General features: G+C 58.2%; 50 protein-coding genes (2 of these 50 cut by a window edge). 15 read left to right on the plus strand and 35 right to left on the minus strand.

Features of this window, described 5'->3' with window-relative positions; all coding sequences use genetic code 11:
- The 22 genes from HX786_RS02360 to mtnA all read right to left on the minus strand — a co-directional run.
- A protein-coding gene (locus HX786_RS02360) for a heparinase II/III-family protein (protein ID WP_371136004.1) crosses the window boundary here: on the minus strand, positions 1-1,306 show its 5' portion. 239 nt of this gene lie to the left of the window's left edge; 1,306 of the gene's 1,545 nt are visible here — the first part of the coding sequence; the start codon lies at positions 1,304-1,306; its stop codon lies beyond the left edge, outside the window.
- Between the two features lie 281 nt (positions 1,307-1,587).
- Complete coding sequence (locus HX786_RS02365) at positions 1,588-3,732, minus strand: bi-domain-containing oxidoreductase (protein WP_032899671.1); 2,145 nt, start codon at positions 3,730-3,732, stop codon at positions 1,588-1,590.
- A gap of 99 nt (positions 3,733-3,831) precedes the next feature.
- Positions 3,832-5,760, minus strand: a complete 1,929-nt coding sequence (gene asnB / locus HX786_RS02370; RefSeq protein WP_177008091.1) for an asparagine synthase (glutamine-hydrolyzing) — start codon at positions 5,758-5,760, stop codon at positions 3,832-3,834.
- A 10-nt stretch (positions 5,761-5,770) separates the two neighbouring features.
- Positions 5,771-7,102 (minus strand): O-antigen polymerase, encoded by a 1,332-nt coding sequence (locus tag HX786_RS02375; protein WP_177028743.1) that lies wholly within the window; start codon positions 7,100-7,102, stop codon positions 5,771-5,773.
- Positions 7,099-8,346, minus strand: coding sequence for a hypothetical protein (locus HX786_RS02380; RefSeq protein ID WP_177019488.1), 1,248 nt, complete (start codon positions 8,344-8,346; stop codon positions 7,099-7,101). The genes HX786_RS02375 and HX786_RS02380 overlap by 4 nt, the downstream gene beginning before the upstream one ends.
- A 47-nt stretch (positions 8,347-8,393) precedes the next feature.
- A complete protein-coding gene (locus HX786_RS31800; protein WP_250884715.1) occupies positions 8,394-9,374 on the minus strand; it encodes a glycosyltransferase in 981 nt (326 codons plus the stop codon).
- A gap of 81 nt (positions 9,375-9,455) precedes the next feature.
- Positions 9,456-10,370, minus strand: a complete 915-nt coding sequence (locus HX786_RS02390; protein ID WP_178911677.1) for a GDP-mannose 4,6-dehydratase — start codon at positions 10,368-10,370, stop codon at positions 9,456-9,458.
- A complete protein-coding gene (gene gmd, locus HX786_RS02395) occupies positions 10,354-11,391 on the minus strand; it encodes a GDP-mannose 4,6-dehydratase (RefSeq protein WP_008437698.1) in 1,038 nt (345 codons plus the stop codon). Before gmd ends, HX786_RS02390 begins: the two co-directional genes overlap by 17 nt.
- A gap of 26 nt (positions 11,392-11,417) precedes the next feature.
- Positions 11,418-12,866, minus strand: a complete 1,449-nt coding sequence (locus HX786_RS02400; RefSeq protein WP_008437697.1) for a mannose-1-phosphate guanylyltransferase/mannose-6-phosphate isomerase — start codon at positions 12,864-12,866, stop codon at positions 11,418-11,420.
- Positions 12,863-14,128 carry a UDP-N-acetyl-D-mannosamine dehydrogenase gene (gene wecC, locus HX786_RS02405; RefSeq protein ID WP_102368425.1) on the minus strand — a complete coding sequence of 422 codons (1,266 nt, stop codon included), beginning with the start codon at positions 14,126-14,128 and terminating at the stop codon, positions 12,863-12,865. The genes HX786_RS02400 and wecC overlap by 4 nt, the downstream gene beginning before the upstream one ends.
- Positions 14,129-14,137: 9 nt before the next feature.
- Positions 14,138-15,268, minus strand: coding sequence for a non-hydrolyzing UDP-N-acetylglucosamine 2-epimerase (wecB, locus tag HX786_RS02410; protein ID WP_008437695.1), 1,131 nt, complete (start codon positions 15,266-15,268; stop codon positions 14,138-14,140).
- Between the two features lie 787 nt (positions 15,269-16,055).
- The gene (locus HX786_RS02415) at positions 16,056-17,426 is read right to left on the minus strand and encodes a Wzz/FepE/Etk N-terminal domain-containing protein (protein WP_177019490.1); all 1,371 of its coding nucleotides are present in this window, start codon (positions 17,424-17,426) and stop codon (positions 16,056-16,058) included.
- A gap of 387 nt (positions 17,427-17,813) precedes the next feature.
- On the minus strand, positions 17,814-18,059 hold the full coding sequence (locus HX786_RS02420; RefSeq protein ID WP_008437692.1) for a lipopolysaccharide assembly protein LapA domain-containing protein: 246 nt from the start codon (positions 18,057-18,059) through the stop codon (positions 17,814-17,816).
- Positions 18,060-18,083: 24 nt separating this feature from the next.
- A complete protein-coding gene (ihfB, locus tag HX786_RS02425; protein ID WP_008437689.1) occupies positions 18,084-18,380 on the minus strand; it encodes an integration host factor subunit beta in 297 nt (98 codons plus the stop codon).
- Positions 18,381-18,719: 339 nt separating this feature from the next.
- Entirely contained in the window at positions 18,720-20,414 is a 1,695-nt protein-coding gene (rpsA, locus tag HX786_RS02430) for a 30S ribosomal protein S1 (protein WP_003218806.1), read from the minus strand.
- Between the two features lie 119 nt (positions 20,415-20,533).
- Positions 20,534-21,223, minus strand: coding sequence for a (d)CMP kinase (gene cmk, locus HX786_RS02435; RefSeq protein WP_003172653.1), 690 nt, complete (start codon positions 21,221-21,223; stop codon positions 20,534-20,536).
- Positions 21,220-23,430, minus strand: coding sequence for a bifunctional prephenate dehydrogenase/3-phosphoshikimate 1-carboxyvinyltransferase (locus HX786_RS02440; protein WP_256344320.1), 2,211 nt, complete (start codon positions 23,428-23,430; stop codon positions 21,220-21,222). The genes cmk and HX786_RS02440 overlap by 4 nt, the downstream gene beginning before the upstream one ends.
- Before the next feature lie 28 nt (positions 23,431-23,458).
- Entirely contained in the window at positions 23,459-24,571 is a 1,113-nt protein-coding gene (gene hisC, locus HX786_RS02445) for a histidinol-phosphate transaminase (RefSeq protein WP_177022868.1), read from the minus strand.
- 9 nt (positions 24,572-24,580) lie between these two features.
- Positions 24,581-25,675, minus strand: a complete 1,095-nt coding sequence (gene pheA / locus HX786_RS02450) for a prephenate dehydratase (RefSeq protein ID WP_003218812.1) — start codon at positions 25,673-25,675, stop codon at positions 24,581-24,583.
- On the minus strand, positions 25,675-26,760 hold the full coding sequence (gene serC, locus HX786_RS02455) for a 3-phosphoserine/phosphohydroxythreonine transaminase (protein ID WP_003218814.1): 1,086 nt from the start codon (positions 26,758-26,760) through the stop codon (positions 25,675-25,677). The genes pheA and serC overlap by 1 nt, the downstream gene beginning before the upstream one ends.
- 218 nt (positions 26,761-26,978) lie before the next feature.
- Complete coding sequence (gene gyrA, locus HX786_RS02460; RefSeq protein ID WP_003218817.1) at positions 26,979-29,642, minus strand: DNA gyrase subunit A; 2,664 nt, start codon at positions 29,640-29,642, stop codon at positions 26,979-26,981.
- A 302-nt stretch (positions 29,643-29,944) separates the two neighbouring features.
- Entirely contained in the window at positions 29,945-31,021 is a 1,077-nt protein-coding gene (mtnA, locus tag HX786_RS02465; RefSeq protein WP_003218821.1) for an S-methyl-5-thioribose-1-phosphate isomerase, read from the minus strand.
- Between the two features lie 108 nt (positions 31,022-31,129).
- Here mtnA and HX786_RS02470 point away from each other — a divergent pair, with 108 nt between their 5' ends.
- From HX786_RS02470 to HX786_RS02485, 4 genes are all read left to right on the plus strand, one after another.
- Complete coding sequence (locus HX786_RS02470; RefSeq protein WP_003218823.1) at positions 31,130-32,461, plus strand: TRZ/ATZ family hydrolase; 1,332 nt, start codon at positions 31,130-31,132, stop codon at positions 32,459-32,461.
- 63 nt (positions 32,462-32,524) lie between these two features.
- Positions 32,525-33,223 (plus strand): bifunctional 2-polyprenyl-6-hydroxyphenol methylase/3-demethylubiquinol 3-O-methyltransferase UbiG, encoded by a 699-nt coding sequence (ubiG, locus tag HX786_RS02475; RefSeq protein WP_003218825.1) that lies wholly within the window; start codon positions 32,525-32,527, stop codon positions 33,221-33,223.
- A 4-nt stretch (positions 33,224-33,227) separates the two neighbouring features.
- A complete protein-coding gene (gene mupP / locus HX786_RS02480; RefSeq protein WP_003218827.1) occupies positions 33,228-33,899 on the plus strand; it encodes an N-acetylmuramic acid 6-phosphate phosphatase MupP in 672 nt (223 codons plus the stop codon).
- A gap of 189 nt (positions 33,900-34,088) precedes the next feature.
- Positions 34,089-34,829: a YciK family oxidoreductase gene (locus HX786_RS02485; RefSeq protein ID WP_003218829.1), complete on the plus strand. Its 741-nt coding sequence runs from the start codon at positions 34,089-34,091 to the stop codon at positions 34,827-34,829.
- Between the two features lie 140 nt (positions 34,830-34,969).
- Here HX786_RS02485 and HX786_RS02490 read toward each other — a convergent pair whose 3' ends face one another.
- The 6 genes from HX786_RS02490 to HX786_RS02515 are packed head-to-tail and all read right to left on the minus strand — an operon-like array spanning position 34,970 to position 41,149.
- Positions 34,970-36,484 (minus strand): ABC transporter substrate-binding protein, encoded by a 1,515-nt coding sequence (locus HX786_RS02490; RefSeq protein WP_178911678.1) that lies wholly within the window; start codon positions 36,482-36,484, stop codon positions 34,970-34,972.
- A 51-nt stretch (positions 36,485-36,535) separates the two neighbouring features.
- Entirely contained in the window at positions 36,536-37,507 is a 972-nt protein-coding gene (locus HX786_RS02495) for an ABC transporter ATP-binding protein (protein ID WP_003218833.1), read from the minus strand.
- A complete protein-coding gene (locus HX786_RS02500) occupies positions 37,504-38,460 on the minus strand; it encodes an ABC transporter ATP-binding protein (protein ID WP_102368420.1) in 957 nt (318 codons plus the stop codon). The genes HX786_RS02495 and HX786_RS02500 overlap by 4 nt, the downstream gene beginning before the upstream one ends.
- On the minus strand, positions 38,457-39,314 hold the full coding sequence (locus HX786_RS02505; RefSeq protein ID WP_003218837.1) for an ABC transporter permease: 858 nt from the start codon (positions 39,312-39,314) through the stop codon (positions 38,457-38,459). Before HX786_RS02505 ends, HX786_RS02500 begins: the two co-directional genes overlap by 4 nt.
- Entirely contained in the window at positions 39,311-40,258 is a 948-nt protein-coding gene (locus HX786_RS02510; protein ID WP_003218838.1) for an ABC transporter permease, read from the minus strand. The genes HX786_RS02505 and HX786_RS02510 overlap by 4 nt, the downstream gene beginning before the upstream one ends.
- Before the next feature lie 3 nt (positions 40,259-40,261).
- Entirely contained in the window at positions 40,262-41,149 is an 888-nt protein-coding gene (locus tag HX786_RS02515; protein WP_178911679.1) for a proline iminopeptidase-family hydrolase, read from the minus strand.
- A 182-nt stretch (positions 41,150-41,331) separates the two neighbouring features.
- Here HX786_RS02515 and HX786_RS02520 point away from each other — a divergent pair, with 182 nt between their 5' ends.
- Together HX786_RS02520 and HX786_RS02525 are read left to right on the plus strand one after the other, a co-directional pair.
- Positions 41,332-42,096 carry a LuxR family transcriptional regulator gene (locus HX786_RS02520; RefSeq protein WP_008437673.1) on the plus strand — a complete coding sequence of 255 codons (765 nt, stop codon included), beginning with the start codon at positions 41,332-41,334 and terminating at the stop codon, positions 42,094-42,096.
- 94 nt (positions 42,097-42,190) lie between these two features.
- Entirely contained in the window at positions 42,191-43,123 is a 933-nt protein-coding gene (locus HX786_RS02525; RefSeq protein WP_003218843.1) for a proline iminopeptidase-family hydrolase, read from the plus strand.
- 54 nt (positions 43,124-43,177) lie between these two features.
- Here HX786_RS02525 and HX786_RS02530 read toward each other — a convergent pair whose 3' ends face one another.
- Positions 43,178-44,689, minus strand: a complete 1,512-nt coding sequence (locus HX786_RS02530) for a nucleobase:cation symporter-2 family protein (protein ID WP_177008099.1) — start codon at positions 44,687-44,689, stop codon at positions 43,178-43,180.
- 172 nt (positions 44,690-44,861) lie between these two features.
- Here HX786_RS02530 and HX786_RS02535 point away from each other — a divergent pair, with 172 nt between their 5' ends.
- Positions 44,862-45,812 (plus strand): LysR family transcriptional regulator, encoded by a 951-nt coding sequence (locus HX786_RS02535; protein WP_178911680.1) that lies wholly within the window; start codon positions 44,862-44,864, stop codon positions 45,810-45,812.
- A 144-nt stretch (positions 45,813-45,956) separates the two neighbouring features.
- Positions 45,957-46,790, plus strand: coding sequence for a nucleoside-binding protein (locus HX786_RS02540; RefSeq protein WP_177028733.1), 834 nt, complete (start codon positions 45,957-45,959; stop codon positions 46,788-46,790).
- Here HX786_RS02540 and punC read toward each other — a convergent pair.
- Positions 46,787-47,980, minus strand: a complete 1,194-nt coding sequence (punC, locus tag HX786_RS02545) for a purine nucleoside transporter PunC (protein WP_102368415.1) — start codon at positions 47,978-47,980, stop codon at positions 46,787-46,789. The genes HX786_RS02540 and punC overlap by 4 nt on opposite strands.
- A gap of 122 nt (positions 47,981-48,102) precedes the next feature.
- Between punC and punR the strand changes: the two genes are divergently transcribed.
- Positions 48,103-49,035 (plus strand): DNA-binding transcriptional activator PunR, encoded by a 933-nt coding sequence (punR, locus tag HX786_RS02550; protein WP_003218855.1) that lies wholly within the window; start codon positions 48,103-48,105, stop codon positions 49,033-49,035.
- A gap of 65 nt (positions 49,036-49,100) precedes the next feature.
- On the opposite strand, the gene HX786_RS02555 is transcribed toward punR, so the two are convergent.
- Complete coding sequence (locus HX786_RS02555) at positions 49,101-50,270, minus strand: aspartate aminotransferase family protein (protein WP_177054117.1); 1,170 nt, start codon at positions 50,268-50,270, stop codon at positions 49,101-49,103.
- Between the two features lie 103 nt (positions 50,271-50,373).
- Between HX786_RS02555 and HX786_RS02560 the strand changes: the two genes are divergently transcribed.
- A complete protein-coding gene (locus HX786_RS02560) occupies positions 50,374-51,279 on the plus strand; it encodes a LysR family transcriptional regulator (RefSeq protein WP_102368413.1) in 906 nt (301 codons plus the stop codon).
- On the opposite strand, the gene HX786_RS02565 is transcribed toward HX786_RS02560, so the two are convergent.
- Together HX786_RS02565 and fabV are read right to left on the minus strand one after the other, a co-directional pair.
- Positions 51,276-51,899: an HAD family phosphatase gene (locus HX786_RS02565; protein WP_178911681.1), complete on the minus strand. Its 624-nt coding sequence runs from the start codon at positions 51,897-51,899 to the stop codon at positions 51,276-51,278. The two genes, HX786_RS02560 and HX786_RS02565, sit on opposite strands and share 4 nt — an antisense overlap.
- A 100-nt stretch (positions 51,900-51,999) precedes the next feature.
- On the minus strand, positions 52,000-53,193 hold the full coding sequence (gene fabV, locus HX786_RS02570; RefSeq protein WP_003218863.1) for an enoyl-ACP reductase FabV: 1,194 nt from the start codon (positions 53,191-53,193) through the stop codon (positions 52,000-52,002).
- A 385-nt stretch (positions 53,194-53,578) separates the two neighbouring features.
- Here fabV and HX786_RS02575 point away from each other — a divergent pair, with 385 nt between their 5' ends.
- Both HX786_RS02575 and ppnN read left to right on the plus strand, forming a co-directional pair.
- A complete protein-coding gene (locus HX786_RS02575) occupies positions 53,579-54,403 on the plus strand; it encodes an aspartyl/asparaginyl beta-hydroxylase domain-containing protein (protein ID WP_177046062.1) in 825 nt (274 codons plus the stop codon).
- Positions 54,404-54,550: 147 nt separating this feature from the next.
- On the plus strand, positions 54,551-55,924 hold the full coding sequence (ppnN, locus tag HX786_RS02580) for a nucleotide 5'-monophosphate nucleosidase PpnN (RefSeq protein WP_003218868.1): 1,374 nt from the start codon (positions 54,551-54,553) through the stop codon (positions 55,922-55,924).
- Between the two features lies 1 nt (position 55,925).
- Here the strand turns inward: ppnN and HX786_RS02585 are convergent, their stop codons facing one another.
- Complete coding sequence (locus HX786_RS02585; protein WP_003218870.1) at positions 55,926-56,318, minus strand: RidA family protein; 393 nt, start codon at positions 56,316-56,318, stop codon at positions 55,926-55,928.
- Positions 56,319-56,416: 98 nt separating this feature from the next.
- Between HX786_RS02585 and HX786_RS02590 the strand changes: the two genes are divergently transcribed.
- From HX786_RS02590 to HX786_RS02600, 3 genes are all read left to right on the plus strand, one after another.
- Positions 56,417-56,731, plus strand: a complete 315-nt coding sequence (locus HX786_RS02590; RefSeq protein WP_003218872.1) for an AbrB/MazE/SpoVT family DNA-binding domain-containing protein — start codon at positions 56,417-56,419, stop codon at positions 56,729-56,731.
- A complete protein-coding gene (locus HX786_RS02595; RefSeq protein WP_177040083.1) occupies positions 56,728-57,123 on the plus strand; it encodes a PIN domain-containing protein in 396 nt (131 codons plus the stop codon). The genes HX786_RS02590 and HX786_RS02595 overlap by 4 nt, the downstream gene beginning before the upstream one ends.
- A 74-nt stretch (positions 57,124-57,197) precedes the next feature.
- A complete protein-coding gene (locus HX786_RS02600; protein ID WP_032899669.1) occupies positions 57,198-57,572 on the plus strand; it encodes a hypothetical protein in 375 nt (124 codons plus the stop codon).
- Positions 57,573-57,587: 15 nt separating this feature from the next.
- Here HX786_RS02600 and HX786_RS02605 read toward each other — a convergent pair whose 3' ends face one another.
- Positions 57,588-57,671 carry the end of a YXWGXW repeat-containing protein gene (locus tag HX786_RS02605; RefSeq protein ID WP_023659079.1) on the minus strand. Its footprint extends 246 nt past the window's final position, so the window shows 84 of its 330 coding nt (coding positions 247-330); the start codon falls outside the window, past its right edge; it ends in the stop codon at positions 57,588-57,590.

The raw sequence follows: 57,671 nt of genomic DNA on the forward strand, positions 1-57,671 counted from the left end.
TAAATTCATCCCTGACCAGCATGCCGGTGTCGCTCAGGCTCACATGCCGCTTATGACGGACGCCGTTACCGTCGATATACGTGGCGCCGCAGGCGCTTGTTCCAGCCTGCTCAACCAGGCTTTCGACCTGGCGCGTACGCAACCACTCCCCGAACAGAAACCGGCTGAGCCTCGGCATCTGGTCTCGCCCATCAAATTGAAGGGTGTTGTGGCTGGCGGTACCCGGAAAATAACTCAGCCACTGGGCAGAGGTGTTGTAGCTGAAGGTACCTGCATCCCGGAGCAGGTTAATGCCTGCACGCCATAGATCCACATGCAGGGCATCGGCCTGGCTGGGGCGAAACCGGAAGCGCGGGTAGCGCAATACAGCGAAGGTTTGTTCACGCCGCAACAATGCATAACCACCCTGATCAAACAGCTGGCTACCTGGACGCTCCGCTACCGCCGATGGGCCGGGCAGCAGCAGCCATTGCAGTGGCAAATCCCATTCACCTGCCGCCTCATAGGCTCTCTTTCCGGCAAACAACGCCATGGACAACTGGACCGAAGGCCTGAAGTCGCGATAGTCCGTATCCGTCAGTGGCAGCAGCCGGGCACCATCATTTGCGCCAATGTTCGGAGCATCTCCAGTGTGCTCGTCGACCAACGAAAATAACCAATGCGCGGCTGTGCGAGCCCTGAGTTGGAACGTGGCGGAGAACGCCGGGAGCCCCAGCTTGTTTCTCCAGATTTCAACCATGGAAAATGTGTCGAGCATCACCCGATGATAATTGACGGAGTACTGGCTGAAACTGCCATCTTGCTCGATCAGCCGAGCGGCCCGGTTTTCGAGCCATTTGCGCCCCAATCGCTGCCAGCGTTCGCCCTCGGGGCAACCGCTTGAGGTCAACCAACTGCCGCCGACAAAAAGTGCAGCCGCCTCGGAAGTCCCGTGGTTATTGTCCTGAGCCATCGCATAGCTCAGCGTCGGCTCGATACGCTTGAGGTGCAGTCGGACCAGATCCACAAGCCCCGGCAACGGGTTGGCAAACTGTTCGACAATGACCGAACTCATCGCCAGGTGCAGGACACGAATGGACGCCTCCTGACCGCACTTCCAGTTCGGACCGCAATAGGGAGGATTGTTGACACACCAATCCGTCAACCAACCGTTTAACTGCGCCGTCCCTGAAGACCCGCCAACACAGGACTTCTGGGCAAAGACCAACGTCCAGTCAAATCGCGAAGCTTCCCAGATATTCTTGATATCACCGACAGCGGCATCAAAATCAGGAATCCGCCACCATTCCCGGCCGGGATCAGGCACTCGAACTCCATTCAGCGGATTCAAATGCCAGTCAGGGGGTGCGTCCGATACCGGGCACTCCCAGAACCCGAAATACCGGACCTGGGAATCCCATTGGGACGCACATGGCAACGAGCCGGCCTGCCTCGCACTTTCCGCAAAAAACGGGCCTTGAGGAATTTCAGCCCGAAGGCGTCGGACCGGGTTCAAGCCAGTCTTGACCCCGAGCCGATACGTCAATGCACGCGCCAGATTGCCAAAACCGAGAGCTATCGCAGTTTTGGCTTTAACAAGAAGAAGGCTCATTGCTCGCGCAGAATCCGGGCAACTTCAATGCTCACGCGCGCCACTTCGAAAATCTCATCGGAAGTGATCGGCGTGACCGCCCCGTTTTGCACCGCTGCCAGGAAAGCTGCAGCGCACTCGCTTTGCCCCTTGTTCTGTTTCCAGAGATTCAGCTTGCTGAAGCCCGGCCAGCCGAAACCCTTCAACTTGCGGAAGTTATCCAGTTGCAGGACGCGTCCGGCAGCGAAAACTTCAACTCGCTCTTTTGGAAAGCTTGAAGCGCCATTGGCCAGATAGAGGATGGTGCCGAAAGAGCCATCCTCAAACCCCAGGGTGATCGCCGCTTTATCTTCCGTAATGGCAACAGCAGGCGTATCGCCCATTCTGCGGGCCTGGATCGAAACAATTTTGCTGCCCGCGAGAAAACGCATCAGGTCGATGAAATGACACGCTTCGCCAATAATGCGCCCACCGCCGACTGACGGGTCCTGGGTCCAGTGATTTGCGGGAATCGCTCCGGCATTCATCGTCATGATGAAAGACTTGGGCTCTTTTACAGCCGAGAGCAACGCCTTCATCTTTTGCACCTGCGGCGAAAAGCGTCGATTGAACCCCACCATCAAATGTGGCTTGAGCCCTTGTTCGACAGCCTTTCGATAGGCCTCTTCAACCGTTGCCAGATCCTGGGCTTCAATGGCCAATGGCTTTTCGACGAACACATGTTTACCCGCCTCCAGCGCTTGCGCGACAAAACGGGCATGGCTGTCGTGCCGGGTGACAATTGCAACAGTGTTGATCGTGCTCTCGCCAAGCATCGCACTGATATCAGTCGAGGCTTGTGCAAATCCGGCCTTGCTGCCGTGTATTACACCGTTGATGCCACCGGCAGTCACAATCGTATGGAACTGAGCCCCTGCGGCCTTGAATGCCGGTATCAGCATTCTTGATGCATAGTTTCCTGCACCGATGAAGCCCACCACGGGTTTGACCGGGTCGAAACTGGCTACCGCACCAGGTGCCAGCACCACTTCCTTGATGTTTCGCTCGGTCTCTTCCGAGGTGTACTGAAGAATGATGCCCAGCGCCGAATTATCCGTCGTAAGCGTCTGATAGGCATCCGCGGCGTCTTCGAATGCAACCCGATGGGAGATCAACGAGTTGACCTCCAATTGGCCGCTGGCGAGCATGTCCAGGACGGCTTCGAAGTTGCGCTGCTCAGTCCAGCGAACGAAACCTATCGGGAAGTCGTTGCCTTGATCTTCGTAACTCGGATCGTAGCGCCCGGGCCCGTAAGAACATGAAACCTGGAATGTCAGTTCCTTCTCATAGAAGTCGGCTCGACTCAACTCAAGCCCGGTTACCCCTACCAGAACAATGCGCCCACGCTTACGGCACATGTGTGCCGCCTGGGTGACCGGGTCGGACGACTTGGTCGACGCCGTAATGATGACGCCATCCACCCCTCTTCCGCGGCTGAATGTCATTCCCGCCGAAACAACATCTTCGCCCTTGCCGGGGTTGCAGGTTTCGGCGCCATAACTGCGAGCCAATGCCAGCTTTTGCTCATCGAAGTCAACGGCAAGTACCCGGCAGCCTTGAGCCCGCAGGAGCTGGACCGTCATCAGTCCGATCAGGCCTACGCCGGTGACTACAAAGGTTTCACCCAATGTCGGCTGAGCCAGACGAATGCCCTGCAAGCCGATGCTGGCAAGCACCGTAAACGAAGCGGCTTCGTCGCTGACCGAGTCCGGAATCAAGGCACACAGATTCTTGGGAACAACAACGATATCGGCATGAGGACCATTGGAAACCACACGGTCGCCCGGCTTGAACCCGGACACATCATTGCCCACGGCACCCACAACACCCACGTTGCAGTATCCAAGCGGCAACGGCTGCGCAAGCTTCGAGCGAACGGCTTCCACCGTTGTCGCCAAGCCATCGGTCTGGACCTTTTGCAGAACCATGCGGACCTTGTCAGGTTGCTGGCGAGCTTTTTCCAACCAGTTGGCACGGCCAAACCCTACCAGCATGCGTTCCGTGCCAGCAGAAATCAGCGTATTGGTTGTATGGATCTTTAGCGTGCCACTACGAACGGCGGGAGCGGGTGCATTAACCAATGACGTCTCACCGCTAGCCATGTTCTGAACAACCTGCTTCATGCATTCACACCAATAAAGTTAAAAATTCACTCATCACTGAGAAACTTGTATAGAGCTATGTATCCTACCATCGGATAAGGCCGTGGCGTCGCCGCCCACTCAACCGTCGAGGGCGAAATCGCCGTCCAGATACTGTTTGCACCAGAGTTCCATGCAAACGATGCCGAACAACGTATAAGCAGCGTCTATCCGGCCTGAACGATCTGCTTCGATCAGATGCGCCACCGCCTTGGGATCGAATATCCCCCTTTTCAGCAGGGATGCAGGAGAAAGCACCTCATCGACCAAAGGCTTCAGGCGTCCTTGCAACCAGTTGCGAAGCGGTACGCCGAAGCCCGTCTTGGGCCGGTAGATGACGTCGTGAGGCAGATAGGGTTCCATGGCCTTCTTGAAAATCCATTTCCCTTCCCGGCCTTTTTGCTTGATATCCGATGGCAGTGAGCCAGCCAGGCGGACCAGGTCAAGATCCAGCAGCGGCACACGCACTTCAACGCCCGTCGCCATACCCATCTTGTCGGTGTAGTTGAGATTGTGATCGGTGAGAAAATGCTTGCACTCCAGGGTGAGCATTTTATCAAGGGGCGTGGCATCCGAAGGCAGCCGCGAAAGTGTTTCTCGCATCGGCGCAAACAGATCATCGGCCGCCAGCTGGCGTCGCAAGTCTGGCGCCAACAGGCCATACGCCTGTTCAGGTTCAAGCCAGAGGAAATAACTGATCAAGCGATCATCAGCAGGCAAGTCCGCATAGCGAAAAGCCTTCCCGAGACGACGAGACAGCGGAGAGGATGCAGGAAGCAGGTTTGAACTGCTGGCCAAAACCGAACGCAGCGGTCGAGGCATTCCGCCCCACCAACGCTCTTGCGCCAACGCGAAATGACGACGATAGCCCGTGAAAATGTCATCTCCCCCAGCACCCGACAGCAGAACCTTGATGCCGTTCTGGCTTGCCAGTTCCGAGATGAACAACGCATTCAGCGCCGCCGGATCCGGCGTAGGTTCATCGAGCAGATAAACCATTTCAGGCAGACGATCCATCATCTCATCGCCGACGCCTACGACATGCAGGTCGACATCCAGATGCTTGGCAACGCGCTGTGCGTACGGAAGGTCATCGGCGAACCCCTCGTTCGCAGTGGAGCCGTTGTCTACACGGATACTGAAGCACTGCAACCGCCCCTTATCGCGCATTTCCTGCGCTGCGAACGCGACGATGGCACTGGAGTCCAAGCCGCCTGACAAGAATGAACCCAAGGGTACGTCGGACACCAACTGACGCTGGACGGCAGTCCTGACGGCATCGGCGACATCAACAGCGACATCAGCAACCGTTTTTGTCAGGGGTTTCTCGGAAATCGGCAGTTCGTAGTAAAACCAACTCTTCTCGATATGCCCATTACGGACGCATAACGCTTGGCCAGGTAAAACCTTTTTGATATCCCGCACGATCGTCCGATCACCCGGCGACCAGAGAAAACCAAGATGCGCGAGTACGGCTTGCGGGTCGATTTCAGTTTTACTGAAGCCGCCTCGGATCAAGCCCTTCATTTCACTTGAAAATGCAAAACAACCATCACTGGAATGGATATAGAGGGGTTTGACGCCCATCTGATCTCGAGCCACCCAAAGCGTTTCAGTGTCGCGTTCCCAGAATACGACCGCGAAAATCCCGTTCAAGCGGTTTAAACACTCAATCCCATAACGACAGAACAGTGCGAGCAATACTTCGGAGTCGGACTGGCTGGAAAAATGATCACCCGCCGCTTCGAGATGAGCCCTTAACTCCCGAAAGTTATAGATTTCACCGTTAAACACCATGACCACTCGCCCATCGGCAGAGACCATGGGTTGGTGACCGGCGGAAGTGGTATCGAGAATGGAAAGGCGCACCTGGCCCAACCATACACCAACGTCGGTATCGGCCCAGACGCCTTGATCATCAGGCCCACGACGTCGAATAAACGAAAGCGCTGAAGAGAAGTCAATAGATTCCCGCGTTCCGTTGTGAATGTAGCCCAAAATTCCGCACATATCAGTTTCTCTAGATTGGGTTATTGACTGGCTCTTCGCGCTTTGAGCTCAAGAATAAAAAAGGAAGCCATATAGACGCTATGAGAAGAGCGACCGACGCCAATTCCCCTCGAAAAAGGTGAAGCAGGGAGGCGATCGCCAATGCATAAAGACCTAACGCTCGGTCGCTTTGAGGGTTATAGACAACTGCGCCATAAAGCCGCCCACCTATAACGCCAAGAAGAAAACCGCCGAATAGTACGCCCAGCGTGCCAAAGTTCATATAAAGCTCACCAAAAATACCTGGCGGCAATGTCGTACCTTCCATGAGCCATTTATCTGGCCAAAAGGCACCTGTAAACACCCCGGCTGCGGTAAGTGGCTTATTCGGGAAAAGACCCGAAGGTATTAAAATCAATACAACCATCAGCAGCGTCGTGCCATTCTGCCATTCCAGCCTCTCGGGCATAGCATCTATGAGCACAGTCATGGTCTGCAACTGCATTAGATTACCCGTAAACTGAGTCGCCAAAAAATGAATGAACGACAGGAAAACACCTTGATCTTCGTTAATGAAAAAGAATCTACCTGTCGCGAGAAACTCCTGCTTAAACAGGTGATAGGTCATCAGCGAAACAAACATCACCACCCCAAGCACCGCTCCTTTTACAAGACTGACACGCTTAACGCGGTAATGCCGAACTATAATCAGCGACAATACGATAATAAAAATTGTCGATTTCTGACCCTGGAGAGCGCAAATAAACAAACCGCCCAAAAAATATAACCAGAAGCAAAACCGCTCGGAAAGTGACTTCTTCCCGGCCCGGGTCAACCGTATATACCAGGCCAGCGAGACAGAGAGCAGCAAGTTCTCCAAGAGGAACAAGCCGTTCAAACCTGCAAACGCCCTTATCCTGTCACTGGCACCTTGAAGCAACCCCGAGACCCCGCCTAGGATTACAAGAATAGTTGTAAACGCCAACAGCGCCACTAACGAAAAACCTAAGGCCCGTTGCGAAAAAATCCTTGGACTTACTATGTAGCGTATCCCGACGGGAAAATTAAAATGCGTTTTCCGTCCTAACCAACACCCCATCAAAACAAAAATCAAAGCCCCGGCATACAGCAAAATGGCATAGTCAATAGAACTCTGCTTATCGAAAAAGGCAAACTCCCAAAACTGACTAAACCCATCAAACCCCATGATAAAGGGATATAATGGGACAATAACGCCTGCAAACCAGATCACCAAAAAGAAAAAGCCAACGCCAAAACAATCAAACGCTTTTTTTTCAAGCGGGACTCGCAAGTGCTCAGGCCCTAAATATTTTTCTTCCAAGGTATCAACCTCTTGGGTCATAAATCAGCGAGGCGGACTCTCACCGCAATCAGAAGCAGCACGGCGGACAAAACAGCACCAACCACATACCCCAAAACGCCAGCCCAAGCATCCAAAACAGGGATACCGACGTATAGAATTAAAAGAACAAGCAAGCCCTCTACAATATTGGTTTTAAGGCTTAAACTAAAAACACGCAATGCGACCAGTATTGTACCGCAAGCAAGAGCCATAGCCTTCAAGGGCAAAGTCAACGCCAACACAATGATATACATGGCCGTCTGCTTATAAACACCGCCCACACACACCAACCATATACAAGAGCAAAGGATCAACAGCAAAGCAACCGTGGATGAGATCTTTAACATGCTTTTTGAGAATGCATGATACCTTTCGCGCAACTCGCTTTTATCATGGATGACCTCGACCAACTCAGGAAGGGCCCTTTGTGCAATGATTGCCAATGGCAGCAAGCCAAGAATAAGGCTCAATATAGCAATACCAAAAAAACCGATCTCGTCGGTTTTCACATGATAAGCAGTCAACATCAGGACAGGCAGACTATCCACTAACAGACGAACAAACAGGCTGGCATTGACAATGACACCGGACTTGGCCGTTGTCATTAATTCGCGCCCGTTCACCTGGCGAAAATCAAGCGCCAGAAAAATATGCGCTCGCAGTTTCCACCAAACGGCAGCGAGACAAAAGAACTCACCAAGATAACGAGCGGCCATCCAGCCCTGGATACCATACAACTTCGTCAATACAACATGCAGAATAACGCCCGCCCCGGTAACCAGCATCAGAACGAAGTAGATCTCGCGTATCGCCTTCGCCCCCTGAGCAAAGCCAGTCGTTACACGAAGCAAATTAGTCAACAGCACCAAGCCACAGGTTGTAAAAACATAAGAACTAATCGCAGAGGTCAGCACAAACTCATGGGCGACGTATATACCAGCAATCACGACACCTGAAGCGATTCCGACCAACAAAAACACTTGCCGAAGCACTTCACTTTGACGAGAAGTACCATGACTCGCCGCCGTATCGCGAATCGCGATGCTTTGCATGCCCAAACTTCCTGCCAGTACGACAAGAGCAATAATTGTTTCCAGCGAGCGCACCACACCGACGACCGACGGATCAACCCAAGGCGTGATCAAAAACTGACTTATTATTACCCCACCTTGAATACAGGCAGTAATAACGATCAGCTGTAACAGCTTCGAACTTTCAAACATGCTGATCAGACGATTCAACACACGCTACCACCATGAATCTTTATAAACACTATCAACGAAGCTCTCCTTTATTTCACCAGCGACAAGGAATCCAGGACATTTTTAAGCGCCACACGACGAGCTGCGATGGAATAATTGGAAGAAATCCACTGATGCCTGGCTTTGGCATCTTCAGCGCAAGTCGGCGTGGCGACAACCGTCTCCATGGCTGCAGCAATTTCTTCCTGGCTATCTGGTTGAACCCAGTAAGCGAAGTTACCCGCGACCTCAGGCACGGCGCCCCGAGGCGACGTGATCACTCGCGCGCCACACGCCAGCGCTTCGCCGATCGCATGCCCGAAACCTTCATAGAGCGTTGGTTGAACATAGGCCAGGCAATTGCGGTAGTGGTGCAGCTTTTCTTCATCGGAAATCATCCCGACAAACTCCACCTTGTCTGCCACACCCAGGCGCTGCGCCAGGTCTTTTAGTTCCTGCAGGTAGTCACCATGTTTGCCAGCAACAACCAGGCGAAGATGACTTGCGTTAGCCGAAACCTTTGCAAACGCCTCAATCGTCGGAATCAGCCCTTTACGAATGGCGTTCGTACGACTGGTCCAGGTCACCGTAAAAAAGTAATTCGATCCAACCGCCGGAAGCTCGCCAGGAGAATAGTAATCTGTATCAATCGCCAGCGTTGCGTACACGGGGTTTCTCACCGGCAGGTTGGTTGTGACTTCCTCACACTCCGATCTTGAGATGAACAGGTTTCGATCGGCTAATAACAGCGAGGTACGCAGCACTGCCTTCTGCCATAGCGGACGGTCCAGATAACACAGACCCGGGATTTCTTTCCGGCAGGTGGAGTAGTCAAAGGCCCCAGTTACAATTACCGGCCGACGACGGAGTTTTCCGGCGAGCAACGGAAGCGGCGAATGCCCCCACCACCAACAAAAATAGAGATCCGCTTTCCAATCTAATGTGCCCGGCGTCCCGGACAGAACGACTTCGTGTCCGAGCTCCTTGAGAATTCGAATATCAACCCGATAAAACTCAACTTTATCAAACATCTCGCGCCAATTAGCGTGAGCGGACATATTAGCAAAAAAACATATACGCACAGTGCACCAACCCGTTACTTGCCAACCGTATTAAACGCGTGCCTTCTGCTGATACATTGACAGCAATGTATCGTGCAAACTAGGCACATTAATTTCACCTACCACATCAAAGAGCTTGGCCGGACTACCATAAAGCTCTTTAACTTCATCGTCCCTGACAAAGGCAGGATCAACTGTTATCGTTGGCCGATAACCTGCAATCTGTTCCATTTCATCAATCACGCTCAGTAAGGAAATGCTGCGCCCCGAGCAGATATTTATAAACTCACCACGTTGATTGGACGTCAACAGCCTTGAATAGGCCTCCACCACAAAACCGACATCAGACAAGTCGCGGGATACATCCAGATTGCCCAATCTGAGCTCCTTTTCTCCACGGGCAAATGCGCCCACGATCTTGGAGAAAACGAATGACTCCGATTGGCCGGGTCCAGTGTAATTGAATGGCCGTACCACCAATATAGGCATACGAGAAAACCACTTGCGGACAAGGGCCTCCATCGTCAGCTTGCTCAGTGCGTAATGATTAACGGGCTGCGGTTCACTGCTTTCTGAAATGGGCGATGAAATAGCGTTCCCGTAAATGTTTGCACTGCTCGCAATGATGATTTTTTCAACGACCACCTCAGCCTCCTTAATCGCATTAAGAAGGCTTTCTGTACCCAATACATTGACTCGGTAATATGACAAGGCATCGCTGCTGGTGACATGCGCCAGCGCGGCCAAGTGAATAACATGGGTGGGCTGAACCTGCTTTATCCAACCACTGAGTCGCGCCGTGTCATTCAGGTCCGCATCCAAGTGGTCAAACTCACAGGCCAGGCGCTCCCCACCAAGGCCGGCAACCCGCCAGCCGGCCTTGGTGAGGCTTTGCGCCAAATGCTTTCCAGTAAAACCCGAGAGCCCTGTAATCAGTACTGTCCGATCTTTACTTTGAAGTGCCATTGCGAACCCTTCTCAAGTCAGCTTCAACCATCAGCTGGCACAGTTGCTCCAGCGTCGTTTCTGGTTTCCAGCCTAACCGCTCTTTTGCAAACGAAGCGTCGCCAATCAACAACTCCACTTCCGCGGGTCGATAGAAGCGTGGGTTAACTTTCACCCGGGTGATGCCGGTACGACGGTCAACGCCGAATTCGTTCTCGCCACTTCCAGACCAATCGATATCAACCCCTACGGCCTTGAAGCTCATGGCAACAAAATCACGAACGGTTTCAGTACGGTTGGTAGCAAGCACAAATGTTTCCGGTGTGTCGATCTGCAACATCCGGTGCATGCCATCTACATACTCTTTAGCGAAACCCCAGTCTCGCTTGGCATCCATGTTTCCGAGTTCCAGCACTTGCTGCTCGCCCATTTCGATACTGGCTACAGCATCGGTAATTTTACGAGTAACGAACTCTTTTCCTCGCAGCGGAGACTCATGATTGAACAGAATGCCGCTGGTGGCAAAAATATCATATGATTCGCGATAGTTGATGGTTGTCCAATGCGCAAACAACTTCGCAACACCGTAAGGGCTGCGTGGGTAGAAAGGCGTGCTTTCAGATTGAGGAACAGCCTGTACCAGCCCGAACATTTCAGATGTCGAAGCTTGATAGAAACGAATCTTCGGATTTACTATTCGGATCGCTTCGAGCAAATTAAGCGCACCGACTCCGGTAATCTGCGCGGTTGTAATTGGCTGATCGAAGGAAACGCCTACAAAGCTTTGAGCCGCCAGGTTATAAACCTCGTCCGGGGCGCAATTCTGAATTAAACGAATAGTTCCGGAGAGATCAGTCAAATCAAATTCGACAAGATGAAGATCATCATGCCCAAAAACACCAAGTTCCTCTAATCGCCAGAAACTTACAGAACTTGTGCGGCGATAGGCGCCATAGACCTTATAACCCTTGGACAGCAGCAGTTCGACAAGGTAAGCCCCATCCTGACCTGTAACACCAGTAACCAGCGCATGCTTCTGCATCTGTACAACTCCTAAAAATTTAAGCCTTAAACACGTCCATAGGTATCGTCAAATCGAACAATATCATCCTCACCCAAGTACGTTCCCGACTGCACCTCTATGATCTCAAGAGGAATGGTGCCAGGATTGGAAAGGCGATGAACATGGCCAATAGGGATATAAGTACTCTGGTTTTCGTTCAGCTGAAAAACACGATCTTCACAGGTGACTTCAGCGGTGCCAGACACAACAATCCAATGCTCCGCCCGATGGTAATGCTTCTGCAAACTCAAGGTTGCTTTCGGCTTCACCAATATCCGCTTCACCTGAAAGCGTGAGCCCGAATCTATGCTGTCGTACCAGCCCCACGGGCGATGAACACGACGATGAAGCTTTGATTCTGGCCTGGCCTTGATATTCAACGCTTCGACAATAGCCTTCACACCCTGGCTACGATCTTTATCCGCAACCAATACGGCATCAGGCGTTTCGACGATAACAATATTTTCAAGCCCCACGGCCGTTACCAAACGGTGAGAGGCGTAAACCAATGTATTGGAGCTGGAGTCTATTATTACGTCGCCATGGGTAGCGTTTTGTTTTTCGTCCTTTTCACTCGAACGCCAAACAGCATCCCATGCTCCCAGGTCAGACCAACCGGCATCCATCGTGAGCATTTTCAACGTCAGGCCAGCTGAAGGCGTTTTCGCGCAATGCTCGATCACGGCATAGTCAATCGACTCAGGCGGTATCAGGGAAAACGCGTCAAGTTGTGGTCGAATAAACCCATTATCTTCAACTCGGCCCTTCCACGCGGCCTCAGTGGCATCGAAGATGTCACTTCTGAACGCGCCCAGTGCTTTCAACCAGACTGACGCGCGCAGCACAAAAATACCGCTATTCCAGAAATAGCTTCCATCTTCCAGGTATTTTTCTGCGGTTGTCCGCTCAGGCTTTTCAACAAACGCATCCACCCTCTTGACGGTAGAGGGGTCTGCCGAGTGGATATAACCATAACCCGTCTCAGGGCGATCAGGCGTAATCCCCAAGATCACAATGCTGCCGTCTTTCGCAACATCGACCGCTTTACTGACCGTGTCAGTAAAAGCTTGAATATCGAGAATCATCTGGTCGGCCGGGACAACGACCAGAACCGGGTCAATCTCCTCTCCCACCTCATCGCGCGCATAAAGCGCCGCCAACGTAAGCGCAGGGGCCGTATTGCGTCCTACCGGTTCAAGAATGACAACAGCTTTAGAAACGTTCATTTCCCGGATCTGGTCGAGACACAGGAAACGATGCTCATCGTTGGCAACGATGCATGGAGCCAATAAATCCGAGCCTTGACCGTCAATCTTCAACAGTCGGGCAATCGCCTGCTGAAACAACGTCTCCCGCCCCGAAATTGCCAGAAACTGCTTCGGGTAAAGAGTTCTGCTAAGCGGCCAGAGTCTCGTTCCCGAGCCTCCAGACATAATAACCGGAAGAATTTTCATACAAGCCAGATTCCCCGGGTATCAACAATCCGGCGACCCTCGAGAAGTGAAGAAGGAACACTTTTGAATGGCTTGTGATCCACCAGTAACAACAAGACATCCGCGCGCTCAAACGCTTCTTCTATTGTGCACAACTCAGCGTTCGGCAACGTCGCAGGCAGAGAATCAATATTAGGTTCTACGACAATAACCTTCCCGGCGTGCCGGCTTGAGATATTTTTCGTAATTTCCAGAGATGGACTTTCCCGCAGGTCATCAATATCAGGTTTGAATGCCAGGCCGAAGCACGCGATAACAATGTCTTTTTCCGACTTCCCGGGGTGACTCGACAGATGATCGGCCACAGCAGCATCAACTTTCTCCATAACCCACGACGGTTTTGAGTCATTGACTTCGCGTGCAGTTTGGATCAGTTTCGCCTGGCCTTCAGCCTGACTCACGATGAACCAAGGGTCGACGGCGATGCAATGCCCACCCACGCCAGGTCCTGGTTGGAGGATATTGACGCGAGGGTGCCGGTTGGCGAGCTTGATAAGCTCCCACACATCGACATCAAACTTATCGCATATCATCGACAATTCGTTCGCGAAGGCAATATTCACATCGCGAAAGCTGTTCTCGGTCAACTTGCACATTTCTGCTGTTCGGGCGTTGGTGATAATGCACTCGCCCTCCACAAACAATTTATACAGACGTGTGGCGGCTTCTGAGCACTTGGGTGTCATCCCGCCGATGACGCGATCATTCTGTACCAACTCGCGCAACACGTGACCGGGAAGCACGCGCTCAGGGCAGTGAGCCACGCGAATGTCCGACGCCTCGCCATGGGTCTGCGGGAACGTCAGGTCAGGGCGTGCTTCAGCCAGCCATGCCGACATCTTTTCAGTCGCACCCACGGGAGAAGTGGACTCGAGGATGACCAGATCACCCTTTTTCAATACTGGCGCAATGGATTTGCTTGCTGACTCAATGTAAGAAAGGTCCGGAGCATGACCATCCTTGAAAGGAGTGGGCACCGCAATCAAGAAGGCGTCCGCCGGCTCAGGTCGTGTACTGGCGCGCAGATACCCCTCGGTCACGGCCGCGTGCACGACTATGTCCAAATCAGGCTCAACGATATGAATCTGTCCGCCGTTGATCGTATCGACGGCCTTTTGATTAACGTCGACACCAATGACCTTTAACTTTCGCGCAGCAAAAACGGCTGCGGTTGGCAAACCGATATAGCCCAAACCAATTACAGAAATAGTGGAAAAATCCATGACCAAACCTTAATTTTTGAAAGTGGCTAGAGCATTAACAATACGCATGCAGGCGTGACCGTCACCATAAGGATTATGAGCAACGCTCATCTCCTCGTAAGCCTTCTGATCAAGTAAAAGCTCACGCAAGTGGTGAACTATCTTGTCCTTCTCTGTACCGACCAATCTGACGGTACCCGCCTCAATCGCCTCAGGCCGCTCGGTAGTGTCCCGCATGACCAGCACGGGTTTGCCCAAAGAAGGTGCCTCTTCCTGCACACCACCGGAGTCCGTCAGAATCAAGTACGACCGATTCATCAAATAGACAAAAGGTAGATAATCCAATGGTTCGATGAGGTGAATATTTTTTATACCAGCCAACAAACGGTTGACCGGTTCACGGACATTTGGATTCAAATGAACGGGGTACACGATCTCCACATCATCAAACTCATGGGCAATCGAAGCCAACGAACTGCAGATCCTTTCGAATCCATCGCCGAAGCTTTCACGCCGATGCCCTGTCACAAGGATGACGCGGCGTTGAGCAGGTAAAAATGCGAACTGCTCGGAGAACTTCTGTTTTAACTGGTCATTGGTCTCGAGCTTCTGTACGACCTCAAGCAGAGCGTCGATTACAGTATTCCCAGTCACATGAATCGCGTCAGGTGACACCCCTTCACGCAGTAAATTCTGTTGCGATCGTTCAGTAGGAGCGAAGTGAAGAAGCGCGAGTGCTCCCGTCAACTTTCGATTGGCCTCTTCCGGCCAGGGAGAATATAAATTTCCAGTGCGAAGCCCAGCTTCGATATGAGCCACAGGAATTTGCTGATAGTACGCCGCCAATGTAGTTGCAAAGGTCGTAGCGGTATCACCATGCACCAAGACGATATCCGGCCGATAAGTCCGGAAGACCTCTTTCATTCCCTGAAGAATACCAGTTGTCACGTCGGTAAGGTCTTGACCCGACTTCATGATATTAAGATCAAAGTCAGGTTCAAGTTTAAATAACTCTAACACTTGATCCAGCATTTCACGGTGTTGACCCGTGACGCAGATTTTGGCCTCAAAACGCTCATCTGCATTCAACGCTAAAGCTAATGGAGCCATTTTTATAGCTTCCGGTCGCGTACCGAAAACACTCAAGATCTTTAAAGTCATTAGATTACCAACGATTCCATATCATTATTTAGTCAGAGAATCAGTCTGGAAACCAGCAACGCTGCCATGCCCCTGCCTGACCTACCGATTACGCGCAAGCGAGTTTTCGCCGCTCCAACTGCAACCGCCTCTGCTTTGCAGCGCAGCATATCATCAACAAGCGTGCCAACATAACGCCTGGCTGGCTCAACCACACGCCCCATGAGACCCCATCATCCCCCCCTCAGTTCAGGACAGGACAAGGTTTTACCGCAACATTTGCGGTGAGCCGCTTCACCGCAATGGTGCGTCGCAACCTCTCATTGAAATTGGGCTTTTGGTTATTGCCCCACAGGAACCCGACCTATCCGAGATCGCAATTGGGCCCACGCTCGACTGTGCCATGCAGCTCGTTGCTAATCGCCGGCGCACCCTGCACGACCGACCTGGCCGAACGGTACGCCCTTATCAAATTCCGAACCAATACTAGCCATAAGCCATTAACCTGGAGACCGCACATAAAAATCCACATCAAACCGTATTAGGCGGTGCACCATCAACTATTAAACCAACAATACAAACCTGTGCAGGACGCTTGACGCCCGCACAAGTAAACAAAGATCAAATGCCGAAACGCCATGAAGACTCGACGCAAAGTCTTAGTAACTTTTGATAGCCGAGAAACCACCCAGGAATGCCCCTCGGCGGTTCACAGTTGCGCAAGCACGTAATGCAGGTTCCGTATGAAAGCAAGAAATACGGGCCCGAGGGGAAAACGCGTGAAGCCAAAAGCTTCACGGCCTTGGAGTTATTTTCGGTTTAACTTATTGCCAGGCTCTTGTTGCCGATCCAACTGAGCGACCGAATGGAGAAGTGAGCCTGCCGGCTCGTGCCCATCGCGCTCTGCATTGTCGCGAGCAGCACGTAACGCCTGCCTGACCAACGCAATACCAATCGCGACAATCGCCCCCAGGAGCAGGCCAAGAAAAATGATCAATGGACGATTCGGGCTCGACGGAACCAACGGCTCAAGGGCCTGCTGGTCAATACTCACCAGCCGCAGCTTCGCCAGGTCGATATTCAGGCTACTCAAACGGAAAATCTCTGTTCTCAACGGTTGAACGCCCGCAAGAAAGATATCTTCATTTTTTCGAGCATCCAGGACCTCAATCTCTCGGTTGGATGCGAGCAACTGAAGCTCCCTGGCGATTTGAGCGATGCGCGACTCGGTAAAATCATCCGACTTGCGTGACTGCAATGCAGCAAGCTCAGCCTTAAGCGCATCTACCCCCATAAAATAAAGTGGGATCTGCTGGTTGTTCACTTCAGTACGCATCACGCTACCGGCGTTCGTCACGGCCGATTCACCAAGTGAAGAAGGCGTAGCCGGCTTTTGAATGCCCAGGGAACGGGCAATCCCTATAGCCTCATTCAGCTGAGCAATACGGTCGCTACGCAAGGTTTTCAACTGCGAACGCAGCGCCTTCAATTCATCCTGCAATTGCGCGCGTTTCAACGAGTCAGCTTCTCGCAATGACGCTATTTTGGCTTCTTTTTCAATATCGTAGTTTGAACGAGCCGAATCGAGCTTGCCTTTAAGCTCCCTCAAACGGTTTTTAACGATCACATTCAAATCAGCCGTGACGCGTTCGCGCTCACTTTCGATAGCGTAGTCGACAAAGCCATTAAGAATAGAGACGCCGTCGACGCCTTTCGGATACATCATCTCGAGCTTGATGTAGGAACTCAGCGAATTTTTCTTATCTGCATCAGGAAGAATCAAACGAATAGAGTCATGATTGAACTCCTGAAAACTCTGCTCCAGAGTCTGCCCAGGACGAACAAATTTCTCGAAAAGCTTCTGGTTTTTCTTGAAATAGCTCAGGCGCGTATCATAAGAGTCGAGCGCTGCGCCCACTTTGAGGAGCGCGTCAGCCGGAGGAAGCTGATATATCTCTGATCGATTTAGCGCATCCAAATCATTAATCGCCGCAGGCCGCAAAACCGTGCTGACCTTATATACAGGGGCAGCTAAAAATGCGTAGGACGCCGCAATCAATCCCGCCCCGAGAGTGACGAAAAGCAGAAGTTTTTTTTGTTGCCAGACAGACGCGAAAAGTCGCACAAAATCAATTTCGTCGGACGATCGAACCGGGGGAGCACGGAAGCTACTACTCACAACAAAAACCTGCCTTCAAAGAGAAACTGCGGGCTCGTTATGCAGACAAGATTGTGTATTTTTATTTTAGTTATATGGCCGAAAAAACCCAGCGTCGCTGCCGGACTTTAGCGCACAAAATGCCTGTTATCGAGAACAGATTCCATTTTGCCATCTCACTGACATATTACAAGTCTTGACATATCTGTAGGAGTCTTCCTACACAGATAGGGGCAACCCTTATATAGGCCGCCCGAGAAGGACAGAAAAGCAAATTTCGTAGCCGCGAGACAATAGTCAGTGGTATCGCCGGACTTACCACATGCCGTTCACTCGACGTAACTGGTGCGCACCGCACCAAAAAAATCCGACGAACGGCTCGCGAGTGACACAATAACCATGGAAGCTCTACCCACGCCTTGCGGGCATGGACTTTTGACGTCGGCCCCACCCAACGATGACACTAAACAGCGGTCCCAGCAGCATTCCAATTATCAAGGCCACGACCACAAACACCGACACCGGCATCTGCCCGGTCACCCAGCCCAGGAATGAAAGAGACGCGCCCTGCTGGTTTTCCAGCACGAACCCCAACACTGCCAGCACGACAATTAGCATAGCCAGCACCAGAACAACGCGCTTAACCCCACGCATAACCTTCTCCTACCCCAAAAACAATCAGACGCTTTCTTCTTCGTCTTCGTTCACCCGATCGCGCAATTCCTTGCCCGGCTTGAAATGAGGCACGAACTTGCCATCGAGGCTGACGGACTGCCCGGTTTTTGGGTTGCGACCCACACGAGGCGCACGATAGTGCAGCGAGAAGCTACCAAACCCACGAATTTCAATCCGATCGCCGGTAGCCAGACATTGGGACATCTGCTCAAGCATGGTCTTGATGGCCAGCTCCACATCCTTGGATGAGAGCAGCCCTTGATGGGTGACAATTCGTTCGATCAACTCCGACTTCGTCATATTTTTCCCTTCTTTTTCAAGCAGCTAGGAAAAGCGCTTCGAAGGTTTTAGCATGACCGGAGGAATTTGAACAGCCCATGTATTGACTTATATTCAAAGACTTGGGGTGCAACTCGAAGAGAGTTGGCATTGCGCACCCCGACAGCCAGCTCTCGCTCAGTCTCACTGGAGGCACTCCAGCGCGATCGCTGCCAGATAGAGCCTATAAGCGCGAACGCGCTGCCAGCGCGACGACGGCGCTCCAGCCACAGAACGCCAAGGCGACGCTGCACACAACACCAAATCCCAGGCACAAAAAAGGGCGACCGAAGTCGCCCTTTTTCTATGGTCTGACAGAACTTAGTTCTGCTTTTCCATTTGTGCACGCAGCAGGTCGCCCAGAGTGGTAGGACCAGCAGAAGGCTCAGAGGTAGCTGGCTTGTCGCGCAGGCTCTGGATGGCTTCTTTCTCTTCAGCATCGTCTTTCGACTTGATGGAGAGCTGGATTACGCGGCTCTTGCGGTCAACGCTGATGATCTTGGCTTCTACTTCTTCGCCTTCTTTCAGAACGTTGCGCGCGTCTTCAACGCGGTCACGGCTGATTTCGGAGGCTTTCAGAGTCGCTTCGATATCGTCGGCCAGAGTGATGATGGCGCCTTTAGCGTCAACTTCCTTCACGATGCCTTTAACGATTGCGCCTTTGTCGTTCTCTTGAACGTACTCGGAGAACGGATCGCTTTCCAGTTGCTTGATACCCAGGGAGATGCGCTCGCGCTCTGGGTCAACCGACAGGATAACGGTGTCCAGCTCGTCGCCCTTCTTGAAACGACGAACAGCTTCTTCGCCCACTTCGTTCCAGGAGATGTCGGACAGGTGAACCAGACCGTCGATGCCGCCGTCCAGACCAATGAAGATACCGAAATCGGTGATCGACTTGATGGTGCCGGAGATTTTATCGCCCTTGTTGAACTGGCCAGAGAAATCTTCCCATGGGTTAGATTTGCACTGCTTGATGCCGAGGGAGATACGACGACGCTCTTCGTCGATGTCCAGAACCATAACTTCCACTTCGTCGCCGACTTGTACGACTTTCGAAGGGTGGATGTTCTTGTTGGTCCAGTCCATTTCGGAAACGTGTACCAGGCCTTCCACGCCTTCTTCCAGCTCTGCGAAGCAGCCGTAGTCGGTCAGGTTGGTAACACGCGCGGTGACGCGAGTGCTTTCTGGGTAACGAGCCTTGATAGCGACCCATGGATCTTCGCCCAGCTGCTTCAAGCCCAGGGAGACACGGTTGCGCTCACGATCGTACTTCAGAACCTTGACATCGATCTCGTCGCCAACGTTGACGATTTCCGATGGATGCTTGATACGCTTCCAAGCCATGTCGGTAATGTGCAGCAGGCCATCGACGCCACCCAGATCGACGAATGCGCCGTAATCGGTGAGGTTCTTGACGATACCTTTGACTTGTTGGCCTTCCTGCAGGGATTCCAGCAGAGCTTCACGCTCGGCGGAGTTCTCTGCTTCCAGGACGCTGCGACGGGAAACGACAACGTTGTTGCGCTTCTGGTCGAGCTTGATGACCTTGAATTCGAGTTCCTTGCCTTCCAGGTGCGTGGTGTCGCGCACAGGACGAACGTCGACCAAAGAACCTGGCAGGAACGCACGGATGCCGTTAACGTCGACAGTGAAGCCGCCTTTAACCTTACCGTTGATAACGCCCTTGACCACTTCTTCAGCTGCGAAGGCTGCTTCGAGAACAATCCAGCATTCAGCGCGCTTGGCTTTTTCACGGGACAGCTTGGTTTCACCGAAACCGTCTTCAACCGAGTCCAGAGCAACGTGAACTTCGTCACCGACATTGATAGTCAGGTCACCAGCATCGTTGTAGAACTGTTCCAGCGGGATCAGAGCTTCAGACTTCAGACCAGCGTGAACGGTTACCCAGCGAGCTTGGTAATCGATATCAACGATAACACCGGTGATGATGGAGCCTGCCTGAAGGTTCAGGGTTTTTAGGCTTTCTTCAAAGAGTTCCGCAAAGCTTTCGCTCATTTTAATTCCTGTTGATAAGGGCGAAGAATACGCCCATCTCCACACCCCAGACGGTGTGGGTCAGTTTCAATTAAAAGAAGCACCACAGGACTATGACTGGTCCCCTGCGGCCTTCTTGGTCACCCGGCGATATCGCGAATGGCGATCTCACTCAAGATGCGTTCCAGCACCTGCTCGATGGACAACTCCGTGGAATCCAGCTGTATGGCGTCAGCCGCCGGCTTGAGCGGGGCTACCGCACGCTGGGTATCACGCTCATCGCGTGCACGGATCTCATCTAGCAGACTCGACAGACTAACACCATCGACTTTGCCCTTCAACTGCAAGTAACGGCGACGGGCCCGCTCCTCGGCGCTGGCCGTGAGGAAAATCTTCAGCGGCGCCTCGGGGAAGACCACCGTGCCCATGTCGCGGCCATCGGCCACCAGACCCGGCGGTTCCTGAAAAGCCCGCTGGCGCTGCAGCAAAGCATCGCGCACCGCCGGCAATGCGGCGACCTGGGAAGCCCAGGAGCCGACCTGCTCGTTGCGCAGGTCGTCGGTCACATCGTCCCCTTCCAGGATGATGCGCTGGGGATGACCTTCGGTCGCCCCGACGAACTGCACGTCAAGATGCGCAGCCAGCAGCTTCAGCGATTCTTCGTTGGTCAGGTCGACGCCATGGTTACGGGCGGCAAAGGCCAGCAAGCGGTATAGCGCCCCGGAATCCAGCAGGCACCAGCCCAGGCGCTTGGCCAGGATGCCGGCGATCGTGCCCTTGCCCGAGCCACTTGGCCCGTCGATGGTAATCACCGGTGCTTTGATATTCACAATTGAGCCTCTTGGGCAACACGGATGCCGACTTGGGCACACAGTGTAAGAAAATTCGGAAAAGACGTAGCCACGTTGGCACAGTCATGGATACGAATCGGCGCAGCCGCTCGCAGGGAAGCCACGCTGAAGGCCATGGCAATCCGGTGATCGCCATGGGCGTGGACTTCACCACCGCCGATCACGCCACCATCGATAATAATCCCATCAGGTGTCGGTTCACACTTCACGCCCAGCGCAAGCAGACCGTCGGCCATGACCTGGATCCGGTCGGACTCCTTGACCCGCAGCTCCTCTGCCCCACGCAATACCGTCCGGCCTTCGGCGCACGCCGCAGCCACGAACAACACCGGGAACTCATCGATAGCCAGCGGGACCAGGGCTTCAGGAATCTCGATCCCCTTCAACGGCGCCGCACGAACACGCAAATCAGCGACCGGCTCACCACCCACTTCGCGTTGGTTTTCCAGGGTGATGTCCGCGCCCATCAGTCGCAGGATATCGATCACGCCGGTACGGGTCGGATTGATACCCACATGCTCAAGCAACAGCTCGGAGCCTTCGGCGATTGAAGCCGCCACCAGAAAGAACGCCGAGGAGGAAATATCCCCCGGGACCTCAATATGCGTCGCGGTCAGTGAGTGACCTGACTCAACCGACGCCGTAGCGCCCGCCACGTCCACCGGATACCCAAAACCACGCAACATCCGCTCGGTATGGTCACGGGTCGGCGCCGGTTCGGTAATCGAGGTTTTACCCTCGGCATACAACCCGGCCAACAACAGGCAGGACTTGACCTGAGCGCTGGCCATCGGCAATGCGTAGGTCAGCCCCTTAAGTGCCTGGCCACCGCGAATGGTCAGCGGCGGACGCCCTTCCGGCCCGGTCTCGATCACCGCACCCATTGCGCGCAATGGCTTGGCCACGCGATTCATCGGGCGCTTGGACAGCGAGGCGTCCCCCGTCAACACACTGTCGAAGCGCTGGGCCGCCAGCAAACCGGACAACAACCGCATGGAGGTGCCGGAGTTACCCAGATAGATCGGACCTGGCGCCGGCTTCAAGCCATGCAGGCCAACCCCGTGGATGGTGACGCGCCCATGGTGCGGGCCTTCAATCACCACGCCCATGTCGCGGAACGCCTGCAAAGTCGCCAGGGCGTCCTCACCCTCCAGAAAACCTTCGACTTCAGTGACACCGTCCGCCAGAGAACCGAGCATGATCGAGCGATGGGAGATCGACTTATCCCCAGGCACGCGGATCTGCCCGCTCAAGCGGCCACCGGGACTGGCGAGAAACACCAGGTCATCCGCGTTTACTGCAGCATCCATATAGGCCCGACGCGCCAGAATCTTGCTGAAATGCTCCCGTGCCACCCGCGCACGGGTGAACACGCCCAACAACTGGTGCCCGTCGCCAGCATCGACCGCGTCGCGCAAGGCGTCGAGGTCGCTGCGGAACGTGTCCAGGGTGCGCAACACCGCATCGCGGTTGGCAAGGAAGATGTCGTGCCACATCACCGGATCACTACCGGCGATCCGGGTAAAGTCGCGGAAACCACCGGCGGCGTAGCGGAAAATCTCGAGGTTCTCGTTGCGCTTGGCCAGCGAATCCACCAGGCCAAATGCGAGCAAATGCGGCAGATGGCTGGTCGCTGCCAGCACTTCATCGTGGCGCTCGACCTGCATATGCTCGACATCCGCCCCCAGCTCGCGCCAGAGCCGATCCACCACGGCCAGTGCCGCAGGATCGGTTTCATCCAGTGGTGTCAGAATCACTTTATGGCGACGGAACAGCTGCGCATTGGACGCCTCCACCCCGCTCTGCTCGGACCCGGCAATCGGATGCCCGGGCACAAACCGCGCAGGCATGCCACCAAAGGCCAGCCGCGCCGCACGCACCACATTGCCCTTGGCACTGCCGACATCGGTCAGGATTGCCTGGCCCAGATCCATGCCGGCCAACAGCGCCAGCAACTTCTCCATGGCCAGGATCGGCACCGCCAGCTGAATGACATCCGCGCCCTGGCAGGCTACAGCGAGGTCAGCCTCGCAACGGTCCACCACACCCAACTCCACCGCCAACTTGCGCGATTGCGGGTCCAGGTCCACACCGACCACTTCGCCACACAGGCCGCTTTCCCGCAGGCCCTTCGCAAAGGAGCCGCCGATCAATCCCAGACCGACCACCACCAGGCGACCGATCATAGGTACAGCAGGTTGCAATGCAGTGACATCAACCACGAGCCAGAACCTTGGCCAGCGCTTCGAGGAAGCGGCTGTTTTCAGCAGGCAGACCGATGGTGATGCGCAGGTGGTTCGGCATGCCGTAATTGGCCACCGGACGCACGATCACACCCTCGCGCAGCAAGCCCTGGAACACAGGAGCCGCCACTTGGCCGAGGTCGACGCAGATGAAGTTGCCCTTGGACGGAATCCAGCCCAGGCCCAGCTCACGGAAACCTTCCTGCAATTGCAGCATGCCGCTTTCGTTGAGGCGACGGCCTTCTTCCAGGTACTCGGTGTCCTGCACCGCAGCACAAGCCGCCGCCAGCGCGAGGCTGTTGACGTTGAATGGCTGGCGCACACGGTTCAACACATCGGCCACCACCGCAGTGGACAAGCCGTAGCCAACCCGCAGCGACGCCAGGCCATAAGCCTTGGAGAACGTGCGCGAGACCAGCAGGTTCGGATAAGCCGCGAGGAAGTCCAGGCCGTCCGGCAAGTCGCTGCCTTCGGCGTACTCGATGTATGCCTCGTCCAGCACCACCAGTACATGCTCCGGCACGTCCTGCAGGAAGTTATCCAGCACCTCGGCGCTGAACCAGGTGCCGGTCGGGTTGTTCGGGTTGGCGATAAACACGACACGAGTATTGTCATCGATGGCCGCCAGCATGGCTGGCAGGTCATGACCCCAGTCTCTCGCAGGAATCACACGCGCCTCGGCGCCAACGGCCTGAGTGACGATCGGATAGACCGCAAATGCATGCTCGCTGAACACCGCGTTCAAGCCCGGCGCCAGATAGGCACGGCCGACCAGCTCCAGAATATCGTTGGAGCCGTTACCCAGGGTCACCTGGCTGATATCAACGCGGCAGTTTTTCGCCAGCAGGGACTTGAGCTCAAAGCCGTTACCATCGGGATAACGGGTCAGCTCGGCCAGCGCCTCACGAATCGCGGCCAGCACCTTGGGGCTTGGGCCCATCGGGTTTTCGTTACTGGCCAGCTTTACGATCTTCGACGGATCCAGGTTCAACTCGCGCGCCAACTCGTCCACAGGCTTGCCCGGAACGTAAGGCGACAGTTGTTGCACGCCCGGCTGCGCCAGGGCGAGGAAGTTGCCACTCATGTTAAAGCCTCACAAAACCGCTTTCGGGTAGGAGCCCAGCACCTTGAGTGCCACGGCTTCCTGACTGATTTTCTCGAGCACACCCTTGACCAGAGGGTCGCGGTGATGGCCGACGAAGTCGATAAAGAACACATAAGTCCATTTACCGCTGCGCGAAGGACGAGTCTCGATTCGCGTCAGGTCAATCCCGTTATCGTGGAACGGCACCAGCAGCTCATGCAGCGCGCCGGGCTTGTTGCTCATGGAGACGATGATCGACGTCTTGTCGTCGCCGGTCGGCGGCACTTCCTGGCTGCCGATCATCAGGAAGCGCGTGGAGTTATCCGGGCGATCCTCGATTTTCTCGGCCAGGCGCGTCAGCCCATACAGGCCGGCAGCCATGTCGCCGGCAATCGCCGCCGAGTTCCACTCACCCTTGACCCGCTTCGCCGCTTCGGCGTTGCTGGACACCGCCACGCGCTCCACATTCGGGTAGTGCGCGTCCAGCCACTTGCGGCACTGGGCCAGGGACTGGGCGTGGGAGTAGATGCGGCTGATGCTGTCGGTCTTGGTGTTTTCGCCCACCAGCAAGTGGTGGTGAATACGCAGCTCGACTTCGCCGCAGATCACCATGTCGTGCTCAAGAAAACTGTCGAGGGTGTGGTTGACGGCACCTTCGGTGGAGTTTTCCACCGGCACCACGCCAAAATTCACCGCCCCGGCGGCCACTTCACGGAACACTTCGTCGATCGCAGCCATTGGCTTGCTGATCACCGCGTGACCGAAGTGCTTCATGGCCGCGGCTTGAGTGAAGGTGCCTTCCGGGCCCAGGTAAGCCACTTTCAGCGGCTGCTCCAGTGCCAGGCACGAAGACATGATTTCACGGAACAACCGCGCCATCTCTTCGTTGCCCAACGGGCCCTTGTTGCGTTCCATCACGCGCTTGAGCACCTGGGCTTCACGCTCCGGACGGTAGAATACCGGCACTTCGCCTTCAGCCAGGGAAGCCATCTTCACCCGTGCAACTTCCTGGGCGCACCGCGCGCGCTCACTGATCAGTTCCAGGACTTTCTCGTCCAGGCTGTCAATGCGTACGCGCAGGGCCTTGAGTTCTTGCTCAGACATTAGCCGTGTTCCTTTTCGAACTCTGCCATGTAAGCCACCAGCGCCTTGACGGCGTGGATATCGACAGCGTTATAGATGGAGGCGCGCATGCCACCTACCGAACGGTGGCCCTTGAGGTTCAACAGGCCGCGCTCGTCGGCGCCGGCGAGGAAAGGCTTGTCCAGGCGATCATCCGCCAGGCGGAACGGCACGTTCATCCACGAACGGTCGGTCAGGTTGATCGGGTTGCTGTACAGGCCGCTGGCGTCAATGAAGTCGTACAGGGTACGTTTCTTCTCTTCGTTGAGCTTGCCCATGGCAGCCACGCCGCCCTGCTCTTTCAGCCATTCGAACACCAGGCCCGACAGGTACCAGGCGAAGGCCGGCGGGGTGTTGTACATCGAGCCGTTATCGGCCGCGACCTTGTAGTTGAGCATGGTCGGGCACAGCGAACGCGCACGACCCAACAGGTCTTCACGGACGATGTTGACCAGGATGCCGCTCGGGCCGATGTTCTTCTGTGCACCGGCGTAGATCATGCCGTACTTGGACACATCGATCGGGCGCGAGAGGATGTCCGAGGACATGTCGCAGACCAGCGGGACATCACCCACTTCCGGCACCCAATCGAACTCCAGGCCGCCGATGGTTTCGTTCGCCACGTAGTGAACGTAGGCCGCGTCTTTCGACAGTTTCCACTCGTTCTGACCGGGGATGGCGAAGTAGTCGTAGGGCTTGGCCGTGCCTGCCACATTGACGTGACCGTAACGGGAGGCCTCTTCAATGGCCTTCTGCCCCCAGATACCGGTGTCGATATAGTCCGCAGTGCCGTCTTCCGGCAGCAGGTTCAGCGGGATCTGGGCGAACTGCTGGCTCGCACCACCCTGCAGGAACAGCACTTTGTAATCGGACGGGATGTCCAGCAAGTCGCGCATATCCTGCTCGGCCTTGGTGGCAATGGACACGAACTCATCGCTGCGATGGCTCATTTCCATCACGGAGAGGCCTTTTCCATGCCAGTCGAGGAGTTCACCCTGCGCGCGCTGCAGGACTGCTTCAGGAAGCGCCGCGGGACCGGCACAGAAGTTATAGGCTCTCTTGCTCACATCCAATCTCTCTGATCTGGTGGGACTGCAATCAACATCCCGCAACGCGGAACCCTGTAGGAGCTGGCTTGCCAGCGATGCAAACGACTCGGTGCTTCACTTGAATCGAGTTGATGCCATCGCCGGCAAGCCGGCTCCTACAAGAGCGGCGCGGCGTCGTATTTCAAACGGGACAACCAACAAGGGGGCGAATCTTCATCCGCCCCCTGTGTGTCCGCTTATTCCTGCGGTTCTTCTTCGTCTGCGGCAGCGTCGAGTGTTGGCTCGTCGACGCCGTCATCGGCATCGCCGATCACTTGCCCCTCGAGTGCAATCCCCTCTTCACCTTCCAGCTCCTCGCCTTCGACTTCCGATGGCTCCTGGACACGCTCCAGGCCTACCAACGTTTCGTCGCTGGCCAGCTTGATCAAGGTCACGCCCTGGGTGTTACGCCCCAGGCTCGACACTTCATCAACCCGGGTACGTACCAGGGTGCCCTGGTCGGAAATCAGCATGATTTCCTCACCATCCAGCACCTGGACCGCGCCGACCAGGCGGCCGTTGCGATCGTTGCTGACCATGGCGATAACGCCCTGGCCGCCACGCTTGTACTCGGGGAACTCGCTGATGGCCGTACGCTTGCCGTAGCCGCGGGCCGATGCCGTGAGGATCTCGCTGCCTTCTTCCGGGATCAGCATCGAAATCAGCTTCTGCCCTTCCGGCAGGCGCATGCCGCGCACACCGCGGGCGGTACGGCCCATGGCACGAACGTCGGACTCCTTGAAGCGCGTAACCTTGCCGCCGTCGGAGAACAGCATGACTTCACGCTCGCCGTCGGTGATGGCCGCGCTGATCAATACGTCGCCTTCGTCCAGTTCGAGGGCGATCAGGCCCACGCTGCGTTGACGGCTGAAGGATTCCAGCGGGGTCTTCTTCACGGTGCCTTTCGCAGTGGCCATGAAGATGAAATGACCTTCGGTGTACTCGTCTACCGGCAGCATGGTGGTGATGTATTCATCACTGTCCAGCGGCAGCAGGTTGACCAGCGGACGACCACGGGCAGCGCGGGACGCTTCCGGGATTTCGTAGGTTTTCAGCCAGTACACCTTGCCCTTGCTGGAGAACAGCAGCAGCGTGGTGTGGCTGTTGGCAACCAGCAGGTGAGCGATGTAGTCCTCATCCTTGACGCCGGTAGCCGATTTGCCTTTACCGCCACGACGCTGGGCCTGGTACGCAGCCAACGGCTGGGTCTTGGCATAGCCACCGTGGGAAATGGTCACGACGCGATCCTCTTCCGGGATCATGTCACCCAGGGTCAGGTCGAGACGGGCGTCGAGAATCTCGGTGCGGCGCACATCGCCGTATTCGGCGCGGATCACTTCCAGTTCTTCGCGGATCACTTCCATCAGGCGCACGGCGCTGTTGAGGATGCGGATCAGCTCGCCGATCTGGTTGAGGATCTCCTGGTACTCGGCCAGCAGTTTCTCGTGTTCCAGGCCGGTCAGACGGTGCAGACGCAGTTCCAGAATGGCCTGGGCCTGTTCCGGGGACAGGAAATACTTGCCGTCGCGCAGGCCGTATTGTGGGTCCAGGGTCTCCGGACGGCACGAATCGGCACCGGCACGTTCCACCATCGCTACTACGGCGCTGGATTCCCACGGCATCTTGATCAGCGCTTCCTTGGCTTCCGACGGCGTCGGCGAAGCCTTGATCAGGGCGATGACCGGGTCGATGTTCGACAGCGCAACAGCCTGGCCTTCCAGGATGTGGCCGCGTTCACGGGCCTTGCGCAGTTCGAATACGGTACGGCGGGTTACCACTTCGCGGCGGTGACGCACGAAGGCTTCCAGCAGATCCTTGAGGTTCAGGATGCGCGGGCGGCCGTCGATCAGCGCTACCACGTTGATACCGAATACGCTTTGCAGCTGGGTCTGGGCGTAGAGGTTGTTGAGGATCACCTCAGGCACTTCGCCACGACGCAGCTCGATCACCACGCGCATACCGTCCTTGTCAGACTCGTCGCGCAGCTCGGTGATGCCTTCCAGCTTCTTCTCTTTAACCAGCTCGGCGATCTTCTCGATCAGACGCGCCTTGTTCAACTGGTAAGGGAGTTCGGTGATGACGATCTGCTGGCGGCCACCGACCTTGTCGATGTCTTCGATGATCGAGCGGGCACGCATGTAAATGCGGCCGCGACCGGTACGGTAGGCTTCGATGATGCCGGCGCGACCGTTGATGATCGCGGCGGTCGGGAAGTCCGGACCCGGGATGTACTGCATCAGCTCATCGACGGTCAGCTCGGGGTTGTCGATGAGGGCCAGGCAACCGTCGATGACTTCACCGAGGTTGTGTGGCGGGATGTTGGTGGCCATGCCCACGGCGATACCGCTGGAGCCGTTGACCAACAGGTTGGGAATACGGGTCGGCATGACCGCCGGGATCATTTCGGTGCCGTCGTAGTTCGGCACCCAGTCCACGGTTTCCTTGTGCAGGTCAGCCAGCAGCTCGTGCGCCAGCTTGGTCATGCGCACTTCGGTGTATCGCATGGCCGCAGCGTTGTCGCCGTCGACCGAACCGAAGTTGCCCTGGCCGTCTACCAGCAGGTAGCGCAGGGAAAACGGCTGGGCCATCCGAACGATGGTGTCGTACACCGCAGTGTCGCCGTGAGGGTGATACTTACCGATCACGTCACCGACAACACGGGCAGATTTCTTGTACGGCTTGTTCCAGTCGTTACCCAGCTCGCTCATCGCGAACAGCACACGCCTGTGCACGGGCTTCAAGCCATCGCGCGCATCAGGCAGTGCCCGACCGACAATTACGCTCATCGCGTAGTCGAGGTAGGACTGTTTCAGCTCGTCTTCGATATTGACCGGGAGGATTTCTTTGGCCAGTTCGCCCATGAGAAGCCTGATTCCTTTTTCGGGTGAAACCTCGTCACATCCTATGGGACGAACGAAGCTCGCCGCTGCCGGCATGATGCCTGGCAACGACTTACGACAAATCAACGAGTTATGACACGGATCTGCGCATTAAAGGTTACCCCTTGGGGTGACCCTGGAAACCGCCGGATGTTATCACAATCGCCGCCACGCACCTATCCCCCTGATGCGCATGGAGCATAGTAAGTTGACGGATGACAGGCTTGACGGCGACGAGAGGGCCTTAGAGCTGGATCCAAGGGGATTTTTGCGGGCAAATTGCCTCAATGCAGGCGTTTACGACACATCAGTTGCGCCAACTTCGCCGTGTCGGGGCGTTCGACGATGCCTTTTTCAGTGACGATCACATCAATCAGGTCCGCCGGCGTCACGTCGAACACCGGGTTGAAGGCGTCTACATCAGCGGCTACGCGGGTGCCGCCGACTTCCAGCAGTTCACGGGCGTCGCGCTCTTCAAGCGGCACGTCATCACCGCTGGCCGCCATCAGGTCGATGGTTGAGCTGGGCGCCACCACCATGAAACGCACGCCGTGATGCATGGCGCACACTGCCAACTGATAGGTACCGATCTTGCTGACCACGTCACCGTTGGCCGCAATGCAGTCGGCACCGACGATCACCCAGGTCACGCCCTTGGTCTTGAGAATATGCGCGCCAGCCGAATCGGCATTCACGGTGACCGGGATGCCTTCATTGGCCAATTCCCAGGCCGTCAGCCGCGAACCTTGCAGCCAGGGCCGGGTTTCGTTGGCGTAGACCCGTTCCACCATGCCTTCCAGGAACGCTCCGCGAATCACCCCGAGCGCGGTACCGACGCCGCCGGTAGCCAACGCACCCGCATTGCCATGGGTCAGGATCGCCTGGACATTGCCCTGGTGCTTGCGGATCAGCTCTACACCCAGCTGCGCCATGGTCAGGTTGGCTTCACGATCACTTTGGTGAATCGCCACCGCCTCGGCCTCCAGCACCTTCAACGGATCGGCGTGTTTCTTGAGGCGATCGAGGCAATCGCGCATGCGCTTCATGGCCCAGAAAAGATTCGACGCGGTCGGGCGGGTATCCGCCAGCAGCGCGTAGTCCTCTTCCCAGGCGGCCTGCCAGTCATCGCCCTCGGCGATGTGGGCACGAGCGGCCAGCACCAGGCCATACGCCGCACTGATGCCAATGGCCGGCGCACCGCGCACCACCATTGTGCGAATGGCCTCGGCCACCTCGGCAGCACTGGTGCAGGCGACCCAGGTTTCTGCAGACGGCAAAATACGCTGATCGAGCAGGTACAGTGCGCCATCACGCCAGTCGATGGCCTTCACTTTCTCCGCAGCCAACAGTCGATCGCGCATCCCTCACCCCGCACTCATGAACAAAAGCCGCCGATTATAGCGATCCGCCAGCCAGGACGCTCGGGTATACTTCGCCGTTCTTTATAGATGCCTGGGAAACTGCCCTCGATGACACCGACTGCCGCCCCGCTCGACTTATTGCTGCTGCCCACCTGGCTGGTACCTGTCGAGCCTGCCGGCGTAGTGCTCAAGGAGCACGCCCTGGGCATTCGTGACGGGTGCATTGCGTTTATCGGCCCACGCGCCGCGGCCTTGAAGCTCGCAGCGAGCGAAGTGCGTGAACTGCCGGGCATGCTGCTCAGCCCCGGCCTGATCAACGCCCACGGCCACGCGGCCATGACGCTGTTTCGCGGCCTGGCCGACGACCTGCCGCTGATGACCTGGCTGGAAAACCACATCTGGCCCGCCGAGGCCAAGTGGGTCGACGAAGCCTTCGTCCGCGACGGCACTGACCTGGCCATCGCCGAGCAGATCAAGGGCGGCATCACGTGTTTCTCGGACATGTACTTCTTCCCGAAAGTCGCCAGCGAACGGGTGCACAACAGCGGCATGCGTGCGCAAATCGCCATCCCGATCCTGGATTTCCCGATACCCGGCGCTGCTGACGCCGACGAGGCGATTCGCCAGGGCGTCGAGCTGTTCGGCGACCTCAAGCATCACCCACGGATCAAAATCACCTTCGGCCCGCACGCGCCGTACACCGTCTGCGATGAAAACCTGGAAAAAATCCGGGTGATCGCCGAGGAACTGGACGCCTCGATCCACATGCACGTGCATGAAACCGCCTTCGAAGTGCAGCAGTCCGTTGAACAGCGTGGTGAACGCCCGCTGGCACGGCTTGGCCGCCTGGGTTTGCTGGGGCCGCGCTTCCAGGCCGTTCACATGACCCAAATCAGCGATGACGACCTGACTTTGCTGGTAGAAAGCAACACCAGCGTGATCCATTGCCCGGAATCCAACCTGAAACTGGCCAGCGGCTTCTGCCCGGTGGAACGCCTGTGGCAAGCCGGCGTCAATGTGGCAGTAGGCACCGACGGCGCGGCCAGCAACAATGACCTCGACCTGCTGGGCGAGACCCGCACCGCCGCGCTGCTGGCCAAGGCCGTTGCCGGCTCGGCCACCGCCCTGGATGCCCACCGCGCACTGCGCATGGCCACCCTCAACGGCGCCCGGGCCATGGGCCTGGAAAGTCAAATCGGCTCGCTGGAAGTCGGCAAGGCCGCTGACATCGTGGCCTTCGACCTGTCGGGCCTGGCGCAACAACCGATCTACGATCCGGTCTCACAGCTTATATATGCCACCGGACGCGATTGTGTGAAACACCTTTGGGTCGGCGGCAAGCAATTGCTCGACGACCGGCAACTGACCCGCCTGGATGAACAACAGTTGTGCGCCACGGCCATCGCCTGGGGCCAGCGCATCAGCGGACACAGCGAATAACACCCGCCCTGGCAACGCATGCCAGGGCCGGCAAAACGTTTTATCAGATTTAGAGGATTCCCCATGAGCAACGTCGACCACGCTGAAATCGCCAAATTCGAAGCCCTCGCCCATCGCTGGTGGGACCGCGAAAGCGAGTTCAAACCCCTGCACGACATCAACCCGCTGCGGGTCAACTGGATTGACGAGCGCGTCAACCTGGCCGGCAAGAAGGTACTGGATGTGGGTTGCGGCGGCGGGATCCTCAGTGAATCCATGGCCCAGCGCGGCGCCACCGTGATGGGTATCGACATGGGCGAAGCGCCATTGGCCGTGGCCCAGTTGCACCAACTGGAGTCCGGCGTGAACGTCGAATACCGGCAGATCACCGCCGAAGAGCTGGCCGAAGAGATGCCCGGGCAGTTCGACGTGGTCACTTGCCTGGAAATGCTCGAACACGTGCCGGACCCGTCCTCGGTGATCCGCGCCTGCTTCCGCATGGTCAAGCCCGGTGGCCAGGTATTCTTCTCCACCATCAACCGCAATCCGAAGGCGTACCTGTTCGCGATCATCGGTGCCGAATACATCATGAAGCTGCTACCCCGCGGCACCCATGACTTCAAGAAATTCATCCGCCCTTCCGAGCTGGGCGCCTGGAGCCGTCAGGCCGGGCTGACCGTCAAGGACATCATCGGCTTGACCTACAACCCGCTGACCAAGCACTACAAGCTGGCCAGCGACGTTGACGTCAACTACATGATCCAGACCCTGCGCGAGGAGTAAGCCTGTGAAGTTGCGAGCGGTTCTTTTCGACATGGACGGTACCCTGCTGGACACCGCGCCAGACTTTATCGCCATCTGCCAGGCCATGCGCGCTGACCGCGGCCTGGCACCGATCAACGACCAGCACATCCGCGATGAAATCTCCGGCGGCGCCCGGGCGATGGTCGCCGTGACCTTTTCCATGGACCCCGAGTCCCCGGGCTTTGAAGAGCTGCGCCAGGAATTCCTCGAGCGTTACCTCAAGGGCTGCGCGATCCACAGCAAGCTGTTCGAGGGCATGGAGGAGCTGCTGGTGGATATCGAGAAATCCAGGCTGATCTGGGGCGTGGTCACCAACAAGCCACTGCGCTTTGCCGAACCGATCATGCAGCAGCTGGGCCTGGCCGAGCGCTCGGCGCTGCTGATCTGCCCGGACCACGTGAAGAACAGCAAGCCGGACCCGGAACCGTTGATCCTGGCGTGCAAGATGCTCGACCTGGACCCGGCCAGCGTGCTGTTCGTGGGGGATGACCTGCGGGACATCGAGTCGGGCCGCGACGCCGGCACTCGCACCGCGGCGGTCACCTACGGCTATATCCACCCGGACGACAACCCGCGCAACTGGGGTGCCGATGTGGTGGTGGATCACCCGCTGGAATTGCGCAAAGTGCTGGACAGCGCGCTGTGCAGCTGCTGATCGGGACTGCCTGAGGTTGCTGCAATTTTGTGGAGAGGGAGCTTGCTCCCGTTCGACTGCGCAGCAGTCGCGAAAAGCTGGGGCTGCTTCGCAACCCAACGGGAGCAAGCTCCCTCGCCACAGAAGCCTTGGCCAGCCTTAGCCGCAATCAATCACATGGATTTTCTGTGAACTTTGTCGAGGTTGTTTATGTTTGATTACTCCGCACGTCCAGAACTGCTCAAAGGCCGGGTCATCCTGGTCACCGGCGCCGGTCGCGGGATTGGCGCAGCGGCGGCCAAAACCTATGCTGCCCACGGCGCCACCGTGCTGCTGCTGGGCAAGACCGAAGCCAACCTGGCCCAGGTCTACGACGAAATCGAAGCCGCCGGCCAACCGCAGCCGGTGGTGATCCCGTTCAACCTGGAGACCGCCCTGCCCCATCAATACGATGAGCTGGCAGCGATGATCGAAAAGGAGTTCGGCCACCTCGACGGTTTGCTGCACAACGCCTCGATCATCGGCCCGCGCACGCCGATCGAGCAGTTGTCCGGCGAGAACTTCATGCGGGTGATGCATGTGAACGTCAACGCGATGTTCATGCTGACCAGCACGCTGTTGCCGCTGCTCAAGCTGTCCCAGGATGCGTCGGTGGTGTTCACCTCAAGCAGCGTGGGCCGCAAGGGCCGGGCTTATTGGGGGGCTTACGGGGTGTCGAAGTTTGCCACCGAAGGGCTGATGCAAACCCTGGCGGACGAGCTGGACAACGTCGCACCGGTGCGCGCCAACAGCATCAACCCGGGCGCCACCCGCACCAGCATGCGGGCCCAGGCGTATCCAGGGGAGAACCCGACCGATAACCCGACACCGGAGGAAATCATGCCGGTGTACCTGTACCTGATGGGGCCGGACAGTACCGGCATCAATGGGCAGGCGTTTGACGCGCAATAAGTATCTGGAACACAGTACAACCTAATGTGGGAGCGGGCTTGCTCGCGAAGGCGGAGTGTCAGTCAACAGAGATATCGACTGATCCACCGCCTTCGCGAGCAAGCCCGCTCCCACATTTGTATTGCGGTGATCTCTAGAACTTAGTTCTTCACCACTTCCTCAAGCGTGAAGCGCCCCAACGGGTTTTGCAGGAAGTTGCTCACGTTCTTGCGTGAGATGTTGATGTACGGGCTGTAGTACAGGTCGATCCAGTTCACATCCTGTTTCGCCATTTTCTGCAGGTCCACATACATCTGCTCACGCTTGACCGGATCCGCCTCGATCCGCGCGGCCGCCACCAGGTCCTTCACTTTGTCGTTCTTGTAGCGGGTCATGTAGTTCTGATTGGTGTCGTGGCCCAGCACGAAGGTGGTCTTCTGGTCCGGGTCGAGGATGTCGTTGGTCCAGTACATCACCGAAATATCGTAATCGCCGTCCACCAGCATCTGCCAGCTTTGGGTCGGGTCAACCTTTTGCAGGTTGGCCGTCACACCGACCTTGGCCAGTTGATCCTTGATCATCACCGCAATCTGCTCGTCGGCTTCGTTGCCGGCGTTGACCACGTAGTTGAGCTTCAAATCCTGAGCGCCGGCAGCCGCCAGCAGCTTCTTGGCTTCGGTCGGGTCATACGGGCGTTGCAGGTTGTTGGCGTAGTGGTACAGCGAGCCTTTTGGGATGTAGGAATAGGCCACGGTGCCCTGGCCGAAGGTGGCGGTTTTCACCAGCGATTGTTTATCGATGGCCATGTCCAGCGCCTGGCGCACTTCCGGCTTGGCCAGCAGGCCGTGGGCGTGGTTGATCAACAGGTGATCTTCACGGGTGGACGGATCGGAGTGCACCACCACGTTCTTGTCTTTTTTCAGCTCTTCAACCCGGGAAAACGGGACGAAGATCGCCGTGTCCAGCTCGTTGTTCTGCACCATGCGCATGCGGGTGTTGTCGTCGGTGACCGACACCCACTCCACGCCATCCAGGCTGACGTTACTGGCTTGCCAGAAGTTCGGGTTCTTCTTCAGGATCACCCGATCGCCCTTGCGCCACTCGTCCACGATAAACGCGCCGGAGGTCACCGGGTTTTCCGAGTAGGCGTCTTCGCCCATCTTGGTCATGGCTTTTTCCGACAGGATCGACACCGTCGGCGAAGCCAGTTGCGAGAGGAAGGCCACCGCCGGGGTTTTCAAGGTCACTACCAGGGTTTGCGGGTCGCTGGCCTTGGCGGTGTTGATCAGGCTGAACGGGTCGCTCCACAGCGAGGCCTTGTTGTCGCGAATGCGCAACAGGCTGAAGGCGGCATCGTCAGCAGTGATCGGCGAGCCATCCGAGAACTTCGCGGCCCGCAGTTTGAAGGTGTACGTCAGGCCGTCCTTGGAAATGTCCCAGCTTTCGGCCAGCCCCGGTTCCATCTTGGTGCCCAGGTTGTCCACGCGCACCAGGGTGTCGTAGACGTTGGCGAACACCCAGGTATCGCGGTTCTGCGCGCTTTTGATCGGGTCAAACGTGGTGCTGTCTTCGCGGCAGCCGATGGTCAGCACACCTGCGGCGTGGGCAATACCGGCGGTCAGCGACCAGGCGGTGAGTGTGGCGGCGGCGAGCAACTTCAAGTGACGGGATTGCATGTCATAACTCCTTGTCTATAACGGCGGTTGTTCATGATCGGCAGGAAGGGTTCAAAGCAAAGGTTCTTCAAGCACGCAACTGTACCGATGCGTTTGCACAACGTGAGTCGGCGGCAATACCTCGGCACACACGGCGCGTGCATGTCGGCAACGCGGGTGAAAGGCGCAACCGCTGGGCAGTCTCAACGGGCTGGGTGGCTCGCCCGGCAAGGGCTCGCTGGGCAGCGGGCGGTACGGATCAATCTCCGGGATCGCCTGGATCAACGCCGCCGTGTAGGGGTGACGGGGCGTGGTGAACACTGCCTCCACCGGGCCTTCCTCGACGATTTTCCCCAGGTACATCACCGCCACCCGATCACACAGGCGGCGGACGATGGCCAGGTCGTGGGCGATAAACAGGATCGCCAGGTTCATGCGCTGTTGCAGTTCCAGCAGCAGGTTGATGATCTGGCCCTGGATCGACACATCCAGGGCAGCCACGCATTCGTCGGCGATGATCAGCCGCGGCTCCACCGCCAGCGCCCGGGCAATGCCGACGCGCTGGCACTGGCCGCCGCTCAGGGAGCCGGGCTTGCGGCTGGCAAGCTCGGGGCGCAGGCCTACCAGATCGAGTAATTCGTCGACCCGGCGTGGGATGTTTTCCGACGCCACCTTGCGCTGCACCCGCAGGACTTCGGCAATGGTTTCGCCGATGGTCAGCCGCGGGTTCAGGGCCGCGTAGGGATCCTGGAAGATCATCGCCGTCTCGTGCCGCAAACGGGCGATATCGACCGGCCCGGCGTGGGCCATGTCGATGCCGTCAAACACCACCTGCCCGGCGCTGATGGGGTTGAGGTGCAGGATCGCCCTCCCCAATGTGCTTTTGCCGCTGCCGGACTCGCCCACCAAACCCAGTGTTTCACCGGCGGCCAGGGTCAACGACACCCCGTTGACCGCCCTCACCCACTGTTTATTCAGGCCGAACAGGCCGCTGCCGGCGGCGGCAAAACGCACCTCAAGGTCATTCACCTGCAACAACGTCATGGGCGAACTCCCAGGGGATAGTGACAGGCCACCCGCGCGCCTTCCGGCAGCAGCTCGGTGCACAAGCTGCCGACTTGCGGGCAGCGCGGGTTGAACCGGCAGCCCTTGGGCAATGCGTCGAGCAATGGCGGTTGGCCGGCGATGGTGCGCAACAGGGCGTGGCCGCTGCTGGTGGCGGGCTGGCACTCGATCAGGCCGGCGGTGTAAGGGTGTTGCGGGTGTGCCAGCAGCTCGTATTTGCTGCCGTGTTCGCACAGGCGCCCGGCGTACATCACGGCGATGGAGTCGCAGGTTTGCGCCACCACGCCCAGGTCGTGAGTGATCATGATGATCGACAGGCCACGCTGGTCCCGCAGGTCCAGCAACAGCCTCAGAATCTGGGCTTGCACGGTCACGTCGAGGGCGGTGGTCGGTTCGTCGGCAATCAGCACCTTGGGATTGCAGCCAAGGGCCACCGCGATCATTGCCCGCTGGCGCATGCCGCCGGAAAACTCGTGGGGGTAATTGTCGATCCGCGCCTGGGGATCGGGAATGCCGACCTGGCGCAGCACTTCGATAGCCTGCAAGCGCGCCTCCTTTTTCGACGCGCCCTGGTGCAGTCGGATGCCTTCGGCGATCTGCTCGCCGATGCGCATCAACGGGTCGAGGTGGCTACTGGGGTTCTGGAAAATCATCCCAAGTTGCCCACCGCGTACCGCGCGCATGCCGGCGTCATCCAGCTGCAGAAGGTCCTGGCCCGCCAGGCGCACCGAACCGCCCTGCACCCGCAGGCTCGGGGACGGCAGCAAGCGCATCAGCCCGCGACAGGCCATGGTCTTGCCCGAACCGCTTTCGCCCACCAGGCCGAGGATTTCACCTTCGGCCAGGTCGAACGACACCCGGTCCACCAACGTTACGTCGCGCCCGGTGTTATTGGCGATGACGCTCAGGTCCTGCACCTGCAACAGGCTCATGAGCGATCCCCCAGCACTTGCGCCACACCATCGGCCAGCAGGCTGAAGCCCATGGCCAGGGTCACGATGGCCAGGCCCGGGAAGGTGCAAATCCACCAGGCGGTGGTGATGAACGCCTGGCCTTCGGCAACCATGGTGCCCCACTCGGCGGTCGGCGGTTGTACGCCCAGGCCGAGGTAGCTGACCGCTGCGCCGTTGAGCAGCACCAGCACTGCGTCAGACATCGAGAACACAATCGAACCGAACATCGCGTTGGGCAACAAATGCCGGAATAGAATGCGCCCATGGCCAAAGCCCAGGCTTTTGGCGGCCAGGGCGAAGTCGCTTTCCTTGAGCACCAGGATCTGCGAGCGGATCAGCCGCGCGTAGGACACCCAGCCCACCAGCGCCATGGCGATGTAAAAGCTTTTCAAACCCGGGCCGAGAATGGCCATGATCGCCAGCATCAGCACCAGGAAAGGGAACGCGAGGATCACGTCGATCACCCGCATGCAGAAGCTGTCGAAACGCCCGCCGATGTAGCCGGACACCGCACCGACGAAGGTGCCGATCAGGAACGGAAAGATCACCCCGACCACCGCCAGTTGCAGGTCGATGCGTGCGCCCCAGATCACCCTCGAAAGGATGTCTCGCCCGTAGTTGTCCGTGCCAAATGGATGGGCCTGGCTGGGACCCAGCAAACTGATGTCGGTGTTTTGCGCAATCGGGTCAAAGGGTGCGATCCAGGGGGCGAACACGGCCAGCGCCAGCCATGTCAGCAGAATCAACAGGCCCCAGGCCGCCGTCAGCCGGCCATTGCGAAAACCGAAGCGCAGGCGCAGGCGCCACGGGGCGATCAATGGGCGGCTGCTCATTGCATCTTCACTCGCGGGTCCAGCGTGACCGTCACCACATCGGCAACAAAGTTGACCAGCACGGTGGCACAGGCCAGCACCATCGCCACGCCCTGCACCACCATGTAGTCGCGGGTGAAGATGCCGCGCACCAGCAATTGGCCGATGCCGGGAATCGCAAACAGGCTTTCGATCACCACCGTGCCGCTGATCAGCCAGCCAATGTTCACCGCCAGCAGGTTCACCGCCGGCACCAGGGAATTGGGCAGCACATGACGACGAAACACCGCCGCCTCCGACAACCCGCGCGCCCGGGCGGCGGTAACGTGGTCAGCCTGCAACTCCATCAACATGCTCGCCCGCAGGTTGCGCACCAGCACCGCCGACAGCGCCAGGGCGATGGTCAGGCACGGCAGAACCATGTGGTGCGCCTTGTCCAGCCAGGTGCGCCCATACCCGGAGACCGGGAACAGGCCCCATTGCACGCTGAGCAACAGGATCAACATCAAGCCCAGCCAGAACGCCGGCATGCCCAGGCCCACCGTAGTGAACAGCCGGATCAGGTTATCCGCCCAGCCACCTTTATTACGCGCAGCCACGGTAGCCAGCGGCACGGCGATCAACAGCGCCAGCAGCACACTGCCGAGCACCAGGAACAGGGTCGGCTCGATGCGGGTGACGATCAGTTTCAGCGCGTCGACCTTGTACAGCAGTGACTGGCCGAGGTCGCCCTTGAGCAGGTTTTTCAGGAAGTAGAAATATTGCAGCCACAGCGGCTGGTCGAGGCCATACTGGGCGCGGATCTTCAGCAAGGCGTCCGGGGTGCTGCGCGAACCCAGCAGGGCCCGCGCCGGGTCGCCGGGAATCGAGCGCACCAGCACAAAGGTGATCAGGCTGATGCCAAACAGCACCGGCAGCAATTGCAGCGGCCGGGACAGCACAAAACGGTAACGCGCCAGGTTCATCCGTCAGCCTCGATGACGAGCGAGGAAGTCCAGCAGCACCGGGAAGTATGCCTGGGGCTCTTCGTAAAACGGCATATGGCTGCTGTTGGGGAACACGTGCAGCTCGGCGTGCCGGGCCGCGCTTTTCATGCGCATGGCGCAGGCCGGGGTCAGTTCGTCGTGCTGGCCGGTGGTGATCAGTATCGGCATCTTGAACTCGCCCATCTCGGGGATGCGGTTCCAGTCCTTGAGGTTGCCGATGTAGAGAAATTCGTTTGGACCCTGCATGGTTTCGTAGGGCCCCATGTTCCAGTCGCCGAGGGAACGCTGGACCGGCGCCGGCCATTCGTCCAGGCGGCAGACGTGGCGGTAGTTGAGCAAGGTGATGGCGGCCTGGTACTGCGGGTGATCGAGGGTACCCATGGCTTCATGGCGTTGCATCATCGCCACGGTTTCGCTGCCCAGGGCGCCGCGCAGGCGTTCCAGCTCGAGGGACAGGTGCGGAATGTCGCCGACGGTGTTTTCCAGGATCAGGCTTTTCAGCGCATCGGGGTAGTGAATGGCGTACTCGATGCCCAACCATCCGCCCCAGGAATGCCCCAGCAAGTGCACGCGGCCAAGGCCAAGGGCCTGGCGCACGGTTTCGACTTCTTCGACATAACGGCTGATTTCCCACAGCGAAACATCGGTCGGTCTGGCTGAAGCGCCCGTGCCAAGCTGGTCGAATGCAACCACTCGCAGGCCACTGTCCTTGAGCCAGCCATGGGCGTCGCGCAAGTAGTCGCAAGGCAGCCCGGGGCCGCCATTGAGGCACAGCAACACCTCATCGCCTTCGCCAAAGCTATAGGCCACGAGGTTGTGGCCATCGACCTGCACGTTGTACCGCTGGTCGGGGGCAATTTCACGCCACATGCATACATTCCTTGTTGTGTGTCGGCCCTGTGGAGAGTGGCCGTTTAGAGGCCAACACTACCGAGGATGCCGCGTGTCCATAACCTGGTAATTCTTATAGGTTTGGTCTGGCAGTCCTTCGCCGGGGCGTGGCATTCTACTTGCAGCAAGACGAGATTCAAATGAAATCGGGAGCAGAACGGATGCTGGCCAGGCTAACTGCGTTTAATGACCGTCTCATCCCCGGCAGGAGCCTGGATGAACAGATGGACAACACCCTCGTATTGGCCCAGGACCTGGGTTTTGATGCGTTGGTCTACGACTACACCCCCGTGCCCATTGACCATAATGGTGCACTGATCACCCCTTCTGTGCTGCAACTGCGCAATACCCCGCCCGACTGGTACAACCTGTGGTGCAGTTCCGGCTTTTATCAGATCGATCCGGTGCAACACCTTGCACTGTCGACGGTTTCACCGTTTGTGTGGTCCTACGAGGCCAAGGCCGATACCGCGCTGCAAAAAATCATCGACCCCTGCCACGCCCCGGTTTCCAGCTACCTGCACGACCGCCAGATGACCTGCGGCGTCAGCGTGCCGATCCATTTGCCCCGTGGCGGCTTCGCCTCGCTGACCGGCCTGCGCACCGGCAAGGCCAGCGCCGTGTTGCAGGACGCCCGCCAGACGCTGTCGGAATTCAGCCTGATTACCCACGCCTTGCAGGAAGCGGCCTACCCGCTTTTCAGCAAGGAACTGCGCTCCTACCCGCATATCCGCCTGACCAAGCGTGAGCGCGAATGCCTGAAATGGGCCGCCGACGGCCTGACCGCCGCCGAAATCGCCACGCAATTGAGCCGCTCCCTGGCAGTGGTTACCCTGCACCTGGCGTCGGCCATGCACAAACTGGGGGCCAAGAACCGGGTGCAAGCGGTGGTACGGGCCACTCATTACCGGCTGCTGGAAGACTGATCCGAAGGAAAAACCTAGCTGTTTTGCTAGTTACTTAAACTTTCTGTGCCGACTATCGTGTACCTGATCACTTTTTCTCAGGGCAGGGCACGAAATGGAATTCATCGAAACAATCCGCGAAGGCTATGCGGCCTTTCGCGACTACCAGACCTGGTATCGGGTAACCGGCGACCTGGACAGCGGCCTCACGCCGCTGGTCATCCTCCATGGTGGCCCGGGTTGTACCCATGATTATGTCGATGCCTACAAGGACGTAGCCGCCAGTGGCCACGCGGTCATTCACTACGACCAACTGGGCAACGGCCGCTCCACCCACCTGCCTGACAAAGACCCTTCATTCTGGACCGTCGGCTTGTTCCTCGAAGAACTGGACAACCTGCTGGACCACCTGCAGATCAGCAACAACTACGCGATCCTGGGTCAATCCTGGGGCGGCATGCTCGGCAGCGAACACGCCATCCTGCAACCCAAGGGCCTGCGTGCATTTATTCCGGCCAACTCGCCGACCTGCATGCGTACCTGGGTTGCCGAGGCCAACCGCCTGCGCAAGCTACTGCCTGAAGGCGTGCACGAGACCTTGCTCAAGCATGAACAGGCCGGCACCTACCAGGACCCTGAGTACCTGGCCGCCTCGCGGATTTTCTATGACCAGCACGTGTGCCGGGTCAATCCGTGGCCGGAAGAAGTCGCCCGCACATTCGCCCAGGTGGATTCGGACCCGACGGTGTATCACGCCATGAGCGGCCCGACGGAATTCCATGTAATTGGCAGCTTGAAAGACTGGAACGTGATCGGTCGGCTGTCGAAGGTCAATGTGCCGACCCTGGTGATTTCCGGTCGCCATGACGAGGCCACGCCGCTGGTGGTCAAGCCGTTCCTGGATGAGATCGCCGATGTGCGCTGGGCGCTGTTCGAAGACTCCAGCCACATGCCGCATGTTGAAGAGCGACAGGCGTGCATGGGGACGGTGGTGCAGTTTTTGGATGAGGCTTGTTCGGTGCCCCACAGAACGCTCAAGACTGGCTGAGATCAAAATGTGGGAGCGGGCTTGCTCGCTCCCACATTGGACTCTTTGTGGCTGTTACACCTCGCTGGTCTGCGCCCTGCCGTGCACCGCCGCTTTCTTCGGCACTTCCTCCAGCAATGGAATTTCCTTGCCCTCGGCATCAAACAGCTTGCCGCCGCTGAAGTAATCCCCGTCCCGCAACGCCGCCACGTCCTGGAAGCACAGGCTGCGTTCCGTCCCGGCAACGAATACCGACTGCTGGTCCGAGTTGCCCGCGGTGAAGTGGTTGAACGCCAGGTTCAACAGGATCGCCATGATCGCTGACGAACTGATCCCCGAGTGGAAAATGGTCGCGAACCAGCTCGGGAAGTGATCGTAGAAACTCGGGGCCGCAATCGGGATCATGCCAAAACCGATGGAAGTGGCGACGATGATCAGGTTCATGTTGTTGCGGTAATCAACCTTGGACAAGGTCCGGATACCACTGGCAGCCACGGTGCCGAACAGCACGATCCCGGCCCCGCCCAGCACCGAAGTCGGCACTGCCGCAATCACCCGCCCCATGAACGGCAGCAGGCCGAGGATCACCAGGAATATCCCACCGGTGGCGACCACATAACGGCTCTTGACCCCGGTAACCGCCACCAGCCCGACGTTCTGTGCAAACGCGCTCTGGGTGAACGAGCCGAAGATCGGCGCAAACATGCTCGACAGCATATCCGCACGCAGGCCATTGCCGAGGCGCTTGGAGTCGACCTTGGTGTCGATGATTTCACCCACCGCCAGAATGTCCGCCGAGGTTTCCACCAGCGTCACCATGACCACGATGCACATGGAAATGATCGCCGCGAGATGGAAGGTTGGCATGCCGAAATGGAATGGCGTGGGAAAGCCGAACATCGGGCCCTGGGTCACGCTGGAGAAGTCAGCCATGCCGAGGAACACCGCGATAACCGTGCCGATCACCATCGCCAGCAGGATCGACAGTCGCGAGATGGTCGCGCTACCGATCTTGCTCAGCAGCAATACCAGCACCAGGGTCAGCGCCGCCAGGCCGATGTTCGGCATGCTGCCGAAATCTGCGGCGCGGCTGTTGCCGCCCATGGCCCAGCGGGCGGCGACGGGCATCAACGTCAGGCCGATGGTAGTGATCACAATCCCGGTGACCAACGGCGGGAAGAATTTGGTGATTCGCGAGAACACCGGGGTGATCAGCAGGCCTATCAGGGAGGCGGCCATCACCGCCCCGAGAATCGCCGGGATGCCACCCGCGCCGTCGCTGCCAACAATCGCCACCATGGTCGCCACCCCGGCAAAGGACACCCCTTGCACCAGCGGCAACTGGCAGCCGAAAAACGGCAGGCCCAGGGTTTGCAACAGCGTAGCCAGGCCTCCGGCAAACAGCGAGGCAGCGATCAGCAGGCCAATATCGGCCGGCGACAACCCGGCCGCCTGGCCGACGATCAACGGTACAGCCACGATGCCGCCGTACATGGTGAGCACATGCTGCAGGCCGTAAGCCATGTTGGCCGCGACGCCGAGATTCTCATCTTCTGGCCGCTGCGGTGACGTCTTCGGGATAGTCATGGTGAGGGGTTCTCTGTTTTTGTTGTGCACTCACTGTATGCAATAGAAAGATTGGATGTCCATAGAGTTGTATACAATCATTTTCACAAGAACACCCTGAACGCCGTTACAAAAATCCATTCAGCCGCCCTGCCCCGTGGCTCGAAGCGCTGCGCACAAGGACTTGAAAAAAATGCTCAACCGCAAGCTGCGCATCCACGCCCCGGCGATTTACTACTTCGACATGGTTCGCCGCTGCCACTCGATCCGCGAAGCCGCGCGCCGCCTGAACGTGGCGTCTTCGGCGGTGAACCGGCAGATCCTCAAGCTGGAAGACGAGGTGGGCGCGGCGCTGTTCGAGCGCCTGCCCGGCGGCCTGCGCCTGACGGCGGCCGGGGAAATCCTGACCCGCCACGTGAGTTTCCTGTTGCAGGACGTGGAGCGCGTGCGCGGTGAACTGGATGGCTTGAACGGTGTGCAGACCGGCCACGTGGAAATCGCCACGGTGGAAGGCGCCACTGTGGAGCTGCTGCCCGCCGCCCTCAAGCGCATGCGTGAGCGTTATCCGAAAGTGACCATTGGCGTCACGGTACAAGGTTCGCAATCGATTCCCGGTGCGGTGGTCAACGGCCAGGCTGACCTGGGGTTGGCCTTTGCCTTACCGCGCAGCAGCGAAACCATCCAGGTGTGTGTCGGCCATTTCCGCCTGGGGGCGTTGATGGCACCGGGGCATCCGTTGGCCGGTGAAAGCAGCGTGAGTTACGCGCGCTGCTGTGAACACGGGGTGATCCAGGCCAAGAGCGAGCTCTCGGTTCACCACCTGATCGCACCGCTGCACAAGCGTTCGGCGGCGACGAACAAGCCACTGCTGCACAGCAACTCGATGGAGCTGGCCCGGCAACTGGCGCGCCAGCAACTGGGCATCGCGTTCCAGACGCGCATTGGCGTGGAGGTGGATTTAGCCCGCGGCGAACTGCTGCACATTCCGCTCAGCGACCAGGGCGGGATCTTCAGCGACCTGGGCTTGTACGCCCGCAAAGACCGAGACTTGCCGATGGCGGTGCAAGCCATGGCCCATCTGCTCAGTGAAGAAATCAGTTTGCGCGAACATCAGGAAACGCCCTCGGCGCCACGTATTTCCTGACTCTCAGGCCAGCTTCAGTGCTGCCGTTTCGGCATCGGCCCAGGCGAGATTCTGTTCTTTGGAACCCACAACGGATGTGCCGATACTGCGCCCGGCGACCCTTGCGCGGTCGCCATGAGCCAAAACGCCAAAGGAATTAAAACAATGAAAAAGGCACTGCACGGCGCAACCGTATTACTCACCCTGTTCGGCGGCGGGGAGGCTGTCGCGCTGGAATGGATGAACAACAGCCTGGGATTTCGCTACGGCCAGCAGTTCACCAACCCGAACAACCCGGATGAATTCAGCAAGCGCATCTACAGCTTCACCCACGCCAGCGGCTACCAGTACGGCAGCAACTACCTGAACCTCGATGTGTTCCTGTCCGACAGCCGCGACCCACGCAAGGGCACCGACCACGGCGGCAGCGAAGTGTATGCGGTGTACCGGCACCAGCTGTACGCCTCACGGGTATTCGATGTGCCGCTGGGCACCGGGGTGATCAAGGATTACGCACTGACCTTCGGCTTTGATGCTAACCGCAACAACAACCTGGCGTCGGCGAAAAAACGTGCGCTGGTGATTGGCCCGACCTTGAAGTTCAACACCGTCGGCGTGCTGGACCTGAGCCTGATGTACTACAAGGAAAGAAACCATTCCGGCATCCCTGGCGCGAAAGAACCCGATCACACCTTCGACGATACCTACATGCTCAACCTGACCTGGATGCGGCCTTTCGAGATCGGCAACCACGGGGCGAAGTTTCAGGGGTTTATCAATCACGTCGGGGAAAAGGGCGAAGACTTCCATGGCCGCGACACCGCGCCGGAAACCCTGATGCGCACCGCGCTGATGGTGGCGGTGCGTCCGGGCAAAGGCGTCAAGCCCAATCTCTACCTGGGCGTCGGCTATGAGTATTGGCATAACAAGTTCGGCGTGGACGGCGGCCGGGGTAGCCGCACGTCAACGCCGACGGTGAACATGGAAGTGACGTTCTAGCGGGCGCGCACCAGGTCGGCATCGCCATCGTCGACCTTCGGTCGCGCCAGCCAGTAGCCCAACACGGCCAATGGCGCGGTCGCCAGCATCACGATCGCAGTGATCAACAGCGGCTGGTCGATCATCGACGACACGATCAGGCTCGCCAGGAAGCACAACCCCAACTGCAAGGTGTTCTGCAATGCCGCCGCCTTGCCGGAATTTTCCGCAAACGGCATCAGTGCATTCGCCACCACGATCGGGTAGCTGGCGCCATTGACCAGGGCCATCAGGCAGAACGGAATCAGCAAGGTGGCGAGCGTCGGCACGGTCAAGGTCGCGACGAGGTACAGCGCGACCATGCTGATGCAGTACGCCAGCAGCAGCCACGGCAACAAAGTCTTGCCCTGGAACCGCTGCAACGCACTGCGGCAACTGTAGCCACCGATCAGGAACGACAGCGTTGGCAATACGTAGCTCAAGCCGATGTCATTCGGGCTGTAGCCCATCCCGCCAAGGATGAACGGCGAGGCGGTAAGCCAGGCGAAGAAACTGGCCGAGCATGCGGCAAAGATCATCACGTTGCCGGTGAACACCCGCGACTTGAGCAATTGCCCATAGCCGATTCGGGACGGTTCGCCGTCGGTTGTCAGGCGTTTCGGCAGCGGCCTGAGAAACAACGTAGGCAGCAGCAGGAGCAGCGAAACCACCAACAACACACCGAAAATCGCCTGCCAGCCCCAGTGATTCAGCATCAGCGCTCCCAGCAATGGCGCCAGGGCCGGAGACAGTGACATCAGCGGCATAATGCCGGCGAACACCCGATGGGCCTTGTCCGCCGGGTAGCGGTCGATCACCAGCGCCTGCCAACTGACGGCGGCGGAACACACGCCAATCGCCTGGACAAAACGCAAGGCCAACAGCTGCGGTGCGGTCTCGACCCAGAACATCCCCAGGCAGCCGAGCACAAACAGTGAAAGGCCCGTAAGCAGCACCGGCTTGCGTCCCAACCGGTCGGATAGCGGCCCCCACAGCAACTGCCCGACGGCAAAGCCGGCGAGGAAAATGCTCAGGCTCGCGCCCACCGCGCCGGGGGAAATCTGCAGTTGCTCGCCCATGGCGCCAAACGCCGGCAAGTACATATCCATGGCCAGATAGCCGAGCATGCTCAGCCCCGCCAGGTACCAGGTGAATCCAAAAGAATTTTTCATTGAAGCCTTGTATAACCTGCCATCAAACTATTTGCTGACTGGCGCCTATTATGAAGCTGAGCAAATCCCTGTGAAGCGATAATAATTGGACACTCTTATCAATAATTTTGAAGGCAAACCCCATGTGGTCTGAATATTCCCTGGATGTGGTGGATGCAGTGGCCCGCCACGGCAGCTTCAGCGCCGCCGCCCAGGAACTGCACCGCGTGCCGTCAGCCATCAGCTACACAGTGCGGCAACTTGAAGAATGGCTGGCGGTGCCGCTGTTCGTCCGACGGCATCGGGATGTGGAGCTGACACCCGCGGGTAAATTGTTCATCGACGAAGCCCGCGGCGTCATGAAAAAAATGCTCGGCACCCGCCGGCTGTGCCAGCAAGTGGCAAATGGCTGGAGTGGCCAGTTGAAAGTCGCGGTGGACTCCATCGTTAAACAGCAGCGCTGCCGGCAGTTGGTACTGGATTTCTATCGGCAGTTCCCGGAGGTGGAATTGCTGTTGGATTACGAGGTGTACAACGGGGTGTGGGATGCCCTGGCCGATGACCGCACCGATATCGTGATCGGCGCCACCAGCGCGGTGCCGGTGGCCAGTCAATTCACGTTTCGTGACATGGGCCTGCTGAACTGGCTGTGCGTGGTCAGCAGCCGGCATCCGCTGGCAGCGGTCGAAGGCCTGCTCAGCGATGACCAACTGCGGCCCTTCGCCTCCCTGTGCATGACCGACACCTCGCGCAACCTGCCCAAGCGCGACACCTGGACCCTGGATAACCAGCGTCGTTTGGTGGTGCCGCACTGGGCTTCGGCGATTGATTGCCTGCGGGATGGCCTGTGCGTCGGCATGGCACCGGCGCACCTGGTGCAGCCGTGGATCGAGCGCGGCGAGCTGAGCGCCCTGCAACTGTCCCGGCCCTTCCCTGCCAGCCCGTCGTGCGTGGCCTGGGCACAGAACAAACTGTCGCCGGCCATGGCCTGGTTGCTGGATTACCTGGGGGATACCGAGACCCTGAACCAGGAATGGCTGAACGGGGTGCAGGTGGGCTCCGGCTACCCCGTTTGACTGATCGTTCCCACGCTCTGCGTGGGAATGCAGCCAGTGACGCTCCGCGTCAGCCTCATCCGTGTTTAGTCCAGAAGCCGGGAAAGTGCGCGCACGATCATCTCCACTTCCTTGGCATCGATGGTCAGCGGCGGCAGCAGGCGGATGATCTTGCCCCGGGTGACGTTGATCAGCAGGCCATGCTCTTGCGCCGCACGCTGGGCCAGGTCGCGCTGAGGCGTTGCCAGTTCGATGCCGATCATCAGCCCTTGCCCGCGAATCGCCAGCACCTGGGGATGCTCGTTCAATTCCACCCGCAGGCGCGCCAGCAGCCGCTCACCCTGTTGCGCCGCGTTGTCCAGCAGGCCTTGTTCTTCGATGATCTCCAGCACCGTACAACCGACACGGCAGGCCAGCGGGTTGCCGCCGAAGGTGCTGCCGTGGCTGCCGGGGGTAAACAGTTGCGCAACAGCGGCCCGGGCCAGGCACGCGCCAATCGGCACACCGTTGCCGAGGCCTTTGGCCAAAGTCATCACGTCCGGCACGATGCCTTCATGCTGGAAGGCAAACCAGCGACCTGTACGGCCGATCCCGGTCTGGATCTCATCGAGCATCAACAACCAGCCTTGCCGGGTGCAGTGCTCGCGCAAGGCTTTCAGATAGCCCGGCGGCGCGACTTGCACGCCGCTTTCGCCCTGGATCGGCTCAAGCAGCACCGCAACAATGCGCGGGCCAAACTCCCGGGTCACGGCCTCCAGTGCCTTCAAGTCACCGAAGCCGACCTTGATAAAGTCCCCCGGCAGTTTTTGAAATCCCAACCGCACGGAAGGCCCGTCGCTGGCGGACAGGGTGCCCAGGGTGCGCCCGTGAAAGGCATTCTCCATCACCACCACCAGCGGCTGTTCGATGCCCTTTTTCCAGCCATGCAGCCGGGCCAGCTTCAGCGCCGTCTCGTTGGCTTCGGCACCGGAGTTGTTGAAGAACGCCTGGTCCAGCCCGGAGAGCCGGGTGAGGCGCTGGGCCAGGCGCTGCTGCCAGTCGATGCTGTAGAGGTTGGAGGTGTGCAGCAGCAAACCGGCCTGCTCACTGATGGCCGCTACCAGCCGCGGGTGGGAATGACCGACGTTGGTCACCGCCACACCTGCCACCGCATCCAGGTATTCACGGCCCTGCTGGTCCCACAGGCGCGTGCCAAGGCCTCGGGTAAAGCTCAGGGGCGACGGTTGATAAGTGGTCATCAGGCAGGCGGCGGTCATGGCATCAGGCTCCAGTGCATCGTAGTGATGGCACCAGTATCGTTAGCCACCCGAGCTGGATAAACTGCACAACACTGCGATCACTTTAAACCAGGGCTTGATAATGGATCTGTTCCAGGCGATGACGGTGTACGTAAAAGTGGTGGAAGCCGGCAGCATGACGGCGGCAGCGCAGGCGTGCGGCATGTCCACCACCATGGTCGGCAATCACCTGCGCGCGCTGGAACAAAGGCTGGGGGTCAGCCTGCTCAAGCGCACCACGCGCAAGCAAAGCCTGACCGAGTTTGGCGGGATTTATTACCAGCGTTGCCTGGAGGTGCTGGGCCTGGTGGCCGACTCCGAGCAGATGGCCGAACAAGCCAACAGTGACGTGCCCAAGGGGCTGCTGCGGATCACCGCACCACCGGCCTTTGGCACCGAACGCCTGGCACCGGCGCTCAGCGAATTTTCCCAGCGCTACCCACAGATCAAGCTGTACGTGGTGCTGAGCAACCAGCGGATGGACATGGTCGACAGCGGCTTCGACGTGGCCATCCGCTTGGGCGACCTGGACGCGCCAAGCCTGATTGCCCGCCCCATGCAGGATTACACCATCACCCTCTGCGCCTCTGCGGAGTACCTGGCGCGCCGTGGCACACCTCAACGCCCCGACGATCTGCAGCAACATGACTGCCTGGCGTTCGCTTACCCGGCGACCGACGATTGGCGCAACGCCGACAAGTTGTGGCGAATGCGCGGCGCAGAGGGCGAAGTGGAAATTCCGGTTTCCGGCTCATTGACCATCAACAGTTCGCAGGCCTTGCGCCAGGCTGCCCTGGAAGGCATGGGCATCGTGATGCTGCCTGACGCCCTGGTCGAGCCAGACCTGCGGGCCGGAAAACTGGTGGCATTACTGACGGACTACCAACTGCCCAGCCGGCCCATGCATTTGCTGTACGCCCAGGACCGCTATCGCCTGCCCAAGCTGCGGGCGTTCGTGGATTTCGTCATGGAGAAATGGGCGCGCTAGAGGCTCACCCCCAGCTCGATCAAGCGCTCCCGGGTCTGCGCGGCAGACACGTGGTGAATCCCCTGCCAACCCAGCGCAGTAGCCGCCTCGGTATTGCCGGCTACGTCGTCAATAAACACCACTTCACCCGGCTGGATATCCGGCAAATGGGCGCGCACCTGCGCCAGGCTGGCGTGGTAAATAGCAGGATCGGGCTTGATCAGCTTGATTTCGCCGGACACCACGATGTCGCGAAAATACTGCAGGAAGGGATAGTGGGCACGGGCATAGGGAAAGGTCTCGGCGGACCAGTTGGTCAGGCCGAACAGCGGCATCTTCGCCTCATGCAACGCTTCGAGTATCGCCACGCCCTCCGGCAATGAACCACGCAGCATCTCGTGCCAGCGGTCGTAGTACGCCTGGATCAGTGGTGCATGCTGAGGATGTTCGGCGATCAGCGCGCGGGTGCCCTCAGCCAGACTGCGCCCGGCGTCCTGCTCGGTGTTCCAGGCCTGGGTGCAGACGGTGTCCAGGAACCGTTGGCGCTCCCGTTCGTCGGTAATCAGCTGGCGGTAGAGATGGTGCGGGTTCCAGTCGAACAGGACACCGCCGAAATCAAAAACGACTGCACGAATCGTCATCTAGATCCTCCGTTAGCGTGGGTGTGATAACGGCCGCAGTCTGGCATGACGCGCACAAAAAAGCGGCCCCTGGAGGCCGCTTCTTCGTTACCGCAAGCGCTTAAGCCTGAATCAGGCCCTTGATCTTCACGGTCGGATTCACGTCAGCGTCGTAGTCCACGCCGTCGATCTCGAAACCGAACAGGCGCAGGAATTCCGCCTTGTAGCCGGCAAAATCGCTGATCTCGTTGACGTTGTCATCGGAGACCTGATTCCACAGGGCCGCTACCGCGTCCTGAACCTTAGGCTCAAGTTCCGCGAGGTCGGCGCGCAGGCGGCCGTCGGCGTCGAGCTTGGGCTCTTTGCCATACAGGCTGTCCTTGAACAGGCCGTAGACCTGCTCGATGCAACCTTCGTGGGTGCCCTGCTCTTTCATCACTTTAAACAGCAACGACAGGTACAGCGGCATGATCGGGATCGCCGAGCTGGCCTGGGTCACTACTGCCTTGAGTACCGACACACGGGCGTCGCCTTTCAGCGCCGCGAGGTTTTCGCGCAGGGTCAGGACTTTCTTGTCGAGGTCCTTCTTGGCTTCGCCGATGGAGCCGTTCCAGTAGATGTCCTGGGTCAGCTTCTCGCCGAGGTAGGTGAACGCAGTGGTCTTGGCGCCTTCGGCCAGCACGTCGGCGTCACGCAGGGCGTCGATCCACAGCTGCCAGTCTTCGCCGCCCATGACTTTCACGGTGCCGTCGATTTCTTCCTGGGTGGCCGGCTCGAGGGTGGTGTCGACCACGACGCCCTTGTCGGTGTTGATGCCGCGCAGGGTCACAGCCTTGCCGATCGGCTTCAGGGTGGAGTTGTGCACCACGCCTTGCGGGTCGGTACGGCGTGGCGCGGCCAGGCTGTAGACCACCAGGTCGATCTTGCCGAGGTCTTTCTTGATGGTTTCGATGGTCAGGCGCTTGATCTCGTCAGAGAACGCATCGCCGTTGATGCTCTTGGCGTACAGGCCTTTTTCCAGCGCAAACTTCTCGAAGGCGGCGCTGTTGTACCAGCCGGCAGAGCTGAGCTTGCCTTCTTCGCCTTCTTTCTCAAAAAACACGCCCAGGGTGTCGGCGCCGCAGCCAAAGGCAGCGCTGATGCGCGCGGCCAGGCCGTAGCCGGTGGAAGCCCCGAGGACCAGCACCTTTTTCGGGCCGCCTTCAATGGCACCGTGTTCGGTCACGTAGTCGATCTGCTCTTTGACATTCGCTTCACAGCCAACCGGGTGAGCGGTCACACAGATAAAGCCACGAACCCGCGGTTTGATGATCATAAAATTTCTGCCTCTTCCAAGGTGCCGAAGGCCAATGGTGGCCATTACAGCGTCAATCGTACGGGTCTATGACGCCCGGAAAACCGAAGCGTCACGATAGTCGCAAATCTTCTGTTCACAAAATGCTATCCGCAACACCGCCAGCCTGGCCATCCGCCGAGGCATTTTAGGGGGACAGCGGTAAAAATCTGTGCAGTGACTTCACAAATTTCCAGCATTTAAAACGCCACGTGAGGGCGATAACACCCTATCATGACCATATTATTTCGATATGTTTCAGCTCAGGCATGATGCCCCACGGGTTGACTGACTCCTTTGCCTGGCCGGCCAGTCAATCGCAGACGGTTTTGAAGCAATCGAAAACCGCCCGATGGAGCCCAGTTTCATGAGTAAGAGTGTCATCCGCAAACGCCTGGCGTCCGCCGCCTGGGTCCTTGGCGTCTTGCTGTTCATTTATTGTTTCCCCAAGACCACCCTGGTGTTTCTGCTGCTGGTGGTGTTCTGCGGCCTGTACGATTTCCTGCGCAATGGCCTGTACGACGGCGCGACCATCAAGAAGTATTTCATCGGCAACGGCCGCAATACCTGGTTGCTGGCGCCGTTCAACACGCTGTTTGACCTGATGAGCCAGCGCAATCGCCACGTTTATAAAATGAACGACCTGCCGCCGGCCTGGCGCGAAGACCTGCAAAAGGTGATCGACGACGCCATGGCCAACAAAGACGAGATCATCCAGTACCTGGACGAGCGCATGGCCGAGAAAAAACGCGGCATGCTGTTTTTCCAATGGTACGGCCGCCCGATCGAGACCACCCTGGATATCCCGCAACTGCGGGAAAAACTGCCCTACGTGAAAACCATCGGCGTGTCGGTATTCAACGAAAACCGTTCCACCTCGTTTCACTTCGGCCCGCTGCGCATGATGTTCCGCGTGCTCTACAACATGGCACCGGCGCCCCATCACGACGGCGTCTACATCCAGGTCGGCAAGCACAAACACTACTGGCACGATGATCCGCTGTTTATCTTCGATGACACGCTGATGCATGCCTCCTTCAACAAGAACGACGCCAAGCGCTACTGCCTGTTCATCGACATCGTGCGGCCAACCCTGGTGCCGTCGGTGCTCAACGGCCTGATCGCGGGCTTTGCCGGAGCAGTCTTTACCCTGCGTCGGTTTTTCTACAAAAACTGGAAGCTGATTCAGTAACTTCTGCGGCATGATGGTGCGCGACGGTGTTTGCGCTCGGCTCCAGTGCCGGGGAAAATGCCAGTCCAATGCGACCGAAAACGGCGCGCACTATCCTCAAGCCACTGGCCATGCCTGGTCCGGTGGCTGTGCTTTCAGGGAATCAGAATGCCCCAAAGACAAGTCATCAATGCCTCCGTAAGCCCTAAAGGCAGCCTTGAAACGCTGTCGCAACGTGAAGTCCAGCAACTGAGCGAAGCCGGTACCGGCAGCATCTACACCCTCTTCCGTCAATGCGCCCTGGCCATCCTCAACACCGGCGCGCACATCGACAACGCCAAGACCATCCTCGACGCCTATAAAGATTTCGAAGTGCGCATCCACCAGCAGGACCGTGGCGTGCGCCTGGAACTGTTGAATGCACCGGCTGACGCGTTCGTCGATGGTGAAATGATCGCCAGTACCCGGGAGATGCTGTTCAGCGCCCTGCGTGACATCGTCTACACCGAAAACGAACTGGACAGCCAGCGCATCGACCTGAGCAGCTCCCAGGGCATCACCGACTACGTGTTCCACCTGCTGCGCAACGCCCGCACCCTGCGCCCGGGCGTCGAGCCGAAGATCGTGGTGTGCTGGGGCGGGCACTCGATCAATACCGAAGAATACAAATACACCAAGAAAGTCGGCCACGAACTCGGCCTGCGCAGCCTCGACGTGTGCACCGGCTGCGGCCCCGGCGTGATGAAAGGCCCGATGAAGGGCGCGACCATTTCCCACGCCAAGCAACGCATTACCGGCGGGCGCTACCTGGGCCTGACCGAGCCGGGGATCATCGCCGCCGAGGCGCCGAACCCGATCGTCAATGAGCTGGTGATTTTGCCGGACATCGAAAAGCGCCTGGAAGCCTTCGTGCGCGTCGGCCACGGCATCATCATCTTCCCGGGCGGCGCCGGCACCGCCGAAGAGTTCCTGTACCTGCTGGGCATCCTGATGCACCCGGACAACCGCGACGTGCCGTTCCCGGTGATCCTCACCGGGCCGAAACACGCCGCGCCGTACCTGCAACAGTTGCACGCGTTCGTCGGCGCGACCCTGGGCGAAGCGGCCCAGGCTCATTACCAGATCATCATTGACGACCCGGCTGAGGTGGCCCGGCAGATGACCGTCGGCTTGAAAGCGGTCAAACAGTTCCGCCGCGAGCGCAACGACGCGTTCCACTTCAACTGGCTGCTGAAGATCGACGAGGGCTTCCAGCGCCCGTTCGACCCGACCCACGCCAACATGGCCAGCCTGCAACTGAGCCACGCGCTGCCGCCCCATGAACTGGCGGCCAACCTGCGCCGGGCGTTCTCGGGGATTGTGGCGGGCAACGTCAAGGACAAGGGCATCCGCCTGATCGAGCAAAACGGGCCGTATGAGATTCATGGCGACCCGGCGATCATGAAACCGCTGGATGAGTTGCTGAAGGCGTTCGTAGAGCAGCACCGGATGAAACTGCCAGGCGGCGCCGCCTACGTGCCGTGCTACCGCGTGGTGCAGTGAGTCAGCGCTGAACCGCTACGCACTTGATCTCCAGCAGCAAGCCTGGGTTGGCCAGTTCTGATACGCCAATGACCGTCCAGGCGCACAACCCGCGAGGGAACAGGCGGTTTTTCACTTCACGGAATACCGCCATGTGCTCGCTCATGTTCACGTGGTAGGTGGTCATGTCGACCACGTCTTCAAACGTACAGCCCCCCTCCTCCAATACCAGGCGCAGGCTCTCCCAGGCGGCGACGAACTGTGCCTCGGGATCGGTGATGACTTCCAGGTGTTCCGTGCGGCCGACCTGCCCTGCGCAGTACAGGGTCTTGCCGACTTTTACGGCCGGGACGTAGCCGGCGCGCTCGACGATGGGGTGCATGGAAGTGGGGATGATGAGGTGGCGGTCGGTCATATGTTGTATCTCTTAAGGCTGGTTTCAGGCGTGTCGACGGGAAACGTTCGGACTATCGTTTTACCTGTTCCGACCCACCCACGCCAGATGAGTAACCTATGGACCAATGGATCTTGCCCTCCACTATTCCTTACCCTAAGGTAAGGAGTATCACGAGAGAGGCTTTCAACATGGCTACCGCCACACTCACTTCAAAAGGCCAAATAACCATTCCCGTTCAAGTCAGGGCCGCACTTGGGCTGAACACTGGCGACCGGGTCGAATTCGTCGAAATGGAAGAGGGCAAGTTTGCGATCATCGCGGCCAGCAAGACTGTGTTGGACCTCAAAGGGCTGATCCGCAAACCCGCCAAGCCCGTCAGCATCGAAGAAATGAACCTGGCCATCGCTGCACAGGGAGCCAAAGCACGATGATTGGACTGGATACCAATGTGCTGGTGCGTTACGTCACCCAGGATGATCCCGTCCAATCGCCAAAGGCATCCAGACTGATCGAGTCGCTCACCACTGCCTCGCCGGGTTTTGTCAGCCTGGTTTCAGTAGTGGAATTGGTGTGGGTCCTGCAGTCCAGTTACCAGTCAGCCAAGAGTGAAGTGGTTGCGGTCCTGGAGACGCTGCTGCGTACCCGCGAACTGACCGTAGAGCACGCCGACGTTATCTGGCAGGCACTCCGGCGATTTACAAGCACCAGGGCCGATTTCGCCGACTGCCTGATTGAACGCTGCGCCCACGCAGCAGGCTGTGAATATACGGCGACATTTGATGTCAGCGCGGCCAAGGCTACAGGCATGCAGCGGCTGACCTGAGGCGTCGCGTTGCAGAAGCGTCAAGGCTTTGGTAGAAAATGCCCTTACTGACTTTATCCAGAGACAAGACCAACGTGCGCACGCTTTTTCTCGCCGGCCTGGCATTAACGTCCCCATTGACCCTCGCCGAAGCCATCGCCTGGCCCGACCTGCCCGACACCTGCTTTGTCAGCGGTCGCTCCGCTACCAGTCAGGATGTGGACACCGGTTGTGCGGCGTTTCTGATCAATGTGAAGGGCAAGGCGGCAGGCACGCCGATCAAGCTGGATATCCCGCAGTACGCCATGCATGTCGACGAAGGCACCGGCAAGGAAACACCGGTGATCCTCATCCAGGCGGAAGAGAATGGCGATGTTAAAGCGGTAGGTTACAAGGAGCTTGGCACCGGCCAGTTGGGCGCGGCGCTGCTCAGGGAAGTTCGGCTTCTGGGTACGAAGAAGCCGATTTAAGCCATCGGAAAACGGTCAGCGAACCCAACCGCCGCCCTGCCAGTGATAGCCGTCGTTACGCTGCTCCCAATGCGGGTGAACATAACGGTAACCTGGCCG

The organism is Pseudomonas sp. 21615526 (genome assembly GCF_013386245.1).
Taxonomy (GTDB): domain Bacteria; phylum Pseudomonadota; class Gammaproteobacteria; order Pseudomonadales; family Pseudomonadaceae; genus Aquipseudomonas.

Coding starts and splice junctions, on each gene's coding strand:
- HX786_RS02365 (WP_032899671.1), bottom strand. CDS start 3,732: ATGAAGCAGGTTGTTCAGAACATGGCTAGCGGTGAGACGTCATTGGTT.
- asnB (WP_177008091.1), bottom strand. CDS start 5,760: ATGTGCGGAATTTTGGGCTACATTCACAACGGAACGCGGGAATCTATT.
- HX786_RS02375 (WP_177028743.1), bottom strand. CDS start 7,102: ATGACCCAAGAGGTTGATACCTTGGAAGAAAAATATTTAGGGCCTGAG.
- HX786_RS31800 (WP_250884715.1), bottom strand. CDS start 9,374: ATGTTTGATAAAGTTGAGTTTTATCGGGTTGATATTCGAATTCTCAAG.
- HX786_RS02390 (WP_178911677.1), bottom strand. CDS start 10,370: ATGGCACTTCAAAGTAAAGATCGGACAGTACTGATTACAGGGCTCTCG.
- gmd (WP_008437698.1), bottom strand. CDS start 11,391: ATGCAGAAGCATGCGCTGGTTACTGGTGTTACAGGTCAGGATGGGGCT.
- HX786_RS02400 (WP_008437697.1), bottom strand. CDS start 12,866: ATGAAAATTCTTCCGGTTATTATGTCTGGAGGCTCGGGAACGAGACTC.
- wecC (WP_102368425.1), bottom strand. CDS start 14,128: ATGGATTTTTCCACTATTTCTGTAATTGGTTTGGGCTATATCGGTTTG.
- wecB (WP_008437695.1), bottom strand. CDS start 15,268: ATGACTTTAAAGATCTTGAGTGTTTTCGGTACGCGACCGGAAGCTATA.
- HX786_RS02420 (WP_008437692.1), bottom strand. CDS start 18,059: ATGCGTGGGGTTAAGCGCGTTGTTCTGGTGCTGGCTATGCTAATTGTC.
- ihfB (WP_008437689.1), bottom strand. CDS start 18,380: ATGACGAAGTCGGAGTTGATCGAACGAATTGTCACCCATCAAGGGCTG.
- rpsA (WP_003218806.1), bottom strand. CDS start 20,414: ATGAGCGAAAGCTTTGCGGAACTCTTTGAAGAAAGCCTAAAAACCCTG.
- HX786_RS02440 (WP_256344320.1), bottom strand. CDS start 23,430: ATGATCGGTCGCCTGGTGGTGGTCGGTCTGGGATTGATCGGCGGCTCC.
- hisC (WP_177022868.1), bottom strand. CDS start 24,571: ATGAGTGGCAACTTCCTCGCCCTGGCGCAGCCGGGCGTGCAACAACTG.
- pheA (WP_003218812.1), bottom strand. CDS start 25,675: ATGTCTGAGCAAGAACTCAAGGCCCTGCGCGTACGCATTGACAGCCTG.
- gyrA (WP_003218817.1), bottom strand. CDS start 29,642: ATGGGCGAACTGGCCAAAGAAATCCTCCCGGTCAATATCGAAGACGAG.
- mtnA (WP_003218821.1), bottom strand. CDS start 31,021: ATGCGCGATCGACTGTTGGCTGCGGAGAAAGTGAAGGCCATCGACTGG.
- HX786_RS02470 (WP_003218823.1), top strand. CDS start 31,130: ATGACACCGACTGCCGCCCCGCTCGACTTATTGCTGCTGCCCACCTGG.
- ubiG (WP_003218825.1), top strand. CDS start 32,525: ATGAGCAACGTCGACCACGCTGAAATCGCCAAATTCGAAGCCCTCGCC.
- HX786_RS02485 (WP_003218829.1), top strand. CDS start 34,089: ATGTTTGATTACTCCGCACGTCCAGAACTGCTCAAAGGCCGGGTCATC.
- HX786_RS02490 (WP_178911678.1), bottom strand. CDS start 36,484: ATGCAATCCCGTCACTTGAAGTTGCTCGCCGCCGCCACACTCACCGCC.
- HX786_RS02495 (WP_003218833.1), bottom strand. CDS start 37,507: ATGACGTTGTTGCAGGTGAATGACCTTGAGGTGCGTTTTGCCGCCGCC.
- HX786_RS02500 (WP_102368420.1), bottom strand. CDS start 38,460: ATGAGCCTGTTGCAGGTGCAGGACCTGAGCGTCATCGCCAATAACACC.
- HX786_RS02505 (WP_003218837.1), bottom strand. CDS start 39,314: ATGAGCAGCCGCCCATTGATCGCCCCGTGGCGCCTGCGCCTGCGCTTC.
- HX786_RS02510 (WP_003218838.1), bottom strand. CDS start 40,258: ATGAACCTGGCGCGTTACCGTTTTGTGCTGTCCCGGCCGCTGCAATTG.
- HX786_RS02515 (WP_178911679.1), bottom strand. CDS start 41,149: ATGTGGCGTGAAATTGCCCCCGACCAGCGGTACAACGTGCAGGTCGAT.
- HX786_RS02520 (WP_008437673.1), top strand. CDS start 41,332: ATGCTGGCCAGGCTAACTGCGTTTAATGACCGTCTCATCCCCGGCAGG.
- HX786_RS02525 (WP_003218843.1), top strand. CDS start 42,191: ATGGAATTCATCGAAACAATCCGCGAAGGCTATGCGGCCTTTCGCGAC.
- HX786_RS02530 (WP_177008099.1), bottom strand. CDS start 44,689: ATGACTATCCCGAAGACGTCACCGCAGCGGCCAGAAGATGAGAATCTC.
- HX786_RS02535 (WP_178911680.1), top strand. CDS start 44,862: ATGCTCAACCGCAAGCTGCGCATCCACGCCCCGGCGATTTACTACTTC.
- HX786_RS02540 (WP_177028733.1), top strand. CDS start 45,957: ATGAAAAAGGCACTGCACGGCGCAACCGTATTACTCACCCTGTTCGGC.
- punC (WP_102368415.1), bottom strand. CDS start 47,980: ATGAAAAATTCTTTTGGATTCACCTGGTACCTGGCGGGGCTGAGCATG.
- punR (WP_003218855.1), top strand. CDS start 48,103: ATGTGGTCTGAATATTCCCTGGATGTGGTGGATGCAGTGGCCCGCCAC.
- HX786_RS02555 (WP_177054117.1), bottom strand. CDS start 50,270: ATGACCGCCGCCTGCCTGATGACCACTTATCAACCGTCGCCCCTGAGC.
- HX786_RS02560 (WP_102368413.1), top strand. CDS start 50,374: ATGGATCTGTTCCAGGCGATGACGGTGTACGTAAAAGTGGTGGAAGCC.
- HX786_RS02565 (WP_178911681.1), bottom strand. CDS start 51,899: ATGACGATTCGTGCAGTCGTTTTTGATTTCGGCGGTGTCCTGTTCGAC.
- fabV (WP_003218863.1), bottom strand. CDS start 53,193: ATGATCATCAAACCGCGGGTTCGTGGCTTTATCTGTGTGACCGCTCAC.
- HX786_RS02575 (WP_177046062.1), top strand. CDS start 53,579: ATGAGTAAGAGTGTCATCCGCAAACGCCTGGCGTCCGCCGCCTGGGTC.
- ppnN (WP_003218868.1), top strand. CDS start 54,551: ATGCCCCAAAGACAAGTCATCAATGCCTCCGTAAGCCCTAAAGGCAGC.
- HX786_RS02585 (WP_003218870.1), bottom strand. CDS start 56,318: ATGACCGACCGCCACCTCATCATCCCCACTTCCATGCACCCCATCGTC.
- HX786_RS02590 (WP_003218872.1), top strand. CDS start 56,417: ATGGACCAATGGATCTTGCCCTCCACTATTCCTTACCCTAAGGTAAGG.
- HX786_RS02595 (WP_177040083.1), top strand. CDS start 56,728: ATGATTGGACTGGATACCAATGTGCTGGTGCGTTACGTCACCCAGGAT.